This is a genomic window from Kitasatospora sp. NPDC054768, from assembly GCF_053612025.1.
In genome coordinates this window covers 1-57,671 of record NZ_JBSHBN010000014.1, presented here as the reverse complement: position 1 = coordinate 57,671, position 57,671 = coordinate 1, and the positions used below count along the sequence as shown (strand labels likewise).

The following is a 57,671-nucleotide window of genomic DNA, read 5'->3' as shown; positions in this document are numbered from 1 at the left end:
TCGCTGCACCGGGTGCTGCTCCGCCGGGCCGCCGTGCCCGGGCCGGACGGCCGGCCGCAGGGGCCGCGGCCGGCCGACTTCGGGCGGCTGCTGGTGGTGGTCGAGGAGAACGCCGACTGCTACGCCGTGCTCGGCGAGCTGCACACCTGCTGGACGCCGCTGCCCGGGGAGTTCAAGGACTTCGTGGCCGCGCCCAAGTTCAACCTCTACCAGTCGCTGCACACCGCCGTGGCGCTCAGCGGCGGCGCGGTGGTCGAGGTGCTGGTCCGCACCCGGCGGATGCACGAGGTGGCCGAGACCGGGGTGGTCGCGCTCGGGGACCCGTCCCCGGCCGGCGCCGTGCAGGACGCCGACGAGCTGGACCGCACCGACCCGGCCCGCCCGGGCTGGCTCAGCCGGCTGCTGGAGTGGCAGCAGGAGACGCCCGATCCGGACGCCTTCTGGTCCGCGCTCACCGCCGACCTGGCCGGCGACCGCGAGATCACCGTGGTGACGGAGAGCGGCGAAACGCTTCAGCTGAGGGCCGGCGCCACCTGCGTGGACGCGGCCTACCTGCTCGGCGAGGAGACCGGCCACCGATGTATCGGGGTGCGGGTCAACGGGCGGCTCACCGCCCTGTCCACCGTGCTGGAGGACGGCGACCAGATCGCGGTGCTCACCGAATCCCTCCCGGCCGGCGGCGGCCAGCCCTCCGGCCCCGCCCCCGAGTGGCTCGCGCACGCCCGCACCCCGGGCGCCCGGCTGGCCATCGAGCGCTGGCTGGCCGACCACCCGGCCCGGCAGCCGGTGGTCCGCACCGGCCCGACCGGAGGCCAGCCCGCCCCGCCCGGGCGCCCGACCGCCGAGCGGCGGGCCGCCCCGGTCACGGTGGCCGGACGGCCAGGGGCGCCGGTCCGGCTGGCGCGCTGCTGCACCCCGGTGCCGCCGGACGAGGTGGCCGGCTACCCGATCCGCGGCGGCGCGGTCGCGGTGCACCGCACCGGCTGCCCGGCGGGGGAACGGATGCGCGCGGACGGGCGGGCCGAGCTGGAGGTCCGCTGGCGGCCGGAGGACGCCCCGGCGACCGGGCACCGGGTCACCCTGCGGGCCGAGGCGCTGAACCGGCCCCGGCTGCTCGCCGACCTCACCGCCGCGATCTCCGGAGCCGGCGCCGGCGTCGGCATCGTCTCGGCCGAGGTCGAGCCGCCGCAGGAGTCCCGGGTCCGGCACACCTACACCGTCGAACTGCCCGAGCCGGCCGCCCTGCCGCGGCTGATGCGGGCGATGCTCAAGGTCTCCGGGGTGTACGACGTGAGCCGCCCGCAGGCCCCGGACGGCGGCCGGGAACCGGGGGAGCGGCCGCTCGGCCCGGCGGCCCGCGGGAAATGGGGATGACCGGCCCGCGCCGGGCGTGCGACCATCATGGGGAATTCACGGCCGGTCCACGGCGTTGTCCGGGCACAGGAGCCCGGGTCTCACCCGAGGACCCGAGGGGCAGCTCACCCCCGCCCGGACGGTAACCGGGGCGGCAGCTGGGCAGACTCCGTACGGGACCGCGGCAGCGGTCCCCGAAGGCCACCCGTACCAGCGAGCCAAAGGACAGAATGACCTCCACGTTCGACACCCGCGACCACGCCGACGCTCCGCGCCGCCTCGACGGTCTGCGGGCGGAAGCCCTCATGGACGAGGACCTCGCGGCCATCGACGAGGACCTCGGCCACCACTACGACGGCGACCAGTACGACCGCAGCGAGCGAGCCGCCCTGCGCCGTGTCGCCGGCCTCTCCACCGAACTCGAAGACGTCACCGAGGTCGAGTACCGCCAGCTCCGCCTGGAGCGCGTGGTGCTCGTCGGCGTCTGGACGGACGGCACGCTGGAGGAGGCGGAGAACTCGATGGCCGAGCTCGCCGCGCTCGCCGAGACGGCCGGCTCCCAGGTGCTGGACGGCGTCATCCAGCGCCGCGACAAGCCCGACGCGGCCACCTACATCGGCTCCGGCAAGGCGAAGGAACTGCGCGACATCGTCGCCGCCAGCGGCGCCGACACCGTCGTCTGCGACGGTGAGCTCACCCCCGGCCAGCTGATCCACCTGGAGGACGTGGTCAAGGTCAAGGTCGTCGACCGGACGGCCCTGATCCTGGACATCTTCGCCCAGCACGCCAAGTCCCGGGAGGGCAAGGCGCAGGTCTCGCTCGCGCAGATGCAGTACATGCTGCCGCGCCTGCGCGGCTGGGGCCAGTCGCTGTCCCGGCAGATGGGTGGCGGTGGCTCCGGCACCTCGGGCGGCGGCATGGCCACCCGTGGTCCCGGTGAGACCAAGATCGAGACCGACCGGCGCCGGATCCGCGAGAAGATGGCGAAGCTCCGCAAGGAGATCGCCGACATGAAGAAGGGCCGCGACACCAAGCGCCAGGAGCGCAAGCGCCACCAGGTGCCGTCCGTGGCCATCGCCGGGTACACCAACGCCGGCAAGTCCTCGCTGCTCAACCGGCTCACCGGTGCGGGCGTCCTGGTGGAGAACTCGCTGTTCGCCACCCTGGACCCGACCGTGCGCCGGGCCGAGACTCCCAGCGGGCGGCTCTACACCCTGGCGGACACCGTCGGCTTCGTCCGGCACCTGCCGCACCACCTGGTCGAGGCCTTCCGCTCGACCATGGAGGAGGTCGCCGACGCCGACCTCATCCTGCACGTGGTGGACGGCTCGCACCCCGAGCCGGAGACGCAGCTGGCCGCCGTCCGCGAGGTCATCGTCTCGGTCGACGCGCAGAACGTGCCGGAGATCGTGGTGATCAACAAGGCGGACGCCGCCGACCCGCACGTGCTCCAGCGCCTGCTGCGCCGCGAGCCGCACGCCATCGTGGTGTCGGCCCGCAGCGGCGCGGGGATCGAGGAGCTGCTGCAGCTCATCGACGACGAGCTGCCGCGTCCGGCGGTCGAGGTGCGGGCCCTGGTGCCCTACACCCAGGGCGCACTGGTTTCCCGGGTGCACGCCGAGGGGGAGCTGATCTCCGCCGAGCACACCGGCGAGGGCACCCTGCTGCACGCCAAGGTGCAGGCCGAGTTGGCCGCCGAGCTGGAGTACTTCGCGGTGGCCCTGCAGGGCTGAGGCCGGAGCCGACGGAGGGCCCCGGGACGGTTCGCCGTCCCGGGGCCCTTCCCGTTGCCCCCGCAGGGGCTACCGGACGTTCTTGGCGAAGTAGTCGAAGGCCTGCTTCGCCTGGTCGTGCAGGGAGGGTCCGGCCTGGTAGCCGGCCGGGTTGCGGTTGCCGACCGCGCCGACGCTGATCAGGTTGGGCTTGCCGTCCCTGATGACGAACCAGCCGCCGCCGGAGGCGCCGGCCGTCATGGAGCAGCCGATCACGTACATCGGCGGGCGGGTCCGGTCGAAGGAGAGCCTCCCGGGCGCGGCCGGGGAGTCGCAGTGTTCGAGCTCCAGGCCGTCGAACGGCCGCTCGGCCGGGTAGCCGTAGGCGGCGGCCGCGGTGATCTGCTCGCGCGGGGCGTTGAACCAGATCGGCACCGAGCCGCCGACCGTCTCCTCCAGGGACCTGCCGGAGCCGTCCTCGCCGCGCACCCGCAGCACGCCGTAGTCGTACTGGTTGCGGGCACCGACGCCGCTCTCCTGGCGCCAGGTCGGCGAGACCAGCGCGCGCACCGCCGTCCACCGGCCGTACGGGGCGGCCTGCTGGTCCGGGTTCGGCTTGCCATGGACCACCCGGCCGTCCCGGTTGAAGGCGGGGACGAAGACCAGGTTCTTCAACCAGCCGCCGCCCTTGCCGTCGTGCAGGCAGTGCGCGGCGGTGTAGACGAGGTTGCTGCGGCCGGGGTTGACCGGGTCGGAGACCACGGTGGCGGAGCAGGCCGCGTCGCCCTGCGGCGTGGTCATGAAGAGCCGGCCGACCACCGCGCCGGCCTGGGCGTACGGGTGCGGCAGCGGCTGGGCCGGGACGGCGGCCGGCGGGGCGTCCTGTTCGACACCGGCCGCCGCGGGGGCGGTCAGGGAGTACTCCGGGGTGGGCCGGGGCTTGGCGGTGTCCATCCGGGCGGCCGTCCAGAAGCCGGGCGCCGCGTCGCCGGCGAAGGCGCTGTCGGCGACGTAGCGGTCCCAGTCCTCCACCTTCCAGCCGGTCAGGTCGCCCAGGCTGGTGGGCGCGGAGCGGGGCAGGGCGAGGGGCGCGGTGGCGGGCCGGGCCGGGCCGTCCGGGCCGCATCCGGCGGCGCCCAGCGCGAGCGCGGCGAGCAGCGCGGCGCCGGCCGTCGCGGCCCGGCGCCGCCGGCTGGTGGTTGTCGGCATGCTGGCTCGTCCCCCGTGCTGTGCTGGTGGTCCCGTACCGCCCCCCGCCGGCGGCTGCTTCCCTCGTACGGCTGCTACTTCTTGGAGATCCAGTCCAGTGCCTGCCGGGCGACCGCCTCCAGGTAGGGGCCGCTCAGCGAGGTGTGTTCCTGGGTGCCGATCGAGGTGTTGCTGACCAGGGCGGTCCTGCCGTCGGGCATGGTGGCGAACCAGCCGCCGCCACTGGCGCCCTGGGTCATGGTGCAGCCGATGGTCAGCATCGTCGGGCGCTTGGCGTCGAAGGAGAGCCGGGTCGGCTTGCCGCCGTCGCACTTGTACAGCTCCTGGCCGTCGAACGGCTTGACGAGCGGGTAGCCGACGGCCGAGACCTTGAGCTGGTCGCGCGGCGCGTCGAACCAGACCGGAACGGCCGAACCGACCGTCTCCTCCAGGGACTTGCCGGTGTCGTTCTGGTTGCGCACGCGCATCACCGCGAAGTCGTACTGGTTGGCGGCGTCGCCGCTGCCGCCGCCCTCGACCATCCACTGCGGCGAGGCGGTGACCTGGTCGGCCCACCAGGTGCCCAGCGGGGCCAGCTCGGACAGCGGGGCCCGCTTGCCGCCGCTGGAGGCGCCCGAGTTGTTGTAGGCGGGCACGAAGACCAGGTCCTTGAAGAAGTTCCCGCCCTTGCCCTCGTGCACGCAGTGGCCGGCCGTCCAGACCAGGTTGCTCTTTCCCGGGTGCTGCGGGTCGGTGATCACCGTCGCCGAGCAGTTGCCGCGGCCGCCCTGGGCGGAGAAGAACACCTTTCCGGAGGGCTGCTTCGTGTACGGGCGGGGCATCGCCAGGGCCTTGACCACCGGGGGCTCGGGGTCGGTCACGCCGTCGTCGGTGGACGGCGCGGGGGTGGCGGGGGCGGGCTTGGCGGCGGGCGGGGCCGGCTCGGCGGGCTTGGAGTCGCCCATCTTGTCCGGGTCCCAGAAGTCTTTCACCACCGGGTTGTTGAAGACGTGCTTGGACGCCCACTTGTCCCAGTCCTCGAACTTCCACTTCTTCAGGTCGTCCCAGCTCCTGGGCAGTCCCTCCAGCAGGCTGGTCGGCAGCCCGGACGGGAGGGTGATTCCGCCGATCGCCCCGCCCGCGCCCGCGCCCGCGGCCTGGGCCGCCGCGGAGGAGGGCGGCGGCGCGGGGCTGGTCCCGCCGCCCGCCGGGCCGTCGGGCCCGCAGGCGCTCACGGCGAGCAGGGTGCCCGCGGCCAGGGCGGCGGCCAGGGCTGACCGGTGGATCGTTGGCATCTGTGCGCTTCCCCCTGTGCTCGGGCGGTGGGTGCTGGGCGGTGCCGGGTCGCCGAGTGGTCCCGGCTCGCCGGACGGTGCCGCGGCGGGCGGCCGCACACCGGGGCGGTGGGTGCCCGGCCGGTTCGCGGTGCGGCGGTCCGCCGTTCTGGAGTCTTCCATCGCGCAGAAGGACGGCGGTGCCCGCCCCCCGGGTTGCGGTGCCGGCCGGAGGTCACCGATCCGTGATCCGGGCCCGGCCGGTGCACCGGCCCAGCAGGGCATCCGGCCCCGGATGTGCACAATCGCCGATTCTCACCCGGACGAGTGAGCGCTCCTTGTGATCACCCGTCATGGATAGGTAACCCTTACCTGACGCGACGGTGCGAGTGCCCGCCGATCCCCTCCACCACAGTGCGCGTCCGCACCCCCACGCGCCCCAAGGAGCAGCCTTGAGCACCGCCCTCACCGGAGCCCCGCCCGTACCGCCGCCCACCGTGGCACGGGCCTTCGGACACGACCTGCTGCTGCACCCCGACCCGGCCGTCGCCGCCGAACAGGCCGGACTGGAGGCCCTGCTGCGCTGCTGGACGCGGGAGACCGGAGCCCGGCCCGGCCCGGACGGCCGACTGCGGATCGCCGTCCTCGGCGGGGCCGCCCGGCTCACCGCCCCGGTCCGCTACTGGTCGCCCGGCGGCTGGCACCGCTTCGGCCCCGCCACCCTCGCGGCCGGCGAGGGCGGCGCCGAGGCCCCGGTGGACGCCGTCACCGCCGCCGCGCTGCTCGCCGCCGCGGCCGCCGAACGGCCCGACCCCGGGCAGGTCGCCGACCTCGCCGGCCGGGTCGCCGACTCGGTCGTGCGCACCGCCGAGATCCTCGCCCACCGCCGCACCGCCGCCGTGCCCGGCGGGCCGGAGCGCTCGCACTTCCTCGCCGCCGAACAGTCCCTGCTGCTCGGCCACCCGCTGCACCCCACGCCCAAGAGCCGCGACGGCCTCGGCCCCGCCCAGAGCGCCGCCTACTCGCCCGAACTGCACGGCTCCTTCCAACTGCACTGGTACGCGGTGGACCGCGAACTGCTCGCGGCCGGCTCCGCCGTCGCCGAGAGCGCCGAGCAGCTCACCGCCGGCCTGCTCGACGGCGGCCCGGCGCTGCCGCCCGGCACCGCCGCCGTACCGCTGCACCCCTGGCAGGCCCGCGAACTCGCCCACCGCCCGGCCGTCGCCGCACTGCTCGCCGACGGGCTGCTGCACGACCTCGGCCCGGCCGGCGAGCCCTGGTACCCCACCTCCTCGGTGCGCACCGTCTACCGGCCCGGCACCCCGTGGATGCTCAAGCTCTCGCTCGGCCTGCGGATCACCAACTCCCGCCGGGAGAACCTGCGCAAGGAACTGCACCGCGGCCTGGAGATGCACCGGCTGCTGGAGAGCGGGCTGGCCGCCGAGTGGCGGGCCGCCCACCCCGGCTTCGACATCGTCCGCGACCCGGCCTGGATCGGCGTCGACCACCCCGACCTCGGCGACCCCAACGGCCTGGACACCGTGCTGCGCGCCCAGCCCTTCGCACCCACCGACCGCGTGCTGTGCGTCGCCGGGCTGGTCGCCGAACAACCGCTCGGCGGCGGCGACACCGTGCCCTCCCGGCTCGGCGACCTCCTGCGGGCGCTGGCCCTGCGCTGCGCCCGCCCGCTGCGGACGGTGGCCGCCGAATGGTTCCTGCGCTACCTGGACGCGGTCGTGCTGCCCATCCTCTGGCTGGACGGCCGGGGCGGCATCGCCCTGGAGGCGCACCAGCAGAACAGCCTCGTGCTGCTGGACGCCGAGGGCTGGCCGTGCGGCGGCCGCTACCGCGACAACCAGGGCTACTACTACCGGGAGAGCGCCGCCGGCGCGCTCGCCGCCCGGCTGCCCGGGCTCGGCACGGACAGCGACACCTTCCTGCCGGACGAGGTGATCGACCACCACTTCGCCTACTACCTCGGCATCAACCACGTGCTCGGCCTGATCGGCGCCTTCGGCTCCCAGCGGCTCGCCGACGAAACGGTGCTGCTGGCGGCGCTGCGCCGGTTCCTGGCCGGTCCGCGGGCCGCCGCCACCGGCTCGGCGCTGCCCGCCCTGCTGCTGGACGCGCCCACGCTGCCCTGCAAGGCCAACCTGCTCACCCGGATCAACGGCATGGACGAGCTGGTCGGCCCGGTCGCCAGCCAGTCCGTGTACGTGGACATCCCCAACCCGGTGGCGGGCGCCTGATGCCGTACGAGCTGCCCGGGCGGGCACCGGTGCCCGCCCCGGTGGGCGAGTTCCGGCTCGGTCCGGTGCCCGCCCCGGTGGGCGAGTTCCGGCTCGGCCCGGTGCCCACCCCGGTGGGCGAGTTCCGGCTCGGCCCGGTGCTGCTGCCCGCCGACCTGGCGCTGCTCACCGGCTGGATGAACGACCCGGAGGTCGACGCCTTCTGGGAGCTCGCCGGGCCGCCGGAGGTCACCGAACGGCACGTCCGGGCCCAGCAGGACGGCGACGGCCGGAGCCTGCCCTGCCTCGGCCTGCTCGACGGCGAGCCGATGAGCTACTGGGAGGTCTACCGCGCCGACCTCGACCCGCTCGCCGCGCACTACCCCGCCCGGCCGTACGACACCGGCGTGCACCTGCTGCTCGGCCCCGCCGCCAGCCGCGGCCGAGGGCTGGGCGCCGTCCTCCTCGCCGCCTTCGCAGAATTGATTCTTCGTGGGAATCCGCGCTGCGAACGGGTGGTGGCCGAGCCGGACGTCCGCAACCGGCGGTCCGTCCGGGCCTTCGAACGGGCCGGATTCCGAGCCGCCGCCGAACTCGACCTGCCCGGCAAGCGCGCCGCCCTGATGGTCCGCGACCGGGCCGACGGGCCCGCCGCGCAGGCCCAACTCCCCGCCTAGGAAACCCCTGTGGACACCTCGACACCCCCCGCGTACGACCTGCTCGGCGTCGGCATCGGCCCGTTCAACCTCTCCCTCGCCGCGCTCGCCGAGCCCGTCCCCGGCCTGCGCACGCTCTTCTGTGACCAGCGCCCGGAGTTCCGCTGGCACCACGGGATGCTGGTGGACGGGGCCCGGATGCAGGTGCCGTTCCTCGCCGACCTGGTCTCCCTGGTCGACCCGACCAGCCCGTGGTCCTTCCTCAACTACCTGCGCGACCAGGACCGGCTCTTCCCGTTCTACTTCGCCGAGCGCTTCCAGCTCCCGCGCCGCGAGTACGACCACTACTGCCGCTGGGCCGCCGAACGGCTGGCCGGCTGCCGCTTCGGCACCGAGGTCACCGCCCTGCACTGGGACGCGCCCTGGTACCGCGCCGAGCTGACCGACACCGCGACCGGCCGGCGCTCCGAGGTCAGGGCCCGCAACCTCGCCCTCGGCGTCGGCACCCGGCCGGTCCTCCCCGAGGCCTTCGCCGCGCTGGCCGGACACCCGCGCGCCTTCCACTCCGCCGAGTACCTGGACCGCCGCGCCGACCTGGCCGGCGCCCGGGACATCACCGTGATCGGCAGCGGACAGTCCGGCGCCGAGGTCTTCCTCGACCTGCTCCGGCGCCACGAGGGCGACGGCGTCCGGCTGCGCTGGCTCACCCGCACCAGGGCGCTCGCCCCCATGGAGTACTCCAAGCTCGGCCTGGAGCACTTCACCCCCGACTACACCCGCTACTTCCACGGCCTGCCCGGCCCCGTCCGGGACGCGCTGGTCGCCGCCCAGTGGCAGCTCCACAAGGCCGCCAGCACCGAGACCCTCGCCGAGATCCACGACCACCTCTACGAGCGCACCATCGGCCGCCCGATCGACACCGCCCCGGTCGAGATCACCCCCGGCACCGCCGTCACCGCCGCCCGACCGGGCCCCTGCGGCGGCCTCGAACTGCACTGCCGGCACACCGACTCCGGCGCCGAGCACCTGCTGCGCACCGACGCCCTGGTGCTCGCCACCGGCTACCGGGCGGCCCGCCCGGCCGCCCTCGAACCGCTCGCCGAGCTGATCGACTGGGACGAGGCCGGGCGCTACCGGGTCGACCTGGACCACCGGGTCGCCACCCGCCCCGAACTCACCGGCGGGCTGTACGTCCAGAACGCCGAACTGCACACCCACGGCGTCGGCACCCCCGACCTCGGACTCGGCGCCCACCGGGCCGCCGTGATCCTCAACGCCGTCACCGGGCGCACCGTCCACCGGCTGCCCGACCGCACCGCCTGGACCGGCTTCGCACCGCCCGTACCCGCCCCCGACCCCGCGTCCCACCACCGGACCCCCGTCGTCCCCCGCCCCCAGGAGTTGACCCGTGCCGCAACCGTCGGCCGCTGAACCGCCGCTCCACCTGCCCCCGCACCTCACCGCCGGGCACTGGCAGCGGGCCGGCCGCGCCCTGCTGGCCAAGATGCTGGGCGAGTTCGCCTACGAGGACCTGCTCCGGCCCGTCCCCGGCGAGGTGCCCGGCGAGTACCGGCTGGAGCTGCCCGAGGCCGAGTACCGCTTCACCGCCCGGCGCGGCGCCTACGACAGCTGGCAGGTCGACCCCGAGTCCGTCCGCTGCACCCGCCCGGACGGCCTGGACCCGCTGCGCTTCCTCCCGTACGCCCGGCAGACCCTCGGCATGCGCGGCGAGACCACCGGCCACCTGATCCGCGAGCTCTGCGCCACCCTGACCGCCGACGCCCGCCAGCTCGCCACCGCGCTGACCGCCGCCGAACTCGCCGACCTCGACCACGCCGCCCTGGAGGGCCGGCAGACCGGCCACCCCTGGATCGTGCCCAACAAGGGCCGGATCGGCTTCTCCGGCACCGACGCCGCCCGCTGGGCCCCGGAGGCCCGCAGCCCCCGCCCGCTGCCCTGGATCGCCGTCCACCGCCGGCTCGCCGAGTACCGCGGGGTGCCCGGCCTGGAACGGCCCGAGCAGCTGTACGCCCGCGAGCTGGACGACGTCGACGCGCTGCGCGCCGCGCTCGGCCCGGACGCCGGGGACTACCTGCTGCTGCCCGTCCACCCCTGGCAGTGGGACGAGACGATCCTGCCGCTGTTCGCCCCCTGGATCGCCTCCGGCGAGATCGTCCCGCTGCCCTCGGACGGCGACCCACGGTTGCCCCAGCAGTCCATCCGCTCCTTCTTCAACACCGCCCACCCCGAGCGCTGCACCGTCAAGCTGCCGCTGTCCGTCCTGAACACCCTGGTCTGGCGCGGCCTGCCGGTCGAGCGCACGCTGGCCGCGCCCGCCGTCACCGCCTGGCTGCTCGGGCTGCGCGACGCCGACCCGTACCTGCGCGACGAGTGCCGGGTGATCCTGCTCGGCGAGATCGCCTCCGTCACCGTCGACCACCCGCTCTACCGCGAGCTGCCCGAGGCTCCGTACCAGTACAAGGAGCTGCTCGGCGCGATCTGGCGCCAGCCGCTCGGCCCCTTCCTGGACGGCGGCGAGCGGGCCCGCACCCTGGCCGCGCTGCTGCAGACCGGCTCCGACGGGCGGGCGCTCGCCGCCGAGCTGATCGACCGCTCCGGCCTGCGCCCCGGCGACTGGACCGCCCGGCTGTTCGCCGCGACGATGCCGCCGCTGCTGCACTTCCTCTACCGCTACGGGCTGGTCTTCTCCCCGCACGGCGAGAACGCGATCGTGGTCTTCGACCCGTCCGACGTGCCGGTCCGGCTCGCGGTCAAGGACTTCGTGGACGACGTCAACCTCAGCGCGCAGAGCCTGCCCGAACTGCACGCGCTGCCCGCCGAGGTCGCCGAGGTGCTGCTGCGGGAGAGCCCGCAGGGACTCTGCCAGTTCATCCACTCCGGGCTCTTCATCGGCGTCTTCCGCTACCTCGCCCCGCTGCTGGAGGCGCAGACCGGACTGCCCGAGACCGAGTTCTGGGCGCTGCTGCGCGCCGAGGTGCTGCGCTACCAGGACCGCTTCCCCGAGCTGGGCGAGCGCTTCGAGCTGTTCGACCTGTTCCGCCCCCGGATCGACCGGCTCTGCCTCAACCGCAACCGGCTGCTGCTGGACGGCTACCAGGACCGCCCGCACCGCCCGCACGCCGCCCGGCACGGGACCGTGCCGAACGCGCTGGTCGCGGTGGACGTGCGACTGCCCGGGCAACGGGACCGGATTGTCACCCCCGCCCCGTAGGGTGGGAGGGTCATGACGAACGACTCCGAATCCCAGCCCGCGACGGCCCTCGGCGACGAGGCCGAGGAAGCCGTCGCCGTCCCGCGCTCGCGGATCCCCGAACTGCTGCACGCCGCGGTGGCGGCCGTCGGCGGCGCGGAGCGCCCCGGTCAGGTCCGGATGGCCGAGGCCGTCGCCGACGCCGTCGACCACGGCGAGCACCTGCTCGTCCAGGCCGGCACCGGCACCGGGAAGTCCCTGGCCTATCTGGTGCCCGCACTCGCCCACGGCGACCGCGTGGTCGTCGCCACGGCCACCCTGGCGCTGCAACGCCAGCTGGTGGAACGGGACTTGCCGCGCACCGTCGAGGCGCTGCACCCCGTGCTGCGCCGTCGGCCGCTGTTCGCGATGCTCAAGGGCCGCTCCAACTACCTGTGCCTGCACCGGGCCAACGAGGGCACCCCGAGCGACGAGGGCGAGGGCCTCTTCGACCCGGTGGACGCGCTCGGCGGGCCCACCGGGAAGCTCGGCAAGGACGTGCTGCGGCTGCGCGACTGGGCCGACGAGACGGACACCGGGGACCGCGACGACCTCAGCCCCGGCGTCTCCGACAAGGCCTGGGCCCAGCTGTCGGTCACCTCCAAGGAGTGCCTGGGCGCCACCCGCTGCCCGTACGGGCAGGAGTGCTTCGCGGAGAAGGCGCGGGAGCGGGCCAAGCTGGCGGACGTCGTGGTCACCAACCACGCGATGCTCGCGATCGACGCGATCGAGGGCGCGCCGGTGCTGCCCGAGCACGGGCTGCTGATCGTGGACGAGGCGCACGAACTGGTCAACCGGGTCACCGGCGCGGCCACCGCCGAGCTGACCGTCGGGGCGGTCAACCGGGCGGTCAAGCGGGCCGCGCGGCTGGCCAACGAGAAGGCGGTCGACGCGCTCCAGGCCGCCGCCGAGAACTACCACGGCCTGATGGAGACCGCCCAGCCCGGCCGGGTCGAGGAACTGCCCGAGTACCTGGCGTACGCGGTCACCGCGATCCGGGACGCCTCCCGCCAGGTGATCAGCTCGCTCGGCGAGACCAGGGACAAGGGGCTCAGCGACGAGGACGCCGTCCGCAAGCAGGCGATGGCCTCGGCCGAGGCGCTGCACGAGACGGCCGAGCGGCTGCTGGAGGACTCCGAGTACGACGTGGTCTGGATCGAGCGCAGCGACCGCTACGGGCTGGGCACCGCCTCGCTGCGGGTCGCCCCGCTGAGCGTCTCCGGGCTGCTGCGCGAGGGGCTGTACAAGGAGCGCTCGGTCGTCCTCACCTCGGCCACGCTCAAGCTCGGCGGGGACTTCAACGGCGTCGCCGCCTCCGTCGGCCTGCCCTCCGAGACGCGGCTGCCGGACGTCCGCACCGCCGGGGACAACCCGGAGCCCGGCCCGGCCTTCGGCGAGGACGCGGTGCCGCACTGGCGCGGGATCGACGTCGGCTCGCCGTTCAAGTACCCGAAGCAGGGCATCCTGTACGTCGCCAAGCACCTCGCCGACCCCGGGCGCGATCCCGAACGGCCGGACATGCTGGACGAGTTGGCCGAGCTGATCGGTGCGGCCGGCGGGCGGACGCTGGGGCTGTTCTCCTCGATGCGGGGCGCCCAGACGGCCGCCGAGGCGATGCGCGAGCGGCTGGACCAGCGCGTCCTGCTGCAGGGCGAGGACACCCTGGGCGAGCTGATCCGGGAGTTCGCCTCGGACGCCACCACCTGCCTGTTCGGCACGCTCTCGCTCTGGCAGGGCGTGGACGTGCCCGGCTCGGCCTGCCAGCTGGTCGTGATGGACCGGATCCCGTTCCCCCGGCCGGACGACCCGCTGATGAGCGCCCGCCAGAAGGACGTCGAGCAGCGCGGCGGGAACGGCTTCATGGCCGTCGCGGCGACGCACGCGGCGCTGCTGATGGCGCAGGGCGCGGGCCGGCTGGTGCGCGCGGCCGACGACCGGGGCGTGGTCGCGGTGCTGGACCCGCGGGTGGAGACCAAGCGGTACGGGAGCTTCTTCCGGTCCTCGATGCCCGAGTTCTGGTACACCACGGACCGCAACCAGGTGCGCCGCTCGCTGGCGGCGATCGACGCCTCGGCGGCGCCGGTGCGGCCGGTGGTGAAGCGGGGCTGAGGGCCCCGGCCCTCGGGCCCCGGCGTTCCGGGCCCAGGGGCCGAGGGTTGCCGGGCCGCAATGCCGGAGGGGCTCCCCGCACGAGCGGTGGAGCCCCTTCCCGGTGCCGTCGGTCGCGGCACGGGAGCTCAGAGGCGGCGCAGGACCGCGACGACCTTGCCCAGGATGGTCGCGTTGTCGCCGTTGATCGGCTCGTACGCCGAGTTGTGCGGCATCAGCCAGATCCGGCCGTCCTCGCGCTTGAGCCGCTTGACGGTGGCCTCACCGTCGATCATCGCGGCCACGATGTCGCCGTTCTCGGCGACCGGCTGGCGGCGCACGGTGACCCAGTCGCCGTCGCAGATGGCGGCCTCGATCATCGAGTCGCCGCGCACGGTGAGCGCGAACAGCTCGCCCTCGCCGACCAGCTGGCGGGGCAGCGGGAAGACGTCCTCGACCGTCTGCTCGGCCAGGATCGGCCCGCCGGCGGCGATCCGGCCGACCAGCGGGACGTAGGAGGTGGACGGGCGGCCGGCCGTCTCGGCGGTGTTCGGGCGGGCCACCTCGACGCCGCGGACCTCGTAGGCGCGCGGGCGGTGCGGGTCCCGGCGCAGGAAGCCCTTGCGTTCCAGGGCCATCAGCTGGTGGGCCACCGAGGAGGTGCTGGACAGGCCCACGGCCTGGCCGATCTCGCGCATGGACGGCGGGTAGCCGCGGCGCTGGACGGAATCCCGGATGACCTCGATCACCCGGCGCTGGCGCTCGGTGAGACCGGCCTCGTCGGTGCGGATCCCGGGGGGGCGGCCGGGCATCGCGCGGGCGGGGGCGGGATGGCCGTCGTCCAGGGTGGCGGAGTGTTCGATCGGCTGGTCCGGAACGCGGGCCGTTCCGGACAGGGCCGCGCCGGGGAGACGGTGGTCTTCGCTACGGTCCATGCTGATGTCCAGACCCTGTTGATTCGTGGTGCGCTGCCCCACCTTGAACTGGGAGTGTTCCTGCACCGGGATGGTGTTGCTTTCGATCGTGTTCACGGCGGCCCCTCTCGACGGCTGTCCTCTCCCCTTTTCCAGCCCAACGCGCCTCCTATCGAAAGGTTGCGCCAAACACACGTTCGAGTGAATTATTCGGGAGTTGACTGACTCGATCAAGGCTTTGTTGTACATCGAGTAAATGTTCGAGCAGAACTCGACTCCGGCAGTCTAATCGGCGCCGTCGCGGCATCGACACGCCATGGTGCTCACCTCCCCCGGACTCCTAGATGTAGTGGCTACAGTCATCATCCGTGCCCAGTACTAGTGGTCACCCCGCATGATCGGCTTGCCCAGGCCGGGGGCACATCGCATAGACTCAAGAGGTCCGAACGTTCTGCCAGGGAGGGATCCCGAGGTGCACTGCCCCTTCTGCCGGCACTCCGACAGCCGTGTTGTCGACAGCCGGACCACCGAGGACGGCAGCTGCATCCGCCGCCGTCGGCAGTGCCCGGACTGCGGCCGCCGCTTCACCACGGTGGAGACGGCCGCGCTGATGGTCATCAAGCGCAGCGGCGTCACCGAGCCGTTCTCCCGGCAGAAGGTCATCACCGGCGTCCGCAAGGCCTGCCAGGGCCGCCCGGTCACCGAGGACGCGCTGGCCCAGCTCGGGCAGCGGGTCGAGGAGTGCGTGCGCGCCAGCGGCAGCGCCGAGCTGACCACCCACGACGTGGGGCTGGCCATACTCGGCCCGCTCAAGGAGCTCGACGTGGTCGCCTACCTGCGCTTCGCCTCCGTGTACCAGGCGTACGACGGACTTGAGGACTTCGAGGCCGCCATCGCGGAACTCCGCGTCGAACGGCCCCGCGCCCCCGAGACGGACGACACCCCCGTGTCCGTCTCCGCCGCCGCGCCCTAGCGGGCGCCGGCACCGGGCCCCGGGCGGGCCCCGTCGCACCACCATGGCCCCGCGGGGCCCACGCGTGCCCGAAAACGGGGCACAGAACACTACAAACCGTGCGTAAGCAGGCAAGGTCTCCGCCTGCCCGCACACCGGAAGAACGAACCAGCAGTGCCCGGACTTTTCAGGGCACTTCGGGCGTTTGCCCAGGAGGAGGAGCGAGAAGTGACAGACACCACGAGCGGTTCGGCGCGCGGGTCGAAGTCCGAGAAGGCCGCGGTCAAGGGCGCCAAGGCCCCGAAGGGCGGCCTCCCGATGGAGCGCATCTACACCACTCCTGGCGTGCACCCGTACGACGAGGTCCGCTGGGAGCGGCGTGACGTCGTCATGACCAACTGGCGCGACGGCTCGATCAACTTCGAGCAGCGCGGCGTCGAGTTCCCCGACTTCTGGTCGGTCAACGCCGTCAACATCGTCACGTCCAAGTACTTCCGCGGCGCCGTCGGCACCCCGCAGCGCGAGTGGAGCCTGAAGCAGATCATCGACCGCGTGGTGCTCACCTACCGCGCCGCCGGTGAGAAGCACGGCTACTTCGCCACCAAGGACGACGCCGAGATCTTCGAGCACGAGCTGACGCACGCCCTCCTCCACCAGGTGTTCAGCTTCAACTCGCCGGTCTGGTTCAACGTCGGCACCAAGCAGCCCCAGCAGGTCAGCGCCTGCTTCATCCTGTCCGTCGACGACTCCATGGAGTCGATCCTCGACTGGTACAAGGAAGAGGGCATGATCTTCAAGGGCGGCTCCGGCGCCGGCCTCAACCTCTCCCGGATCCGCTCCTCCAAGGAACTGCTCTCCTCCGGCGGCAACGCCTCCGGCCCGGTCTCCTTCATGCGCGGCGCCGACGCCTCGGCCGGCACCATCAAGTCCGGCGGCGCCACCCGCCGCGCGGCCAAGATGGTCGTCCTCGACGTGGACCACCCGGACGTCGAGGCCTTCATCGAGACCAAGGTGAAGGAGGAGGAGAAGATCCGCGCCCTGCGCGACGCGGGCTTCGACATGGACCTCGGCGGGGACGACATCACCTCCGTCCAGTACCAGAACGCCAACAACTCGGTCCGCGTCAACGACGAATTCATGACCGCCGTCGAGAACGGCACCGAATTCGGCCTGCGCGCCCGGATGACCGGCGAGGTCATCGAGACCGTCGACGCGAAGAAGCTGTTCCGCAAGATGGCCGAGGCCGCCTGGGCCTGCGCCGACCCCGGAATCCAGTACGACACCACCATCAACCACTGGCACACCTGCCCGGAGTCCGGCCGCATCAACGCGTCCAACCCCTGCTCCGAGTACATGCACCTGGACAACTCCAGCTGCAACCTCGCCTCGCTGAACCTGATGAAGTTCCTGCGCGACGACGACTCGTTCGACGCGGCGGCCTTCGCCAAGGTCGTCGAGCTGGTCATCACCGCGATGGACATCTCCATCTGCTTCGCGGACTTCCCCACCGAGAAGATCGGCGAGACCACCCGCGCCTACCGCCAGCTCGGCATCGGCTACGCCAACCTCGGCGCCCTGCTGATGGCCACCGGCCACGCCTACGACAGCGAGGGCGGCCGCGCCCTGGCCGGCGCCATCACCTCGCTGATGACCGGCACCGCCTACCGCCGCGGCGCCGAACTCGCCGGTGTGGTCGGCCCGTACGACGGCTACGCCCGCAACGCGGCCCCGCACCAGCAGGTCATGAAGCAGCACGCCGACGCCTCGCTGGACGCCGTCTCCCACGACGACCTGGACGCCCCGGTCTGGCTGGCCGCCAACAAGACCTGGCAGGACGTGCTGCGCGTCGGTGCGCAGAACGGCTTCCGCAACGCCCAGGCCTCGGTGCTCGCCCCGACCGGCACCATCGGCCTGATGATGGACTGCGACACCACCGGCGTCGAGCCCGACCTGGCCCTGGTCAAGTTCAAGAAGCTGGTCGGCGGCGGCTCGATGCAGATCGTCAACGGCACCGTCCCGCGCGCCCTCAAGCGCCTCGGCTACCAGGACGAGCAGATCGAGGCGGTCGTCGCCCACATCGCCGAGCACGGCAACGTGGTGGACGCGCCCGGCCTGAAGGCCGAGCACTACGAGGTGTTCGACTGCGCGATGGGCGAGCGCTCCATCTCGCCGATGGGCCACGTGCGGATGATGGCCGCGATCCAGCCCTGGATCTCCGGCGCCATCTCCAAGACCGTGAACATGCCGGCCGCCGCGACCGTCGAGGACGTCGAGGAGATCTACTTCGAGGCGTGGAAGATGGGCGTCAAGGCGCTCGCCATCTACCGCGAAAACTCGAAGGTCGGCCAGCCGCTCTCGGCCAAGAAGAAGGACTCCGAGGAGAAGTCGGCGCAGGCCGAGGCTCCCACCGTGGTCGAGAAGGTGGTCGAGTACCGCCCGGTCCGCAAGCGTCTGCCCAAGGGCCGCCCGGGCATCACCACCTCCTTCACGGTCGGTGGCGCCGAGGGCTACATGACCGCCAACTCCTACCCGGACGACGGTCTGGGCGAGGTCTTCCTGAAGATGTCCAAGCAGGGCTCGACCCTCGCGGGCATGATGGACGCCTTCTCCATCGCCGTCTCGGTCGGCCTCCAGTACGGCGTGCCGCTGGAGACCTACGTCTCCAAGTTCACCAACATGCGCTTCGAGCCGGCCGGCCTGACCGACGACCCGGACGTGCGGATGGCGCAGTCGATCGTCGACTACATCTTCCGCCGCCTGGCACTCGACTTCCTGCCGTTCGAGACCCGTTCGGCGCTCGGCATCCACTCCGTCGAGGAGCGCCAGCGCCACCTGGAGACGGGCTCGTACGAGCCGCTGGAGGCCGAGGAGCTCGACACCGAGTCGCTCGCCCAGTCCGCCCCGGTCGCCGCCAGGCCGGCCGTGGTCCCGGCCCCGGCCGTCGAGGCGCCCAGGACGGCCCCGAAGCAGGCCCACAACTCCACGGAGCTGATGGAGATCCAGCTCGGCCTCAACGCCGACGCCCCGCTCTGCTTCTCCTGCGGCACCAAGATGCGCCGCGCCGGCAGCTGCTACCTCTGCGAGGGCTGCGGCTCCACCAGCGGCTGCAGCTGATCACGCTCGACCCCGGTTTCACCCGATGAGGTGAAAACCTGAGGCGGGGCGAGGACTTCACGGTCCTCGCCCCGCCTTTTTCGTGTTCCCGGGAATGCCGATGTCACGTTCGGGGGTGGTGTCCGGTCCACAGGGGGTGACGGGTTCTGCCGAGAAGGAGTGGTGCGGTGATGGGAACGGTGCTGGTGACCGGGGCGACGGGGACGCTCGGGCGGGAGGTGGTGCGGCTGCTGGTGGCGCGCGGGGCGGCGGTGCGGGGGCTGAGCCGGCGGGCGCGGGCCGGGGGCGACGGGGTCGAGTGGGCGGTCGGCGACCTGGTGAGCGGCGCCGGGATCGCCGAGGCGATGGCCGGGGTCGAGGTGGTGGTGGACTGCGCGACCACGCAGAAGAAGGAGGACCTGGCCGGGGTCCGGACGCTGGTGGCGCGGGCCCGGGAGGCCGGGGTGCGGCACCTGGTGTACGTGTCGATCGTCGGGATCGACCGGGTGCCGATCTCGTACTACAACACGAAGCTCGCCTGTGAGCGGGTGGTGCGGGAGTCGGGGCTGGGCTGGACGGTGCTGCGGGCGACGCAGTTCCACGACCTGGTACTCAGGTTCTTCGACGCCTCCGTGAAGCTGCCGGTCTTCCCGGTGCTGAGCGGGACGGCGTGCCAGCCGGTGGACGTGCGGGAGGTGGCGGCGGCGGTCGCGGACCTGGTGGGGGAGGAGCCGGCCGGCTTCGCGCCGGAGGTGGGCGGCCCGCAGGTGCGTTCGTACCGGGAGCTGGCCGAGGCCTACCTGCGGGCGGCGGGCAGGCGCCGACTGCTGCTGACGCTGCGCGTGCCGGGTGCGGCCGGCCGCGGGTTTCGGGCGGGCGGCAACCTGACGCCGGACCGGGCGGTGGGCCGGGGGACCTTCGAGGAGGCGCTGGAACGGCGGTTCGGCCGCCGCTGAGTTCGGCGGCGGCCGACAGGGGCTGTCCTTCGGGGTGTGAACCGTGGCACGCGGGTGGGCGGCGGGGGTGTCGCAGTGTGGTGTGGACGGTGTGAAAGCAGGAGATTGGCCGTCAACTGGCCACTTGAGGCCTATGTCTGAATCGATATGATCGGCCGAAAGCGTGAACCGATCAGACGCCCGGAGACGTTTCATAACGTCGCCGGGCGGTCCGGTATGCGCCCGACCCAGCTGTCGGCGGCCGCGACCGTCGCCGACCCGCCGCCCGCGCCGCCGCCCGCCGACGTTGCCGAGGACCGCACCGATGAGAGAAGCCACCAGCCCCGACGGCCGATCGCGCCGACGGCCCGCGCCGCGCACCGTCGCCCTGACCGCGGCCGCCGTGCTGCTGGCGCTGGTCGCCGCGCCGGTCGGCGTCGTCCGGGCGTTCGGCGCGCACCAGCCGCTCACCGCCCTCGCGGTGGTTGCCGTCACGGTGCTCTGGCTGATCGCCGTCGGCCTCGCCTCGACCGGTGCGGAGCGCGCCCGCGGGCTGACCGAGGAGCTGGCCGCTCAGCACGAGGAGACCCGGGCCGCGCTGGTCGCCGCGGGCACGGCCCGGCAGGCCGAGACGGCCGCCGCCGACCGCGCCGCCGCCGCGCTCGCCGAGCGGGACGCCGCCCGCGGCGACCAGTCCCGCGCCGAGGCGGACGCCACCACCGCGCACACCGAACTGGCCCGGCTGCGGGCCGAACTCGACGCCGAGCGGGCCGGGGCGCAGACGGAGCGGACCCGGGCCGAGTCGGAACGCGCCGAGCTGGCCCGGATCGTCGAGGGCGTGCTGCCCGAGGTGGTGGCGAAGCTGCGGGCCGGCGCCGCCGTGGACAGCGCGCTGGCCGTCCACCGCAAGCACCCCCAGTACGCGCTGCTGCGCGCCGTCGGCGAGGAGATCGGCCGCGGCGAGCGGCTGCGGGCAGCCGCCCTGGCCGTCTGCGCGACCGCCGCCGGGCGGGTCCAGGCGCTGGCCACGAGCATGCACGCCGAGCTGCGCGAGATGCAGCACCGGCACGACGAGGAGGTCCTCGGCGACCTGCTGAGCCTGGACCACTCGACCGCCCAGGCGGGCCGGATGGCCGACAGCATCGCGGTGCTCACCGGCGCCCGCTCGGGCCGCCGCTGGGCCAAGCCGATCGCGGTGGAGTCGGTGCTGCGCGGCGCGCTCGGCCGGATCGGCGCCTACCAGCGGGTGCGGCTGCACAACACCAGCACCGCCGCGGTCGCCGGGTACGCGGCCGAGGGCGTGATGCACGCGCTGGCCGAACTGCTGGACAACGCCACCAACTTCTCCGCCCCGCCGGCCGAGGTGCACGTCTACGTCGAGGAGGTGCCGGCCGGGCTGGTGGTCACCGTCGAGGACAGCGGGCTGGGGCTGAGCGACAGCTGGCTGCGCCGGGCCGAGCGGGCTGTCTGCGCCGAGCCGCTGGACCTCACCACGCTCTCCGCCGGTACCCGGCTGGGGCTCGCGGTGGTCGGCGTGCTGGCGCGCAAGCACGGGCTGCAGATCTCCTTCCGGCCGTCGGCGCGCGGCGGCACCGGCGTGGTGATGCTGATCCCGCCGCGGCTCGTCACGCACCCGGTGCCGACCGCCGCCCCGGCGCCCGTCCAGGCGTTCGTCCCGGCGCAGACGCCGCCCGTGGAGACCGCGCGCCCCGCGCTCACCTCGGCGCGTCCCGCGCCCGCCTCCCCGCCTTCGGCGTCCGCCTCCCTGCCTCCGGCGCCCTCCGCGCAGCGGACCCCGGCCGGGACGCCGACCGCCACCGGGACGCAGACGTCCACCGCGCCCGCCCTGCCGGCCGCGCCCGCCCGGATGACCGACAGCGGCCTGCCGCAGCGCCGGCGCGGGCAGACGCTGGCGACCAGCGCCCCCGCGACGGCCCGGACCGCGAAGGCCGTGAGCACCGACGCGGTCGGCGCGGCCGCCCGGTTCGGCGCGTTCCGCCGGGCCGCCGCCCGTCCCGCGGGGGCCGAGCAGCCCTCCGCCGGGGCGCCGACCACGGATCCCGACACCCTGCCCGACGCTTCCCCCGTCACCGAGAAGGACACCTGATGAGCAGTGCCACCGACCGCGACCTCGACTGGCTGTTGGAGAACCTGCTGGCGGCGACCCCCGGCACCCGGCACGCCCTGGTCCTCTCCGCCGACGGCCTCAAGCTCTGCCACACCGCTGGGCTGAGCACCGACCAGGCCGACCAGCTGGCCGCCATCGCCTCCGGCCTGCAGAGCCTGGCGCACGGCGCCTCCATCGAGTTCGGCGACGGCAGCGGCGGCGTGCGGCAGTCGATGACCGAGTTCCACGGCGGCATCCTGTGCATCGTGGCGGCCGGTGAGGGCGCGCACCTCGCGGTGGTCACGGACGACGACGCGGACGTCGGCGTGGTCGGCCACAACATGCACGGCCTGATCGAGCAGATCGGGGTCCACCTCAGCGCGCCCGCCCGGGAGGCGGAGGGCGAGGCCGCCGCGCAAGAGAGCGCCGGCATATGACTGCCGGGCCGGTGCTGCCGGGCCGTGACGACGACCCGGACCGCCTCTACACCATCACCCGGGGCCGCAGCCGGGCGCCGGAGAACGCCTTCGACCTGGTCACCCTGATCGTCGCCGAGCGGCAGCCGGCGCCCGGGATGCAGTCGGAGCACGCCCGGATCCTGCGGATGTGCGAGGCCCCGACCGCCGTCGTGGAGGTGGCGGCGGAGCTGGCGCTGCCCGTCTCGGTGGTGAAGATCCTGCTCGGCGACCTGCTGGAGTCCGGGGCGGTCACCGCCCGCCACCCCCGGTTCGCGCCGAACAAGGCCCGGCTGCCCGACCTCGACACGCTGAAGCAGGTGCTGCATGGCCTCCAACGGCTCTGATGCGTGGGACGCCGCTGCCGCTGCCGCTGCCGGCGTCCGGCCCGCCGGCGCGCGCACCCCGCTGCGGGCGACGGCCGACAACGCGCTGAAGATCGTCGTGGTCGGCGGCTTCGGGGTGGGCAAGACCACCCTGGTCGGCTCGGTCAGCGAGATCCGCCCGCTGAACACCGAAGAGGTGATGACCAGGGCGGGCGAGGGCATCGACCCGGCCGGCGCCTGGGGCAAGCGCTCCACCACGGTCGCCTTCGACTTCGGCCGGATCACCCTCTCCGAGCGCCAGGTGCTGTACCTGTTCGGCGCGCCCGGCCAGGAGCGCTTCTGGTTCCTCTGGGACCGGCTGTTCAGCGGCGCCCTGGGCGCGGTCGTCCTGGTGGACACCCGGCGGCTGGAGGACTCCTGGTACGCGATCGACCGGCTGGAGCACCACGGCACGCCGTTCATCGTGGCCCGCAACAACTTCGGCGAGCCCGGCCACACCCTGGAGCAGGTCCGCGAGGCGCTGGACCTGCCGGCCGGGGTACCGCTGGTGGACTGCGACGCGCGCGACCGCGAGTCCGGCAAGCAGGTGCTGATCGCCCTGGTCCACCACCTGGCCGTCCTGGCCGGGGCCGACGAGGGGGCCCTGACCGGCGGGGCCGCTCCGGCCGTTGCCGCCGGTGCCGTTGCCGCCGGGGCCGTTGCCGCCGGGGCCGAGGAGCCCGCCCAGGCAGGGTCCCGCACCGTGATCTACGAGGAGAGCACCCCGTGACCGAGCCCGCCGCCACCCCGCCCCCGGGCTGCCCGGCGCACGCCGGCGCCACGCCGCTGTACGGGCCGCGCTTCCAGACCGACCCGTCCCAGCTCTACCGCGAGCTGCGCGCCACGCACGGCCCGGTCGCCCCGGTCGAGCTGGCCGGCGGCGTGCCCGCCTGGCTGGTCATCGGCTACCGCGAGCTCCAGCAGGTGACCGGCCGGCCGCAGCTGTTCGGCCGCGACTCCAGCCGCTGGCACGCCTGGGAGACGCTGCCCGCCGACTGGCCGCTGAAGCCGATGATGGCGCCCGTGCCGTCGATCCTCTACGCCGAGGGCGAGGAGCACGTCCGGCGTTCGCGCGCGGTCACCGACGCGCTGGCCGGGATCGACCCGTACGAGCTGCGCAAGCACGCCGAGGAGATCGCCGACCGGCTGATCGACGAGTTCGCCGGGCGCGGCGAGGCCGATCTGGTCGCCGAGTACGCGCACCGGATGCCGCTGCTGGTGCTGTGCCGGGTGCTCGGCCTGGACGAGGAGCAGGCGCCGCAGCTGATCGCGGCTCTGCTGGCGATGCTGGACGGCGGCCCGGACGCGCCGGCCGGCGCCCAGCGGCTGTTGGAGCTGATGTTCGCGCTGGTCGAGGAGAAGGCGGAGTACCCGGGCGCCGACGTCGCCTCGCGGATGCTGGCGCACCCGGCCGGGCTGACCCACGACGAGGTGATGCGCGACCTGCGGGTGCTGCTGATCGCCGGCCACCAGCCGAGCTCGTACTGGATCTCCAATGCGCTGCGGCTGATGCTCACCGACGAGCGGTTCGCCGCCTCGCTGGCCGGCGGCCGGCGCAGCATCAGCCAGGCGTTGAACGAGGCGCTGTGGGAGGACACCCCGACCCAGATCTTCGCCGGCCGCTGGGCGGTCCGTGACACCCAGCTGGGCGGCCAGCGGATCGCCGAGGGGGACATGGTCCTGCTGGGCTTCGCCGGGGCCAACGCCGATCCGGCGGTCCGGCAGGCGGACGGCCGCCCGGCGGAGGGGAACCGGGCGCACATGAGCTACTCGTACGGCGAGCACGGCTGCCCGTTCCCGGCGCAGGAGGCGGCCGAGGTGATCGCCGCCACCGCGATCGAGGTGCTGCTCGACCGGCTGCCGGACCTTCGGCTGGCGGTGGCCGAGCACGCGTTGGTGTGGCGGCCGTCGGCCTGGGTGCGGGGGCTGGTGGCGCTGCCGGTCTCGTTCACCCCGGGCCACCCGGCCTGATCATTCAACACCCGCCGTTCGAAAGAGAGTTGTCGATGACCGCTGCCCCGGCCCGAATCGTCCTCGACCCGCTGGCCCGTGACAACGCGGCCGAGGGCGCGCTGCTGCGGGCCGCCGGCCCGGCGGTGCCGGTCGAGCTGCCCGGTGGGGTCGCCGCCTGGGCGGTGACGCAGCACGCCGCCGCGCGCGACCTGCTGACCGACGCCCGGCTGGTGAAGGACGCCGCGCACTGGGCGGCGTACCAGCGCGGCGAGGTGCCGAAGACCTGGCCGCTGATCGGTCTGGCGGTGCCCGGCCCGAGCATGGTGACCACGGACGGCGCCGAGCACCGCCGGCTGCGGGCGCTGGTCGCGCAGGCCTTCACCCCGCGCCGGGTGGAGCTGATGCGTCCGCGCGTCGAGGAGATCACCCACGCGCTGCTGGACGCCCTGGCGGCGGGCGAGCCGGTGGTGGACCTGAAGACGGCCTTCGCCTTCCCGCTGCCGATGACGGTGATCTGCTCGCTGCTGGGCGTTCCCGAGTCGGACCACGGCCTGTTGCGCGACCTGTACGAGCGGTTCTTCGGCATCAAGCCGAACCCGGAGGGCATCCAGGCGACCGTCGCCGCGCTGAACGCCTTCGTCAACGGCCTGGTGGCGCAGCGCCGTTCGGCTCCCGGCGAGGACCTGGCGAGTGTGCTGCTGGCGGCCGACACCGAGGGCGGGGCGCTGACCGACGCGGAGGCTGCGGCCACCCTGCGGGTGATCATCGCGGCCGGTCACGAGACCACGGTGAACCTGATCGGCAACGCGGTGCGGGCGCTGCTGACCCACCCGGACCAGTTGGAGCTGGTGCGCTCGGGCCGGGTGTCCTGGGACGCGGTGGTGGAGGAGTCGCTCCGCTGGACGCCGCCGACCAGCAACTTCCTGTTCCGGTTCGCCGCGCAGGACATCCCGGTGGGCGAGGTGGTGATCCCGGCGGGTGAGCCGGTGCTGGTCTCGTACAACGCGATCGGCCGCGACCCGCTCCAGCACGGGGTGACGGCCGAGGTCTTCGACCTCACCCGGGACCCGGCCCGCCACCTGTCCTTCGGGCACGGCCCGCACGTCTGCCCGGGCTCCCCGCTGGCCCGGCTGGAGGCGGGGATCGCGCTGCCCGCGCTGTTCGAGCGCTTCCCGGGGCTGTCGCTCGCGGTGCCGGACGCCGAGCTGCGGCCGAGCCCCTCTCTGGTGGTGAACAGCCTGCGGGAGCTGCCGATCCGGTTGTTCTGACCTGATGTGTCGTCATGTCCTGGGCCCCGTCCGGATTTCCGGTCGGGGCCTTCGACTTCTGGTGGTGGCGGTCCGGGGACCGCCTGTCGCGGGTCACGGTCGGGACACCGGCTTGTGAAGGTCGAACGTGGACCTTGGCGAGGGGCGGCGGCTGCGTTAACGTCTTCGATCAGTCCGGACGCGGCTCGCCCGTGATCCCGTCCGTGATCCCGTCCGTGATCCCTTGCAGGCCCATCTCCGGTACAGCGCGATGTCGTTCAGCCCACCGTCGGCAGCACGCCCTGGCGAGGAGAACCGCATTGACCCTCAACCCGACCGCGCAGCACCCGGGTTACCGCCGTCGTCCGGTCGCCGCGGCCGCCCTGGTGGCGGCGCTGGCGCTGACCGCGGCCTGTTCCAACAGCTCCGGCGGTTCGGGCGGTGGCGGGGGCGGATCGGCCGCGTCGCTGTCCGGCGACTGCGCCGCGTACCAGCCGTACGCCGGACATGCGGGCACCACGGTGACGATGTTCGCCTCGATCCTGAGCCCGGAGTCGGACAACCTGGAGAAGTCCTGGGCCGAGTTCAGCAAGTGCACCGGAATCAAGATCACTTACGAGGGCTCGAACGACTTCGAGTCGCAGCTGCCGGTCCGGGTCTCCGGGGGCAACGCCCCGGACTTCGCGATCATCCCGCAGCCGGGCCTGCTGGCGCAGATGGTGAAGAGCGGCAAGGTGGTGAAGCCGCCCGCCCAGACCGTCGCCAACCAGGACAAGTGGAGCCCGATCTGGAAGACCTACGGATCGGTCAACGGCACGTTCTACGCGGCCCCGATGAGCGCCAACATGAAGTCCTTGGTCTGGTACTCGCCGAAGGCCTTCAAGGCGGCCGGCTACGAGGCGCCCAAGACCTGGGCCGACCTGATGGCGCTCAGCGACCGGATCGCCAAGGCGGGCGGCGCCAAGCCGTGGTGCGGCGGCATCGCCTCCGGAACGGCCACCGGCTGGCCGGCCACCGACTGGCTGGAGGAGGTGGTGCTCGGCTCGTACGGCGGCGAGGTGTACGATCAGTGGGTCGGCCACCAGGTGAAGTTCTCCGACCCGAAGATCACCACCGCGATGAAGACGGTCGCCGACTGGATGCAGAACCCGGCCTGGGTCAACGCGGGCTTCGGTGACGTGAAGTCGATCGCCACCACCACCTTCCAGGACGCGGGCACCCCGATCCTGAGCGGCACGTGCATGCTGCTCCAGCAGGCCTCCTTCTACGAGGCGCAGTGGCCCAAGGGCACCAAGGTCGGCCCGGACGGGGACGTCTTCGCCTTCCACCTGCCCGCGGTGAATCCGTCGATCGCCAATCCGGTCGAGGGCGGCGGCGAGTTCCTGGCGGCCTTCTCCGGCCGGCCCGAGGCCCAGGCGGTGCAGAACTACCTGTCCAGCTCCGCCTGGGCGAGCAGCCGGGTGAAGACCGCGAGCGGCTGGGTCTCGGCCAACCAGGGCGTGGACAAGGGCCTCTACACCGACCCGATCGACAAGCTGTCGGCCGAGGCGCTGACCGACCCGTCGGCGACCTTCCGCTTCGACGGCTCCGACCTGATGCCGGCCGCCGTGGGCGCCGGACAGGAGTGGAAGTCGCTGACCGCCTGGTTCGCCGAGGGGCAGTCGATCCAGAAGACCGCCGCCGACATCGACGCCGCCTGGCCGCAGTAGCCGCCGCGCCGGTTCGCTGCCGGCGGGAGCAACCGACGCGTCGGCTTCGCTGCCGGCGCGAGCAACCGAGGCGCCGGTCCGCTGCCGGCGCACTGGGACCACCTGCCGAGGGCGGTGCGGGGCCACCCACCCGCACCGCCCGCCCCCTTCCCACCACGCCCGAAGGGACGCACAGCCATGTCCGTACCCGGATTCCCGTCACCCGTCGCCGAGTTGGCCGCGGACCGGTTGGCCGCCGGCGGGCTGGTCGCCGAGAGACTGGCGGCCGGCACCTGGAACGACGCGGCCGTCAAGTTCGGCAACACCTTCGGCGCCGTCGCCGGCTTCCTCGGCATCCTGCTGGTGGTCTTCCTGGTCGCCGGCCGGGCCCGGGGCCGCCTGGCCCGTCCGCTGGCGGTCGCGGTGTTCCTCGGCCCGGCGGTGCTGCTGCTGGCCGTCGGCCTGGTCGTGCCGCTGGTCCGCACGGTCTACCTCAGCCTCCAGAACGACGACGGCACCCGGTTCGTCGGCGGTGAGAACTTCGGCTGGGCCCTCACCTCCGACTCGGTGCAGAAGGTGCTGGTCAACACGCTGCTCTGGCTGGTGGTCGCGCCGTTGGCGGCGACCGGGCTGGGGCTGGTACTGGCGCTGCTGGTGGACCGGATGCGCGGCCAGTCGGTGTACAAGTCGCTGATCTTCATGCCGATGGCGATCTCGCTGGTCGGCGCGTCGATCATCTTCAAGTTCGTCTACGAGTCGCGCGGTCCGGGCCAGCCGCAGATCGGTCTGCTCAGCCAGCTCGCCGTCGCGGTGGGCTGGGACGATCCGCCGAACTGGCTGCTCTCGCAGCCGCTGAACACCTTCCTGCTGATGGCGGTGATGGTCTGGGTGCAGACCGGCTTCGCGATGGTGGTGCTGTCGGCGGCGATCAAGGCGATCCCGGACGAGGTCGTGGAGGCGGCCCGGCTGGACGGCGCGAGCGGGGTGCGGCTGTTCTGGTACGTCACCGTGCCGATGATCCGCACCACGGTGATGGTCGTCCTGACCACGGTCATGATCATCACCCTGAAGGCCTTCGACATCGTCCGCACCATGACCGGCGGCAACTTCGGCACCCAGGTGCTGGCCAACGAGATGTACTCGCAGTCCTTCGTGCAGTTCAACTCCGGGCGGGGCAGTGCCCTCGCGGTGCTCCTCTTCCTCGCGGTGCTGCCGCTGGTGGCCTACAACATCCTGCAGCTGCGGAAGGAGCGTGAGGTCCGGTGACCGGGACGGACGGCCGGGAGGGGACGGCGAAGGCGGTGCGGACGGAGGGGATGGTGCGGCCGGCCGGTGCGGTGCGGCCGGTGCGGAAGGCCTTCAGCAGTCCGCTGGCCTCGGTGTTCGTGATCGCGATGACGGTGCTCTGGACGGTCCCGACGCTGGGTCTGCTGGTGACCTCGCTGCGGCCCAAGCAGGACGTGACCGCCAGCGGCTGGTGGAACGCCTTCCTCCACCCCGACCTCGGCCTCGGCAACTACCACTCGGTGCTGTTCGAGGGCGGATCCGGGGCCTCCACCGGCCTGATGCCCTTCCTGGTCAACTCGCTGGCGATCAGCATCCCGGCGACGGTCTTCCCGCTGGCACTGGCGGCGATGGCGGCGTACGCGCTGGCCTGGGTGCGGTTCCGGGGGAGCGACGCGGTCTTCTTCACGGTGTTCGCGCTCCAGGTGGTGCCGCTCCAGATGGCGCTGATCCCGCTGCTGCGGCTGTTCGCCGGCGGCGCGCACCTGGGCGCGCTGACGCTGATTCCGGCGGTGGACCTGAAGGGCAGCTACGCGCCGGTCTGGCTGGCGCACACCATGTTCGCGCTGCCGCTGGCGGTGTTCCTGCTGCACAACTTCATCGCCCAGCTGCCGCGCGACCTGATGGAGGCCGCGGTGGTGGACGGCGCCTCGCACTTCAAGATCTTCCGCTCCATCGTGCTGCCGCTGTGCACCCCGGCGCTGGCCTCGTTCGCGATCTTCCAGTTCCTGTGGGTCTGGAACGACCTGCTGGTGGCGCTGACCTTCGCGGGCGGCACGCCGGAGGTGGCGCCGATGACGGTGCGGCTGGCGCAGCTGTCCGGCTCGCTCGGCGGGCGCTGGGAGCTGCTGACGGCCGGGGCGTTCCTGTCGATCGTCGTGCCGCTGATCGTCTTCTTCAGTCTCCAGCGGTACTTCGTTCGCGGGCTGCTGGCCGGGTCGGTGAAGGGGTAGCGAGGGAGTCCTTGGTGGTGAGGGCGTTCTGAACGCGTTCAGAGCTTACTTTTGAACCTGTTCAGAATGGTCTACAGTCGGCAGCGGCCGGGGCGCCGAGAGCGCCCGCCGGTGGACCGCCCGACGGGTGGCCTCCGCATGCCCGCCGACCACTGAGGGGGACTCATGTCAGGTCCGTCCGTTCCCGCCGCGTCTGATTCGCCCGGTTCGCTCGGTTCACCTGGCTCGCCCGGCTCCACCGGTTCGACCCAGCCGCAGGGGGCGACCGAGGCGCAGGGGGCGACCGAGGCGTCGGGGGCGACCGGGGTTCCGGGCCTGTCCGGGGCGACCGAGGAGGCCGGGGCGGCCGGCCCGACCGAGCCGCACAACCCCTATGACGCGTACGACCCGTACGGCCCGTACCGTGCGACGGGCCCCGGCCCGCAGGGACCGCAGGGGCCGCAGGTCCGGCAAGGGCGGCCGGGCCCGGGCCGGGTTCCCGGCGCGCCCGTGCCCTCGACCGGTGCGTGGCTGCGCCGGAGCGACCCCGAACGCCGGGCGGCGGCCACGCCCGGGGTCGCCCTGGCGGCCCTGCTCACCGGCCTGCTGACGGCCTGGCTGCTCTTCGACGGCCTGGGGCCCAACCTGCTGGTGCTCGGCGCCGCCGTCGCCGTCGGGGCAGGGGTCACCGCCCGGGCGGCCGGTCGCCGGATCCGGCCCTGGACGGCGGCGTGGAGCCTGCTCGCCCTCGCCCTGCTCGCCGTTCCGGCCTGCTGGGACGCCTCCTGGCCCGGGGCGCTGGCCACCGTCGGCGCGCTCGCGCTGGCCTCGCTGGCCCTGCACGGCGGCCGCCGCTGGGCGGGTGTGCTGTTCCCGCTGCCCGGCATCCTGTGGCAGCTGGCGCCCTCGGTGGTCTGGGTCTGGGAGAGCGTGGACCGGCGGAACCTGCCCGGCCGCGGCCGGATCGTCCCGGTGCTCAAGGCGCTCGCGGTCGCCGCCGGCCTGCTGACCGTCTTCGGCCTGCTGTTCGCCAGCGCCGACGCCGCCATGGCGGACCTGCTGGGCAGCCTCAGCCCGGACCTCGACCTCGACCAACTTCCGGGGCGCGGCGTGTTGTTCGTGCTCGGGTCGGCGACCGCGCTGGGCTTCGCGCACATGGCCGCCGGCCCGCGCCGCTGGGACCGCACGGTGATCCGGCCGGGCCGGGAGCGGCGCCGGCTGGAGTGGGCGCTGCCGCTGGTCGCGCTCAACCTGATGTTCGGCGTCTTCGCCGTGATCCAGGCCGTGGTGGTGCTCGGCGGTGCGGACGCCGTGCTGAGCAACACCGGGATGAGCCGCTCCGCGTACGCCCGGCAGGGCTTCTGGCAGCTGAGCGTGATCACCGTGCTCACGCTGGTCGTGGTGGCGGTCGCCAAGCGGTGGGCGCCGCGCAGCACCGCGGCCGACCGCCGGATGGCGCGGATCCTGCTCGGGCTGCTCTGCCTGCTGGCGCTGGCCGTGGTCGCCTCGGCGCTCGGCCGGATGTGGTTCTACGTGGACGCCTCCGGGCTCACCCGGCTGCGGCTCTGGGTGCTCGTGGTCGAGGTCTGGCTGGGCGCCGTCTTCCTGCTGCTGATCGCGGCAGGGCTGACCCGCCGCACCGGCTGGCTGCCGCGCGTCGTCGTCCTCAGCGGGATGCTCACCGTCGCGGTCTACGGCCTGATGGGCCCGGACGCGATCGTCGCCGAGCAGAACGTCACCCGGTACGAGCGGGCGCTGCGGACCGACCCGCACACCGCGGCGATCGACCTGCGCAACGTCCGCCGGCTCGCGGCGGACGCGGTGCCCGCCCTGGACCGGCTCCCCGAGCCGCAGCGGAGCTGTGCGCTGCAGCTGATCGGTCAGGGCGTGGGCGGAGCGTCGAAGCCCTGGTACGCGACCAACCTGGCGGCCGCCCGGGCCCGGGAGATCCTGGCGGAGCGGCCGCTGATGGACTCGACGGCGCCCGGCCGCACGGCCTGCGACTGGGCGAGGCTGGCGTACGAGGACAGGTAGGACGACCGGGGCGGGGGCCCGTGGACGGCGGCAGGGCCGGTCGGGAGCGTGCTGCTCCCGGCCGGCCCTGCGTCTTGCGGCGGCTTGTTGCGCCTGGTTGTGGCTTGTCGCGCGGTGTCGCGGTGTCGCGGTGTTGCGGCCGCGGGCCGCGGTGTCGCCGCATCGTGACGGCGTCGGACTGCCGTGACGGTGTCGGAGCGCCGTGACGGTGTCAGTGCATCGCGACGGCGGAGGAGCCGCTCGGCAGGTCGCTGGCCTTGGCCTTGATCGCGAAGACCGCGACGAGCAGGGCGACGGCCGCGAGCGCGGCGCCCACGATGAAGCCGTGCGAAATGCCCTGGGTGAGCACGGTGTTGGCGGCGTCCGTGCCCGGCGGGAACTCGTGGTGCTGCTGGAGGTAGGCCAACTGCTCCGGCGTCGCACTCTCCATGAACTTCGGCAGCTGCGCGGTGGCCTCCGCCGTGGCGTAGTGCGCGAAGACCGTGGTCAGGATCGACAGGCCGAGCGAACCGCCGATCTGCTGCATCGAGTTGAGGAGGCCGGAGGCGGCGCCGGTCTCCTCGCCCGGAACACCGGCGACGGAGAGCAGCATCACCGGGACGAAGATCAGACCCATGCCGAAGCCGAACACCACCGTGGGGCCGAGCACCCCGTCCAGGTAGCCGCTGTCCTTGCTCATCTGGGTCAGCCAGCTGAGCCCGACGGTGACCAGCAGCGCGCCGCCCGCCATGAAGGGCTTCGGGCCGTACTTGGCCTGGAGGTTGGAGGCGATCTGCGCGGCGATGATGATCGCGACGCTGATCGGGAGGAAGGAGACGCCGGCCTTCAGCGGGCTGTAGCCGAGCGGACCCTGCACGAACAGCACGACGTAGAAGAAGATGCCGAACATGGCCGCGGCCAGGCAGAGCATCATCACCAGGCCGCCGGTGCGGTTCCGGTCGGCGAACAGGTGCATCGGGGTGATCGGCTGGTCGGTGCGGCTCTCCACCACGAGGAAGGCCGCGAGCAGGATCGCGCCGGCCGCGAAGGAGCCGAGCGTGATGCCGTCCGACCAGCCGTCCGAGGCGGCCCGGATGAATCCGTAGACCAGGCCGACCAGGCCGAGTGTCGAGGTGAGCGCGCCGGGCAGGTCGAAGCGGCCCGGGTGGCGCTCGGACTCGGCGATGTAGCGCGGCGCGGCTATCGCGATCAGGATCGCGATCGGCACGTTGACGAAGAACACCCAGCGCCAGTTCAGGTACTCGGTGAGCAGGCCGCCGGCCAGCAGGCCGATCGCGGCGCCCGAACCGGCGACCGCCGAGAACACGCCGAACGCGCGGTTGCGTTCCGGCCCCTCGTCGAAGTTGGTCGCGATCAGGGCGAAGGCGGTCGGGGAACAGATCGCGCCACCGATGCCCTGGAGCGCGCGGGCGGCCAGCAGCAGAGTGCTGTCCTGCGCGAAACCACCGAGCAGCGAGGCCAGGCCGAACAGCAGAGTGCCGAAGATGAACACCCGGCGGCGGCCGAGGATGTCGCCCGCGCGACCGCCGAGCAGCAGCAGCCCGCCGAAGGTCAGGGTGTAGGCGTTGATGACCCACGACAGGTCGGTGGTGGAGAAGCCCAGGGCGTCCTTGATGTGCGGAAGCGCGATGTTCACGATGGTCGCGTCGAGGACCACCATGAGCTGGGTGGCCGCGATGACGGTCAGGGTGATGCCCTTGCCCCGCCCCTGGCTCGTCCGCGGTGGCGAGTTCTTGCTGAGCGTGTCGGAGATGGCCACGAATGTGCCCCCTGCTGGCTGTGTGCTCGGTGGTGCGGTTCGGCGGAGTCGCCGGTCCGGGTGCGGCCGCGCGCCCTTGCGCGGGCCGAGAAGGAACGGGATCGTTCACTAATCGGGACGATATCCTGGCCGTGATTGTGAACGCAAGCGTTCCTTAAGGATGGTGGCGATGGAGCGGTTGGTGCGGCGCCTGGTGGCGGACCGGTCCGGTCGGTCGCGGGGAGGTACCCCGGGGGGTTCTCCGGGAGGGCCGGCGGACTCGGCCGGCCAGGCGGATCCGGCGTCGGGGGAGGCGACTCTTCGGCCCGCGGAGGCGGACACCGGGGCGGCGGTCACGGGGCAGGGCGTCGGAGCCGGCGCGGAGCCGGGCGGCAGGCCGGGCGCGGACCCGGCCTTCTGTCCGGTGCGGGCCGCCCATCAGGCACTGAGGCGGCCGGCGCGGCGCCGGGGGAAGGAACTGGAGGCGGCGATCTTCGAGGCCGCGCTCGACCAGCTCACCTCCGGCGGATACGCGCGGCTGACCATGGAAGGGGTCGCCAGTGCGGCGCGGACCGGGAAGGCCGCGCTCTACCGGCGCTGGGCGTCCAAGGACGAACTCGTTCTCGACGCCCTGGACGCCACTCTCCCACGCCCTTACGACACCCCCGACCTCGGGTCCGCACGGGACGAACTCCACCGGCTCGTCGAGGGGTTCACGAAGGCGATGACCTCCCGGGTCGGCTCCGCGCTCAATGCCCTGATGGGCGAGATCGACCACGAGCGGGCCGAGGTCTTCAAGGCCTTCGTCACCGACCGGGTCATCGAGCCGACCGCGCGGACCATCCTGGAGATCCTGCGACGCGGCGCCGAGCGCGGCGACGTCCGGCCCGGCGCGGCCACCCCCCTGGTGGCGGACGTCATCCCGGCGGTACTGCTCTACCAGGTCAAGATCCGCGGGCTGGAGAACATGGGGCCGGGCTTCGCCGGTCGGTTGGTGGACGAGGTGCTGGAGCCGATGATCCGGGCCTGAGGCGGCCGGTGCCGGGCGCGCGGAGCGTGTGGCCCGGCGGCCGGGCGGCGCCCGAGGAGAGCCTGGGTGCGGGTGAGGGGAGGCCGGGCGGGCCCGGAGCCCGGTGGCTCCGGCGGCGGGCCCCGCCCGCCCGTCCGTTGACGGCCCCGCCCGCCCGTCCGTTGACGGCCCCGCCCGCCCGGGAGGGCGGACTCGGCGGTCGGGGACCGGGCTTAGGCTGGAGGCTGCCCCCGCTGAACGGAAGACGCCATGCCCATCGTCCCCCCGACGCACTCCGTCGAACGCTCGCTCCGCCGGGCCGGCGCCAAGATCGTCGTCGGTCTCGACGAGGTCGGGCGCGGCGCCTGGGCCGGGCCGGTCACGGTGGGCGCGGCCGTCACCGGCCTGCGCAAGGCGCCGGAGGGGCTGACCGACTCCAAGCTGCTCACCGAGCTGCGCCGCCGCGCGCTCGCCCCCGTGCTCGCCGACTGGGTCACCGCGTACGCGCTCGGGCAGGCCTCCCCGCAGGAGTGCGACGAGCTCGGCATGACGGCGGCGCTGCGGCTGGCCGCCGTCCGCGCGCTGGAGGCGCTGCCGGTCGAACCCGACGCGGTGATCCTGGACGGCAAGCACGACTACCTCGGCGGCCCCTGGCGGGTGCGCACGGTGATCAAGGGCGACCAGTCCTGCATCTGCGTGTCCGCCGCCTCGGTGCTCGCCAAGGTCCACCGCGACGGCCTGATGGCCGAACTGGGCGAGGGGTGCCCGGAGTACGGCTTCGCCGACAACGCCGGTTACCCGTCCCCGGTGCACCGAGCCGCACTGGAGGAGTTCGGCCCCACCGGGCACCACCGGCTCTCCTGGGCGTACATGGACGCACTGCCGAAGTGGCGCCATCTCAAGCGCGTCCGGGAGGGTGCGGGCGACGGCCGTGGGTCCGCCGACGAACAGTTGACGCTCGGTTTCTGACGATCCGTCTGGAATTGCCCCGGGAGGGGGCGGCAGGAGACCGGTGCCCAATGGGTGGGGCGCCCGTGCGCGTCCGACCGGCATTTGATAGATATCCGGGTATGCCTGTCTTCCCCGAGGAGCCGGAGATTCACGAGAGCATCCCGGGCCCCGGCGTTCCCTTCCCCCGCGAGTCGGACGCACAAGCCCCCGCCACCGCACCCACCACCACCGTCGCCGCCCCGGCCCCGGTGCCCGGCCCCCGTCCGGCGCCTCCGCGCCCGGCCCCGCCGCGCGCCGCCCGTCCGGGCCCGCCGCGACTGATCCCCAAGCCCGGGCCGGCACCGCGCCGCCCGGCCCCCGCCGCACCGCAGGTGGAGGTCCAACGGATCGCCGCCACCCCGGCGCGGGCCGTGGAGCACGCCGACGAAGCGGTCGACCTGCTGTTGGAGTCCGGCCGCGATCCGGGCGACATCCTGGTGCTGACGGTCGGCGAGGCCCACCCGTGGCAGCAGCACGAGCTCTCCTTCGGTGAGGAGCGCTACTGGGCGCAGCTCGCCGAGGGCGGTGACGTGTTCTACGCGGACGCCGCGCTGACCCGTCCGGTCACCCGCGAGGTGGTCGTCCTGGTGGTCAACGGCGGACCGTCCGCCCGGGCCGCCGAGGCGTACACCAAGGCGCTCGGCCACGCGGCCGCGCTGCTGGTGGTCTGCGGCGACGCCGGCCCGGCTGCCGTGGGCGCGGCCGGAGCCGCGCCGAGCCGTCCGGTCAAGGCCTGACCACAGTCGTCCACCCCGGGCCCGGTGCCGTCGTACGGTGCCGGGCCCGCGGTCCGTCCCACGGCGCTCGGGGCCGGTGGCGTCGGCAGGTGCCGACGGCCGGCGGCCGGCGGTCGACGCCCCGGTGGGGCCGGTGGCCCGTGCGGACTCAGCCCGTGCCGGTGCGGCGCGTCGGTTCGGCCGCTGCGACCCGCGCCGCTGCCCACGGGGGCTCGGACTTCGGGGAGCGTGCCGCGTCCTCGCCGCGCTCGGCCTGGTCGGCGGTCTGTTGGCGGGTGCGGTGGTTGCGCGGGGCGTCCAGCGCCGAGCGCGGCGGCAGTTCCGTCACGGTGTGCACCGGCCCGTCGGCCCACGAGCCCGCGTGCGGGTTGCGTCCGCCCCGTCCGTCCCCGAGGACCTGCCAACCCGCCGGGGTGAGCCCGATGTACGCGCCGCAGCGCAGTCCGTGGAGCGCGGACGCGTCTCTCAGCGCCCACATCCAGGCGCCGTCCTGCTCCGTCCAGCCGGGTGCGCCGTCGCGGCAGCGCAGCAGTACGGCCGTCCGGGCCGGCTCGGACCGTCGCAGGTCGTGCGGAATGATCCGGCGCAGGTGCGTCAGCAGCGCGTTGCGGTGCTGCCAGCCGTCGGTGTCGTGCGGCCAGGGGGTGAACGAGGCCGAGGCGACGAGGCGGTGGAGCGCGTCCACGACGGCGACCACGACGGTGCCCGGCTGCGGCAGGTGATGCTGGTGCAGTTCCAGGACGAACTCGCGGGGGTCGCGCAGCAACGGGATCCCCGAGGCGGTCCAGGTCTCCAGGTCCAGCACCCGTCTGGGTTCCGGACTCCCGGAGAAGGGATTCTGACCTCGGTCGATACCGTTGATCACGATCCTCCTTCCTGGCCCGTGGGCAGGCGGGTGCCTGGGTACGCCGAAGGGCGGGGCCAGCGGACCGGGTTTCGGGTACCTCCCAATTCTCAGGGCATCGGGGGCAGAGCGGCAATGATGAAAAGATGAACGCCACCCGATAGCCCATGGTCTGCCGGATATGTTCCACAGCAGACCGAGTACCGAGCAGGCGCCTCCGGGCCTTGATCCACAGCGCCCTGAGGGCAGGGCGAACCGTCGTCGGCATGGTGAGCACTCCTTTCCCGGATCGTTCGGCCGGTGTGATCGAAATCGCTTCGCCTGATCCTTTCTGTTAGGCCATTCGGGTGAGTGGGTGGGCTTCGTCGACGGCCTTCCGCCGTCGCGTCACCCCTGCACGGCCAGTACCAGCGGCAGCACCGCGCTCGCCCCCGCCCGGCGCAGCAGCCGGGCGGCCACGGTGACCGTCCAGCCCGAGTCGACGAGGTCGTCCACCAGGAGCACCGGTCCACCGGCGGCCGCCACCGCCTGCTCCACCTCCGGGGGCAGGACCAGCGCGCCGGCCAGCGAGTGCAGCCGCTGGGCGCTGTTGCTGCGGGCACCGTGCGGGGGCAGCCCGCCGGCGTAGTCGATCCCGCCGAGCAGCGGCAGCCGCCCGACCTCGGCGATCCGGGCGCCCAGGCTGCCGACCAGTCGCGGCCTGGTCGAGGAAGCCATCGTCACCACGCCGACCGGCCGCTCCAGCCGGGCGCCCTCCGTCGTCGCGGGCCCGGCCCAGCCGCCCGGACCCCGGGCCCAGTCGGCGAGCACCGCCACCAGCGCGTCCACCGCCTCGCCGGGCACCGGCACGTCCGGCGCCTGCTCGGCGAGCAGGGTGCGCAGCCGGGTGCCCCAGCCGATGTCGGACAGCCGGCCCAGCGCCCGGCCGGTCTCCGCCTGTTCGCCCGCGGGGATCCGGCCCTTGAGCGGCACCCCCAGCGAGTCCATCCCGGTCGGCCACAGCCGGCGCGGCTCGAAGCTCACGCCGGGGCGGCCGAGCGCGGCCCGGGCGGCCGCCAGCGTCTCCGCGGAGACGTCCGGGGTGTGCAGCGGCCCCGCGCAGTTGTCGCACCGCCCGCACGGCACGGCCTGCTCGTCGTCCAGCTGGCGGCGCAGGAACTCCATCCGGCAGCCGGTGCCCGCCGCATAGTCGCGCATCGCCCGCTGCTCCGCCTCCCGGGAGGCGGCGACCTTGGCGTAGCGGGCGCCGTCGTACGCCCAGCTCTGCCCGGTGGCCGTCCAGCCGCCCTTGACCCGGCGGACGGCGCCGTCCACGTCGAGCACCTTGAGCATGGTCTCCAGCCGGGCCCGGCGCAGATCCACCCGGGGCTCCAGGGCGGCGGTGGAGAGCGGCCGGCCGGCCTCGGCGAGGGCGTCGATGGTGCGGCGCACCTGCTCCTCCGGCGGGAAGGCCAGCGAGGCGAAGTAGCGCCAGATCGCCTCGTCCTCGCGCCCGGGCAACAGCAGCACCTCGGCCCGGTCCACCCCGCGCCCGGCGCGGCCGACCTGCTGGTAGTAGGCGATCGGCGAGCTGGGCGAGCCGAGGTGCACCACGAAGCCGAGGTCGGGCTTGTCGAAGCCCATGCCGAGTGCGGAGGTGGCGACCAGCGCCTTGACCCGGTTGGCCAGCAGGTCGGCCTCGGCGGTGCGGCGCTCGGCGTCCTCGGTGCGGCCGGAGTAGGAGGCCACCGGGAAGCCGCGCTCGCGCAGGAAGGCCGTCACCTCCTCGGCGGCGGCCACCGTCAGGGTGTAGACGATGCCCGAGCCGGGGAGCCGTTCGAGGTGGTCGGCCAGCCAGGCGAGGCGGTGGGCCGGGTCGGGCAGGGAGAGCACGCCCAGGGTGAGGCTCTCCCGGTCGAGCGGCCCGCGCAGCACCAGGGCGTGCTCGTCGGTGGCGCCGGTGCCGAGCTGTTCGGCGACGTCCGCGGTGACCCGGGCGTTGGCGGTGGCGGTGGTGGCCAGCACCGGGACGCCGGCCGGCAGGTCGGCGAGCATGGTGCGCAGCCGGCGGTAGTCGGGGCGGAAGTCGTGCCCCCAGTCCGAGATGCAGTGGGCCTCGTCGACCACCAGCAGGCCGGTGGAGGCGGCGAGCTCGGGCAGCACCTGGTCACGGAAGTCCGGGTTGTTCAGCCGCTCGGGGCTGACCAGAAGGATGTCGACCTTCCCCGCGGCGACCTCCTCCTGGATCGCGGCCCACTCGTCGCTGTTGGCCGAGTTGATGGTGCGGGCGTGGATGCCGGCCCGGCCGGCCGACTCGACCTGGTTGCGCATCAGGGCGAGCAGCGGCGAGACGATCACCGTCGGCCCGGAGCCGCGGGCCCGGAGCAGGGCGGTGGCGATGAAGTAGACCGCGGACTTCCCCCAGCCGGTGCGCTGGACGACCAGGGCACGGCGGCGGTCGACCACGAGGGCCTCGATGGCCGTCCACTGGTCCTCGCGCAGGGTGGCTCCGGGGCCGGCGAGCTCGCGCAGGACGGCCTCGGCCCGCGCCCGGACCTCGGCGCGGTCGGCGGTGGCGGTGGTGTGGGTGTCGGGCTGCTGCATGGCGTCCATGTAACCCCGTACCGCTGACAAGCGACGAATGCGGGGGAGGGGAAGCGGGGGAAGGCGGGGTGTATTTCATCCGCTGATCCGCTGAACGGCAGACAAAATCCACCCGTGGGAGTGAGTCTTGCCTACTCCGAATGAGCGAAGGAAAATTCGGGGGCGGGGTTATCCACAGGAAAAAACTCGGTTCCGGTGTCGTCCGAGGATTGCGTCCACTCTTGCGGCCATGAACGCGATGAACAACGAACACGTCATTCTGTCCCTCGGTCCGGCCTCCGACCACCGGTCGGTCGTCATGCGCGGCCCGGCCGACATGGCCGAGCTGCTTCCGTACTTCCTGGGCTTCTACCCGGACGACAGCATCGTCGCGGTCGGGCTCCACGGCCCCGGCCTCCACCAGGGCGGGGTGATCCGGGCGGACCTGCCGCGGTCGCCCGCGCAGTGGCCGGCCGCGGCGGAGGAGACGGCCGCCCTGCTGGTCGCCCTCTCCGAGCGGCACGGCGCCCGGCCGCTCCAGGTGCTCCTCTACCTCTGCCAGGATCCCGGCACGGCCCACGCCCCTCCGGTGGTGGACGGGCTGCGGCCACTGGCGCAGGCCCTCCGGGCGGCCTTCGGGCGCCGGGGCGTGGCCGTCAAGGAGTCGCTGTGCGTCTCGGACGGCCGCTGGTGGTCCTTCCTCTGCCGCGGCGACGGCTGCTGCGACGCGGCGGGCAATCCGGTGCGGCGCAGCCCCGACCCCGGTCCGGCGGCCGCCGCCGCGACGGTCGCCGGCCTGGTGCCGCGCGGCAGCCGGAAGGCGATCATCGGCGGGCTGGAGCCCGTCGGTCCGCCGGAGGCCGTCGCCCAGCGCGACGCGCTCGCCCGGGCGGAGGCCGTGGACGCCCTCGCCAGGGAGCAGCGCATCGCCCTGCTCGACCAGGCCGTCGCCGAGTTCCGGGCCGGGGCCGGGGAACTCGATCCGGACCGGACGGCCCAACTGCTGCTCGCCCTGCGGGACCGCCTGGTACGGGACCGCGGCGTCGAGTACGCCCGGCCCGACGAGCTGGCCCCGGCCGAGCGGCTCTGGCGTTTCCTCGCCCGGCGGGCGGTGCCGCCCTACGAGGGCTGCGCGGTGGCCCCGCTCACCCTGCTGGCCTGGACGTCCTGGGTCGCGGGGGACACGGCGACGGCCCGAGTCGTGCTCGGCCACGTCCTGCGGCTCGCCCCGGGCTACCTGCTGGCCGAACTGCTCTACGAGTCGCTCAACGACGGCATGACGCCCCAGGGCCTGTTGGCCGCCGTCGAGGCCCAGCGGCGGCGGCGCGAGGAGCCCGAGGCCACGGCGGCCCCGGTCGACGAACCGCGGCCCCCGGCCGGCGGAGCGCCGAGCGCCGAGGGGTCACCGCCCGCTCAGGAGGTGCCGTCCGGTGGCGCGGCGGCTCCCGGGCCCGCCGCACCGGGGGCGGGTGCGGCTCCCGGTGAACGGCCCGGGCGGGCCGCCGGTGGCCGACGGCATCGGCGGGGCGGTCGCCGGAAGGGCTCGTCCACGGCACCGGCACCGGCCGATCCGGGGCCGGGCGCGCCCGACGGCCCCGACAGCACGGAGCCGGGCGGTGGCGCCGCCGGGGCGGTCGCCCTGCTCCCGGCGCCCGGACGGGTCGATCAGCCCGGGCACACCCGGGCGGCCGGCGAGCGGTCCGCCCGGGGCCTGCGGCTCGGCCGGGCCGCGGCGTGCGCGCCCGCCGCGGTCCGGACCGGCCTCCACCGCTGCCGGGGCGTCCGGCGGGCGGGGAGGGGGAGCCATCGTGCGTACTGAGCCGCGCGGCACGGCGGCGCCGGCCCGCAGGCGGCTACGCGTCGCCGCGCGCCATCCTGATCAGGTGGTCCAGCACCTTGCCGCCGCTCAGCCGAAGGCCGTCGTGCTCCCACTCGTTGCTGATCCAGGCCCGCAGGCCGCGCACCGCGCGCGCGGTCTCCAGCGAGTCGGCGGTGTCCACGTACATGTCGTCGTGGTACACCGCCGCCACGACCGGCACGGTGTTGGCGGCCAGCCGCGCCCGGTCGTACAGGTCGGGCCAGTCGGTGCGGGCGGCGAGCAGGTCCGCGGTCTCCTTCAGCGGGCGCAGCGCCGGGTCGGTGTCGAACATCCAGGGGTAGATCATCTCCCCGGTGAACAGCACCGGCGCGTCGGACTCCAGCGCGGCCCGGGCGTCGAACTGCGGGAACTCCTTGCGGACCCGCTCGGCCGCCCAGGCGGTGCCGCCCTGGTCCACCGACCGCTGGCCGTAGATCGACTCGTGCAGCACCGCGTACAGCGGACCGCCCGCGAAGGAGAGCTGGGCCTGGGCGCCGGCCAGGAAGGTGTCGGAGAGCTCGGGCCCGGCCGCGCCCTCCACCCAGGCCTCCTCCAGCAGGTAGTGGAGCGTGCCGGAGCCGTTGCCACCACCGAGCAGCAGGCCGAGCAGCTGGAACGCCTCGACGGTGAGCAGCCCGCCGTCCGGCAGGGTCGCGGGGGAGTCGGCGAGGTGGGCCGCGATCCGGCGCACCGCCTGGACGTCCTGCGGGAACCGGGCGTAGTGGTCCTCGTTCTTACGGACCACCCGCGGGTAGGCGGCGCGGTAGACGTCGTCGGCCGAACTGCCGAGGCCGGCGAGGCCACCGGTGATGAAGGCCTCGGTCAGGCCCTCGGGGGCGATGGAGAGGTAGGTGAGGGTGCAGAAGCCGCCGAAGCTCTGGCCGAGCACGCTCCAGCGCCGGTCGGCGCCGAGCAGCCGCTCGCGGATCAGCTCGGCGTCCCTGACGATCGAGTCCGCCCGGAAGTGGGCCAGGTAGTCCGCCTGCTCCTGCGGGCCGCCGCGCCGGGCGAGGGTCTGCCGGGTCGCGGGGGTGGACCGCCCGGTGCCGCGCTGGTCGAGCAGCAGCACCCGGTAGTCGTCCAGAGCGCGCTCCAGCCAGGAGTCCCGGCCGAGCGGGCGGGCGGCCTTGCCGCCGGGACCGCCCTGGAGGAAGACCAGCCAGGGCAGGTCGTCCCGCTCGCGGCCTGTGGCCACCACCTCGCGGGCGTACACCTCGATCTGCTCGCCCTGCGGGGCGGCGTGGTCGAGCGGCAGCTGGAACACGTGGTCGGTCGTGACAATCCCGGGCAGCCGGCTGATGGTGGACATGCAACTCCTCGGTCTCTGCTGGTCACAGCGATGGCGTCGCGGTTCACGGGATCACCGGGTGCGGGGGCCGCGACCCCCGCACCGTATCCTGGCGGCGGTCGAGCACCGGTTCGACCGCCCCGCCCGTCCGATCGGACGGCCGAGCCCGACCGGCGGACGGCCCGAGCCGGCCCCGGCAGCGGCCCGGACGGTGGGTGCCGGCCCCGGAGGGTGGACGGTGACGTGCCCGCAGCGAGGCCCCGGTGACGATCCGACGGAAGTGGTACGACCGCCGAGCCGAGCCGCCCTGACCAGCGGTGCAGCGGCGGGGCGTGACCTGGCGGCGGTGCGCGGCGTTCACCCCCGGGGGCCTGCACCCGGTTCGGGCGGGCCGATCGGGCCGATCGCCGGGCGATGCGGACCCGGCCGCCCGGGCACCGGCAGCGCTGGGTGACCGCGTGCGGCGCCACGACCGGCCGCCGCCACGGGACCGCACGGCCCGGAGGGCGCGGGCCGCGGGGGAAGGGTGTCACCGGCAGGCCGGGGCGCCGGACCTGACGGCGTGCCGGGCACGGCGGCGAGCCCCGGAACGAAGGCGCGGCGCGCCGGTACCCACCCGGTACCGAGCACCGCATGGCACGACCCACCACCGGGTACGGCCAGACACGGCACATCCGCCGACGGGACGGCCCCGCCGGCCCGGCACCACCAGCACGCGATCGAGCACGCTCGCGGCCCACCGGCCTGACCCGGCCACCGGACCGCCGAGGGGAGGAGAGTCCGGTGACCGCCATGAGGCCACCACAGGCCATGCCGGCCGAGAGCGTGGTCGGCGCGCCGCCCAGGCCGATGGGCCGCCCCGACCAGGCCCCGGTGGCCGGGCCCGCGGGCGCACCGGTCGGCCCGGGCCGACCCGCGGCCCCGCCGCGCCCGCAGCCGCCCGCCGTCCACCACGCGGTGATCTGCGTCAACGCTCCGGCGATGGCCGCCTCCGGCCCCGACGGCCAGCTGCGCGGCCACGGCCTGCACGGCTTCTACCGCAACGGCGTCCGGGTGCTCGCCCGGATGGAGCTGCGGCTGGGCGGCATGGAGCCGCTGCCGCTCCAGGGCACCCTGACCAGCACCGCCCAGGCCCGCTTCCTCGGCGCGGTCCGCGTCCCCGGCGACCTGGACCCGGACCCGGCGCTCACCGTCGAGCGGCTGCGGCACGCGGACGGTGTGGAGACCGTGGTCGTGCGCAACACCGGTCCGCGGCCCGCCCGGCTGCCCCTGGAGATAGCCCTCGGCACCGACCTCGGCCCGGTCGCCGAGATCGCCGCCGGGCACCGCCAGCCCGACCTGCCGGGCCAGGTGCAGTCCGCCGGGCTGCGCTGGACGGGGTCGGTGCACAGCGCCGTGGTCAGCGCCCAGCCCTCCCCGCACGCCGTCCTGGCCGGCGCCGGCGTGCTGCGTTGGGACCTGGAGGTCCAGCCGGGCGCCCGCTGGTCGGTCGAGCTGCACACCGAGCTGGAGAGCGCCGTCGGCGGCCCGCGCCCGCCGGGCGGCCGCGGCACCGGAGCCCCGCTGCCCTGGTCCGAGCCGGAGGTCCGCAGCGACGACGGCCGGGCGGCTCCGCTGGTCTCCCGCTCGCTGGACGCCCTCGGCGGGCTGCTGTTCGCCGACCCGGACCGCCCGACCGACCTCTACCCGGCCTCCGGCGCGCCCTGGCGCTTCGGCCTCGCCCCGGCCGACGCGCTCTGGGCCGCCCGGCTGACCCTGCCGCTCGGCACCCGGCTGGCGGCCGGCACCCTCCGTGCGCTGGCCCGCCGTCAGCAGCTCGTCCCCGCCCCGGGCCGCACCGAGGGCCTGCTGCCCGGCGCCCTGCGCCACGGCGGTCCCGAGCTGCCGCCCACCTGCACCGCCACCGAGGCCACCCTGCTGTTCGTCACCGTGCTGACCGAGGCCTGGCGCTGGGGCCTGCCCCCGGCGGAGGTCGCCGAGCTGCTCCCGGCCGCCGAGCGGGCCCTGGCCGCCCTGCGCGAAGGCCTGGCCGACGGCTTCGTCACCGACCTGAGCCGCCCGCGGGAGGAGCGCTCCGCCCACCCGGTCGCCGCCCGCGCCGAGGTCCAGGCGCAGGCCCACCGCGCCGCCCTGCACGGGGCCGAGCTGCTGGAGGCCTTCGGCAGGCCGGGCGCCGAGGACTGGCGCGGCTGGGCCGCCGCGCTGCGCGGGCGCTTCCGCGAGCGGTTCTGGATCGACGACCTGTCCGGCGGCCGTCCCGCGGCCGGGCTGGCCCCGGGCGGCCAGCCGCTGCCCGCCGTCGCCTCCTCCCTGGTGCACCTGCTGGACACCGGGCTCGCCGTCGACGGCGGCCGGTACGAGAGCCTGCTGGACCGAGAGCAGACCCGGCTGCTCGCCCAGCGCCTGGTCGCGCCGGAGCTGGACAGCGGCTGGGGCCTGCGCACGCTGAGCGCCAAGTCCCCCCGGTTCAACCCGCTGGGCCACCGCGGCGGTGCGGTGCGGGTCCACGAGACGGCCCTGGCGATCGCCGGACTGGCCGAGGCCGGTCACGAGAACGAGGCCGGCACCCTGCTGGAGGGCCTGCTCGCCGCGAGCGCCCACTTCGAGGGGCGGCTGCCGGAGATGTACGCGGGGGAGCAGCGCACCCCGGGCTGCCCGCCGGTGCCGCACCCGGCCGCCTGTCGCCCGGCAGCGGTCTCCGCGGCCGCCGCCGCGCACGCGGTGTTCGCCCTCGCCGGGGTCCGGCCCGACGTCCCGGGCGGCCGGGTGCTGGTCCGCCCGGCCAGCACCGCACCGCTCGGCGAGCTGGAGCTGACCGGCCTGCGGGTGGCGGGCGAGCCGTTCTCCGTCCGGGTGAGCCGGATCGGCGTGGCGATGGTGGAGGAGGCGTCCACGGACCTGCAACTCGTCGCCCGCTGAGCCGCCGCGGGGGCTCGTGCCCCCGCGGCGGTGACACCGGGTCACCGGCGCCGCGCCTGCCCGTTCCCGGTCCCGCGCTGGACGGGTGCGAACCGCACGGGGCCCGTGCGGGGCCCCGGCCCTGCGCGGTCCCTGCGCGGGCCTGTGCTTATCGTCAGAGAGACGACTATGATCGTCGCCATGTCGCGCTACGATCCGTCGGCCTTTCCCCCGTTCGCTGTCACGGTTGACCTCGTGGTGCTGACGGTGCGCGACCACTCGCTCTGCGCCCTGCTGGTCAGACGAGGAGAGCCGCCGTTCCAGGGGTACTGGGCGCTGCCCGGTGGCTTCGTCCGCCCGGACGAGGGCCTGGCCGAGGCCGCCTCCCGCGAGCTGGCCGAGGAGACCGGCCTGCGCGCACACACCGCCCCCGGCCACGACGCGGTCGGTCCCGGCGCGGCCGGTGCCCACCTGGAGCAGCTCGCCACCTACGGCCACCCGCAGCGCGACCCCCGGATGCGCGTGGTCAGCGTCGCCTACCTGGTGCTGGCCCCCGATCTGCCCACGCCCCGGGCCGGCGGCGACGCCAGCAGCGCCCGCTGGGCCCCGGTCGGCGAACTCCTCGGCGAGAACCCGGCCGACGGCGTCCCGCTCGCCTTCGACCACGGCCTGATCCTCGCCGACGGTGTGGAACGCGCCCGCTCCAAGATCGAATACTCCTCCCTCGCCACCGCCTTCTGCCCGACCGAGTTCACCGTCGGCGAGCTGCGCCGGGTCTACGAGGCGGTCTGGGGCGTGGTGCTGGACCCGCGGAACTTCCACCGCAAGGTCACCGGCACCCCCGGCTTCCTGCTGCCCTCGGGCGGCACGACGACGCGTCAGGGCGGCCGTCCGGCCCAGCTGTTCACCGCCGGCGGGGCGACCGTCCTCAACCCGCCCATGCTCCGCCCGGAGTCCTGAGCGCCGCCGGACCCGTGCCCGGCCCGCCCTGTCCCGATCCCACCCGGCCCGCTCCGTCGCGGTGCGCGGCCCCGAAGCAGCCGAATGGCCTGGCCTGGCTGCGAACGCGGGGCCGGCGGCGCAGAGTGTCGGTGGACGCTCCGGCCGCCGGGTCGGAGGCCTTCCGGCCCAGGGAGCCCCGCGATGGCCATCGAGGACTGCGCCAACCAGCGAACCCTCATCGAGGGGCTGGCGGCGGACTACCGGAGCCTCGACGAGACCACCACCGCCACGGAGAAGGAACTGGCCGCACTGCAGGCCGAGCAGGCGGCGCCCGAGGCGATCGCCGCCGTGCAGGAACGGCTGGCCGCCGAGCGGGAGCGACTGGGCGAGATCACGGTGGAGGGCCAGGCCGCCGTCGACGAGTTCCACGCGGTGTGCGGCGGCGAGCAGCTCCCGCCCCCGCCCTGGCCTCCCCGCTAGCGGCTGCGCCCCGTCCTCGGGCACGGCGCTGAGCCCGGCCTGAGCTCCCGGGGCCACCGATGCCGGTGAAGCTCCCGAAGCCCCGGAGCCATCAGCGCTCCCGGAGCCGGCCGGAGCAGCCCGGGTCCGGAGCGGCCCGGGCCCGGAACGGACCGGTCCCCGTGAATCGCAGGATCGGATTTTCCCCTGATCGGGTGAGGCGGGCAGCCGGTGGGCCCGTGCCGTTCCCGCAATGCCCGGAATAGCCGTCGTCGCCCCCTAATGTGCTGGCGCGGAGCCGCGCGGGTGCATGCCCGCCCCTCAGGGGCGCTCCGCGTCGAGCAGGTCGGCCGAGGGCATGGGAGCAGCCAGCGATGATCCAGATCACCGGACTGACCAAGGTCTATCGCAAGGGCGCTCCGCCCGCGGTACTCGATCTGACCTTCGACGCCCGGCCCGGCACGGTGACCGCGCTGCTCGGCGCCGAGGGGGCGGGCAAGTCCACCGCGCTGCGGCTGATGCTCGAACTCGAACGGGGCCAGGGCGTCACGTTCTTCGGCGACCGCCCGTACCGCCGACTGCGCCACCCCGAGCGCGTGGTCGGGGTGATGATGCCCGGCGCCGGGGAGTCCGCAGTGGCCGGTCACCCGGGCCGCAAGGCGCGCAGCCACCTGCGGATGCTCGCCGCGGCCGTCGGCGTCCCGGCCCGCCGGGCCGACGAACTGCTGGAGCAGACCAGGCTGGCCGCGGTCGCCGGGCAGCGGCTGCGCACCTTCTCGCCCGGCATGCACCGCCGCCTGGCGCTGGCCGCCGCCCTGCTCGGCGACCCCGGCACGCTGCTGCTGGACGGGCCCGCCGACGGCCTGTCACCGCGCAACGTCGAGTGGTTCCACTCCTTCCTGCGCTCCTTCGGCGCCGCCGGCGGAACGGTCCTGGTGACCACCCGCAGCCCGCAGGAGGCCTCGCAGCTCGCGGACCGGGTGGTCACCCTGGACCGCGGCCGGCTGGTGGCCGACCAGCCCGTCGCGGAGTTCCGGCAGACCAGGCTCAGTCCCGAAGTGGCCGTCCGGGGGCCGCAGATGGCGCGACTGGCCGATCTGCTGGTCAGCCAGGGCGCGGACGTCCGCCGGGACGGCAGCGTCGGTCTCGCGGTGGCCGGGATCGACCGCACCGAGATCGGCGAACTCGCCTACCGCCACGGGATCCTGCTGCACGAGCTGGCCGACCGGGTGGTCGAGCAGCCGGCGCCGCGGGTCGTCCTTCCGGTCGGCTCGGGCCGCTCCGGCGACCTCCGCGTCCACCCGGAACCCGAGGCCGGTCCGAGCCAGGAGCCTGGCCGGCGGCCGAACCGGGAGCCGAACCGGGAGCCAGGCCCGAAGCCGCCCGCCCGGCGGGTCCCCGAACCGGCCGCCGAGCCCGTTCCGGGCGAGGCCGTGACGTCCCCGGCCGAGCCCACGACGGCCCCGCCCCCGACCCCGACCCCGGCCGAACCGGCCACCGCCGCCGCGCCGGGAGGCGCCGCCGTCCCGAAGCGCGGCGCTCCCCGCCGCCCCCGGCAGGACGGTTCCCTGCCCGCCCGCGCCCTGCCCGCCGTGGCCGTCGCCGCCGCCCTCCCGGCCGCCGCGCTCCCCGTCCTCGGCTCGGCCGGCCGCCGACCCGAGCCGCCGGGCCGTCGCCCCGGGCCGTCCATGCGGACGGGGGCCGACGCCATGGACGAACCCGCGCCCACGGTGGCCGTCGACCGGCTCTTCCGCGACGACCCGGCCCCGCCGCTGGAGCCCGCCCGGGTCCGGCCCCTCGGCCGCCGGGCCAGTGCCGACGACCTGCTCACCGACGACACCGTGCGCCTCCGGCGCCCCGCCTCGGGCGCGACCGCCGTCCGAGCCTCCGCCGTCCGGGGCGCCGTCGCCCAGAGCCCCGTCAGGCGAGCCGCCCCGGCCACCCCGGCCACCCCGGCCACCCCGGGCACCTCTGCAGCCCCCGCCATCCCCGACGACCACCGGAGCGAGTGAACCGTGCGTGTCCTGGCCTACGAGCTGCGCCGCCTGCGCGGCCTGCGTTCCACCTGGCTGCTGCTCGCCGCCGTACTGCTCGGCGACGCCGGCGTGGCCGCCGTCCTGGCGAGCCAGGCCCCGGACGGCCCGCTGACGGCCCCGGCGGGGGTGCGGCTGCTGACCGCCGCCGTCCCACTGATCCCGCTGCCCTTCGCGGCGCTCGGCGCCGGGGTGCTGGGCGCGCTCTCGTACGGGCACGAGGTGCGCCACCCGGGGCTGGTGGCCTCGCAGGTGTCGTACCCGCGCCGGGTGCGGCTGCTGCTGGCCAAGCTGGTGGTGATCGGCCCGGTCGCGGCGCTGCTGGCGCTGGCCACCCTGCTGTTCGACATGGTGGCCGTGCACCTCGCGCTGCCGGACGGCGTCACGGTGGCGGCCTGGGCGGACCCGTCCGCACTGTCGGACCGGGTCTTCGAGGCGCTGACGGGTGCGGGGGTGTCCGGGCTGTCCGACCTGCCGGGCGTGGGCGCCCCGCTTGGGCTGGTGGCCGGCCACGGGGTGCCCGCCGCACTGCTGGCCTTCGTCCTGCTCACCGTGGTGGCGGGCTGGACCGGGGTGCTGGCCGCCTCGCTGACCCGCAGTGCCGCGGCCGGGGTGCTGCTGCTGTGCGCGCTGCCGCCGCTGCTGGAGTCCGGCGTCGCCCTGCTGCTGCGCCGCACCGGCAGGCCGTGGCCGACCCGGGCGACCGAACTGCTGCCGTTCCAGTCCGGGATCGAGTGGGCCTACGGCTGGGTGTACGGCGGTGCGCACGAGGCGGTGGCCGGGAGCGCGGCGTTGACCGATCCGGCGCTGCTCGCCGCGGTCGCGACCCCTGCGGCGCTCCTGCTGCTGGCCGCCCTGCTGGCCCAGGCCCGCCGCCGCGCCCTGTAGCGCCGCGTCGCACGGAACCGCCCGCGTCGCGCGGAACCGTCCGCGTCGCACGGAACCGCCCGCGTCGCGCGGAACCGCCCGCGCAGCGCTGGGCCCCGATGAACCGCGCTGAGCCGCTTGTGCGGGGCCGCCCGCCCGGGCCCGAGGCCGTGTCACGGGTGCGGTCCCGCCCCGGACTTCCAAGATCGACCAGCAGTGACCGTAATGCGCGGTTCTTCCTGATAAGAAGTCAATTATCCAGTCACGGTCGATCACCCTTTCGTGTGCTTTTCACGAGAATTCTCAAGCCACGCCTGCCGATCGCCGACAAAGGAGGCGTGAGTACCCTTGCGCACCCCACCATGACCCCCGCCCGTTCCGCCGAAGGGCCCATCCACGGTCCCGGCGATCTGGACCGCTTCTCGTACGCCGACCGGCCGACCCCGCCGGTGCCCCGCTGGGAGGGCGCCGAGTCGGACATCGCCCGGGTCGGCCGCAAGACCACCAGCAGCCGGGGCCGTGGTCTGCACGGCCAGCTGGTCCAGCAGCTCGGCCAGATGATCGTCTCCGGCGACCTCGGTGCCGACCGCCCGCTGGTGCCCGAGGAGATCGGCCAGCGGTTCGAGGTCTCCCGCACCGTCGTCCGCGAGTCGCTGCGCGTGCTGGAGGCCAAGGGCCTGGTCAGCGCCCGGCCGAACGTCGGCACCCGGGTCCGTCCGGTCGGCGACTGGAACCTGCTGGACCCGGACATCATCGAGTGGCGCGCCTTCGGGCCGCAGCGGGACGAGCAGCGCCGGGAGCTGTTCGAGCTCCGCTGGGCGATCGAGCCGCTGGCCGCCCGGCTCGCCTCCGGCCACGGCCGGGAGGACGTCCAGCAGCGCCTGGCCGAGCTGGTCGAGATCATGAGCCACGCCGCCTCCCAGGCCGACCTCTCGACCTACACCCGGGCCGACGCCGAGCTGCACGGCCTGGTCCTCCAGATGGCCGGCAACCGGATGCTGGAGCACCTGTCCGGGATCGTCGCCTGCGCGCTGCAGGTCTCGGGCGGTCCGGCGATCTCCTGCGAGCGCCCCACGGAGTCCTCGGTCAGCCTGCACGCCCGGCTGGTGGAGGCGCTGGGCGCCGGCGACGGCGCCGCGGGCGAGGTCGCGATGCGGGCGCTGCTCACCGTCCATCCCGAGATCGAGCCCTCCGTTCCCGCGCCCAGGGAGCACTGAACGGGCTGTTTTCCACGAGCGGAGGCGCCGGACGGCGGCGGCCCGCTCCGCCCGGGCCCTCCGGCCGCACCGCGCGGCGCAGCCGGGGGGCTTCCGCATGCCGCCGTCCCACCGGGCAGAGCCGGCGGAGGCCGCGTGGCCCGAGGGGCGGAGTCCCCAGGGGGGCGAACCGCCGGGAGCGGCCCGGCGAATGCGGGCGGCGAATGCGGGTGGCGAAAGCGGGCCCACGTCGGACTTGTCCATGACAATAGATTCACCGGTGAGTGCGCGATGATGGAACCGGCTCCGGGTTGCGGGCGCCGGATGGTGTGACCCGCGACACGAAGGCCATGCGTAACACTTGACGAGTAGCAGCGATGTGTCCTGAGCGGAAGCAGCTCCGGAATACTCCAACATGTCAGAATGCTGTGTTGGTCCGCGGCGCTGCTGCCGTCCTGCAAACCCAGTCCTCAAGCCCGAGTCGGTCGGAATCGACACCGCGCGTCCGACGCGCGATCTCCTTCCCCGCCCGCTCGGGCGGCCGGTACGGGTTCGAGATCCACTCATCGTCCGAGAGGTTGTTCGTGTCGGCCAGCACATCCCGTTCGCTTCCCCCCGAGATCGCCGAGTCCGCGGCTCTGCTGGCTCTCATCGAGCGGGGCAAGGCCCAGGGGCAGATCGCCGGTGACGACGTGCGCCAGGCGTTCGAGGCGGACCAGATCCCGGTCACCAAGTGGAAGAACGTCATGCGCAGCCTCAATCAGGTGCTGATTGAGGAGGGCGTGGACCTCATGGTCAGCGCGGCCGAACCGGCCGGCGCCAAGCGCAAGAGCGTTGCTGCCAAGAGCCCCACCAAGCGCACCGCCACCAAGGCTGTCACCACCCGGACCCCGTCGGCCCCGACCAAGCCGCCCGTGCGGATCGCCCCCGGCGCTCCCGTCGCGGCTCCGGCCGTCGTCGCCGCCGCGGCCACGGCTCCCACCGTCTCCGCCGAGATCACCGTCGAGGAGACGACCGGCGTCGTCGCCGGGGTGAAGGCGGCTCCCGCCAAGAAGGCCGCGCCGGCCAAGAAGGCCGCCGCCAAGAAGACCGCCGCGCCGGCCAAGAAGGCCGCCGCCAAGAAGACCGCCGCCGGCAAGACCGCCAAGGGCGACGAGGAGCTGCTCGGCGAGGAGGAGCTGCTCGAGGACGTCGCGCTGCCCGGTGACAAGACCGAGGCCGAGGGCACCGGTCCGGAGGAGGAGTCGGAGGGCTTCGTCCTCTCCGACGACGACGAGGACGACGCGCCGGCCCAGCAGGTCGCCGTCGCCGGCGCCACCGCCGACCCGGTCAAGGACTACCTGAAGCAGATCGGCAAGGTCCCGCTGCTCAACGCCGAGCAGGAGGTCGAGCTCGCCAAGCGCATCGAGGCCGGTCTGTTCGCCGAGGACAAGCTCTCGGCCGCCGACAAGCTCGCCCCGAAGCTCAAGCGCGAGCTGGAGATCATCGCCGAGGACGGCCGCCGGGCCAAGAACCACCTGCTGGAGGCCAACCTCCGTCTGGTGGTCTCGCTGGCCAAGCGCTACACCGGTCGCGGCATGCTCTTCCTGGACCTGATCCAGGAGGGCAACCTCGGTCTGATCCGTGCGGTCGAGAAGTTCGACTACACCAAGGGCTACAAGTTCTCGACCTATGCCACCTGGTGGATCCGCCAGGCGATCACCCGCGCCATGGCCGACCAGGCCCGCACCATCCGCATCCCGGTGCACATGGTCGAGGTCATCAACAAGCTGGCCCGCGTCCAGCGCCAGATGCTCCAGGACCTGGGCCGCGAGCCCACCCCGGAGGAGCTGGCCAAGGAACTCGACATGACCCCCGAGAAGGTCATCGAGGTCCAGAAGTACGGCCGTGAGCCGATCTCGCTGCACACCCCGCTGGGCGAGGACGGCGACAGCGAGTTCGGTGACCTGATCGAGGACTCCGAGGCGGTCGTGCCGGCCGACGCGGTCTCCTTCACCCTGCTCCAGGAGCAGCTGCACTCGGTGCTGGACACCCTGTCCGAGCGCGAGGCGGGCGTGGTCTCGATGCGCTTCGGCCTGACCGACGGCCAGCCGAAGACGCTGGACGAGATCGGCAAGGTGTACGGGGTCACCCGTGAGCGCATCCGCCAGATCGAGTCGAAGACCATGTCGAAGCTGCGCCACCCGTCGCGCTCCCAGGTGCTGCGCGACTACCTGGACTGATCGACGGCAGTCGTTCCACGCGAAGGCCCGGAGCCGCACGGCTCCGGGCCTTCGCGGCTGTCCGGGCCCGGGCGTGTCAGCGTCCGGGTGCTGGTTGTCGCTCGTCCGGGTGGCGGCGCGGCGGGAAGTGGTCGCACGGTGTAGCCGGTCACCTACGCTGTGCCGGTTGCCTGCTTCCGAGCCTCCTGGAGTCACGGTGCCGACCGAGCCGGACCGCACTGACCTGCCGACGCCCATCCTGTTTCCGGCAGACCTCGCCGATCCGGCCGATCCGGCCGTCGGCCGGGCGGGCCGCCGCCGCAGGGCCGCCGTGCTGGCGCTGCTGGCCGCCGTGCCCGTCCCGCTGGTCGCCCTCGGCGGCGCGGCGCCGGCCGAGGCCCAGCGCCGGGTGGTCGGCGGCACGGCGGCGAGCACCGAGGACCACCCGTGGATCGTGGCGCTGTCCAGCCGCCAGCAGTTCGGCAGCGGCCGTTCCGGCCAGTTCTGCGGGGGCGCGCTGGTCACCCCGACCAAGGTGGTCACGGCCGCGCACTGCTTCTACGACGAGGGCAAGGGCCGGGTGGAGCGGCCGGGCCTCAAGGTGATCGTCGGCCGGGACGACATGCGCGGCACGGCCGGCCGCGAGGTGGCGGTGCGGTCGGTCTGGATCCACCCCGACTACTCCTTCGACGCGAACATGAACGACGTCGCGGTGATCACCCTGGCCGAGTCCCAGGGCGCCCGGCCGGTGGTCGAGCTGGTCGGCCAGGGCGAGACGGCGCCGTACCTGGCCGGGACCACGACGCAGGTGTACGGCTGGGGCGACACCACCGGGCGGGGCGACTACTCGCCCACGCTGCGCGGGGTGTCCGTGCCGATCGTGCCGGACGGGGCCTGTGCGCAGGCGTACCCGGGCGGGCGGGACGGAAAGTTCGACGCCCGGGGCATGGTCTGCGCGGGCGAGGAGCGGGGCGGCAAGGACGCCTGCCAGGGCGACAGCGGCGGCCCGATGATCGTCGAGGGCCGGCTGGTGGGCCTGGTGTCCTGGGGGACGGGCTGCGCCGAGGCGGCCCACCCGGGTGTCTACACCAGGGTGTCCTCGGTCGCCGACGCGGTGCGCTCGGTCCTGTGAACGCCCGCGGACGCGGTGTGCCCGGTGCCGCGGACGTCGCGGTGGGTGTGCGCCCGGTCACGTGCTGACGCCGGGTTCTGACGCGGCGTCGGCAGTCGTGGCCGGGCTGTCACCGGACCCGGGAGGGTGCCCGGGGGTACAGCAGAGCCGGGCGGCCGGCCCCCGAGGGGGTCAGCCGCCCGGCCCACCGGTCGCGCGCGGTGCACGACCGGACACAGCTCGACGCCGGCTGCTGGTTTTGGCGCCCGGGATCAGCGCTCGTCTTCGGTCGCCGTGGCGGTGGTCGTGGTGAGACGGCCGCTCTCGTCCTGTATCTCCACGGCGATCTTCTTGAGCTCGGGCTCGAACTTCCGGCCGTGGTGGGCGCAGAAGAGCAGCTCTCCGCCGCTGGCGAGTACGACGCGCAGGTAGGCCTGGGCGCCGCAGCGGTCGCAGCGGTCAGCCGCGGTCAGCGGGCTCGCAGGGGTCAGAACAGTAGTCACGTCGCCTCTTCTCTAGCTCGACGAGCTGTCGTACCAGGGTCAACATCCAACCAGGCCGAAAACGTTCCCGCTCGTGGCTTTTCTTCTCTGAGGATTCTGCTGTGTTGATGAGGACGTGCCCCGGGCGTCGGTGGTTCATGCGTGCCGATTCCCGGGATCCGCCCGTCGCTCGAACGCCCGATCGGGATCGGGTACGAGGTCCGCGTAGCATAATCCTCTGCCGGGTTGGAGCATAAGCCCCGCCCCGGGCCCCGGTAGCCTGCATAACGGCAGTTCCGGAGCCTGTGCCGGGTCCCACGATCCGCCAGGACCGGTGGTACCGGGAGGAGATGGCGCCCCCGGGGTCCGTACCCGGGTGCGGTGCTTGTTCGCGCAGCGCGTACAAGCTGCGCGGGGCCGGCCCGTCGTGCTGTGCACCCGGCGCAGGGGCTCGGGCACGCAGGGCGACGGGTGTCGGTGCGGCGTGCTGCACTGGCGTTTGGTCCGGATGCGTCCGGATGTGACCGATGAGACAGAACTTCACCGAGGAGAGTGCCGCGTGAGTGCCGAAACGACCGTGCCGTCCGCGCTGCTGGCCGGCGACGACGGTTCCAACTACACCGCGCGGCACCTGCTCGTCCTGGAGGGCCTGGAGGCGGTCCGCAAGCGCCCCGGCATGTACATCGGCTCGACCGACAGCCGCGGTCTGATGCACTGCCTCTGGGAGATCATCGACAACTCCGTCGACGAGGCGCTCGGCGGCTACTGCGACCGCATCGACGTCGTGCTGCACCCCGACTCCTCGGTCGAGGTCCGGGACAACGGGCGCGGCATCCCGGTCGACGTCGAACCCAAGACCGGGCTGTCCGGCGTCGAGGTCGTGATGACCAAGCTGCACGCCGGCGGCAAGTTCGGCGGCGGCTCCTACGCGGCCTCCGGCGGCCTGCACGGCGTCGGCGCCTCGGTCGTCAACGCGCTCTCCGCCCGCCTCGACGTCGAGGTCGACCGCGGCGGGCACACCCACGCGATCAGCTTCCGCCGCGGCACCCCCGGCCTCTTCACCGAGACCAGCCCGGACGCGCCCTTCGAGCCCGGCAACGGCCTGACCAGGGCCCGCAAGGTGCCGAAGACCCGCACCGGCACCCGGATCCGCTACTGGGCCGACCGGCAGATCTTCCTCAAGGACGCCAAGCTCTCCCTGGAGACGCTGCACAGCCGCGCCCGGCAGACCGCCTTCCTGGTCCCCGGCCTCACCATCGTGGTGCGTGACGAGCGGCTCACCGAGAGCGAGAAGGTCGAGGAGAGCACCTTCCGCTTCGACGGCGGCATCGCCGAGTTCTGCGAGTTCCTGGCCCCCGACAAGCCGGTCTGCGACGTGGTGCGGCTGCACGGCGAGGGCACCTTCAAGGAGACCGTGCCGGTCCTGGACGACCTCGGGCACATGACCCCCACCGAGGTCACCCGTCACCTCGGTGTGGACATCGCGCTGCGCTGGGGGACCGGCTACGACACCACACTGCGCTCCTTCGTCAACATCATCGCCACCCCCAAGGGCGGCACCCACGTCACCGGTTTCGAGCGCTCGCTGGCCAAGACGGTCAACGAGGCGCTGCGCGCGGGCAAGCTGCTGCGCGTCGCCGAGGACGACATCACCAAGGACGACGCCACCGAGGGCCTCACCGCGGTGGTCACCGTCCGGCTCGCCGAGCCGCAGTTCGAGGGCCAGACCAAGGAGGTGCTCGGCACCTCGGCGGCCAACCGGATCGTCGCGGCCGTCGTCGCCAAGGAGCTCAAGGCCTTCCTGACCTCGGCCAAGAAGGACCAGAAGCTCCAGGCCCGGGCCGTGCTCGACAAGGTCGTCGCGGCCGCCCGCACCCGGGTCGCCGCCCGGCAGCACAAGGAGGCCCAGCGCCGCAAGACCGCGCTGGAGACCAGCTCGCTGCCCGCCAAGCTGGCCGACTGCCGCAGCGACGACGTCGACCGCAGCGAACTGTTCATCGTCGAGGGGGACTCCGCGCTCGGCACCGCCAAGCTCGCCCGCAACTCCGAGTTCCAGGCGCTGCTGCCGATCCGCGGCAAGATCCTCAACGTGCAGAAGGCCTCGGTGAGCGACATGCTCAAGAACGCCGAGTGCGCCGCGATCATCCAGGTGATAGGGGCCGGCTCGGGCCGCACCTTCGACATCGACCAGGCCCGCTACGGCCGGGTCATCTTCATGGCCGACGCCGACGTCGACGGTTCGCACATCCGCACCCTGCTGCTCACCCTCTTCCACCGCTACATGCGGCCGATGGTCGAGCAGGGCCGGGTCTTCGCCGCCGTGCCGCCGCTGCACCGGATCGAGCTCACCAGCCCCAAGCGCGGCCAGGAGAAGTACCACTACACCTACTCCGACGCCGAACTGCGCTCCACGCTGCTGGAGTTCCAGCGCAAGAACCAGCGCTGGAAGGAGCCGGTACAGCGTTACAAGGGCCTGGGCGAGATGGACGCCGACCAGCTGGCCGAGACCACCATGGACCCGCGCCACCGCACGCTGCGCCGGATCAACCTGGGCGACCTGGAGCAGGCCGAGAGGATCTTCGACCTGCTGATGGGCAACGACGTCGCCCCCCGCAAGGAGTTCATCGTGGACTCGGCGGCCACCCTGGACCGCTCCCGCATCGACGCCTGATCCCGGCCGTGGGGGGGGGGGGGGGCCCCCCACCGGGTCGGCCCGCCCCCCACCGCCGGGGGAGGCGAGGCTGGGGC

Annotated in this window: 41 protein-coding genes (1 of these 41 running past the window's edge); 33 read left to right on the top strand and 8 right to left on the bottom strand. The window is 74.0% G+C overall.

The window, feature by feature from the left end; genetic code table 11:
• Both ACWGKU_RS06625 and hflX read left to right on the top strand, forming a co-directional pair.
• Window positions 1-1,374: the 3' portion of a RelA/SpoT family protein gene (locus ACWGKU_RS06625; protein ID WP_452177367.1), read on the top strand. It extends 864 nt beyond the left edge of the window; only the last 1,374 of its 2,238 coding nucleotides appear in the window; its start codon lies off the left edge, out of view; it ends in the stop codon at window positions 1,372-1,374.
• 209 nt (window positions 1,375-1,583) lie between these two features.
• The gene (gene hflX / locus ACWGKU_RS06620; protein WP_401048534.1) at window positions 1,584-3,086 is read left to right on the top strand and encodes a GTPase HflX; all 1,503 of its coding nucleotides are present in this window, start codon (window positions 1,584-1,586) and stop codon (window positions 3,084-3,086) included.
• A gap of 69 nt (window positions 3,087-3,155) precedes the next feature.
• Here the strand turns inward: hflX and ACWGKU_RS06615 are convergent, their stop codons facing one another.
• A complete protein-coding gene (locus ACWGKU_RS06615; RefSeq protein WP_380540165.1) occupies window positions 3,156-4,274 on the bottom strand; it encodes a trypsin-like serine peptidase in 1,119 nt (372 codons plus the stop codon).
• Between the two features lie 74 nt (window positions 4,275-4,348).
• A complete protein-coding gene (locus tag ACWGKU_RS06610; RefSeq protein WP_401048536.1) occupies window positions 4,349-5,548 on the bottom strand; it encodes a trypsin-like serine peptidase in 1,200 nt (399 codons plus the stop codon).
• Between the two features lie 368 nt (window positions 5,549-5,916).
• Here ACWGKU_RS06610 and ACWGKU_RS06605 point away from each other — a divergent pair, with 368 nt between their 5' ends.
• The 5 genes from ACWGKU_RS06605 to ACWGKU_RS06585 are packed head-to-tail and all read left to right on the top strand — an operon-like array spanning window position 5,917 to window position 13,770.
• On the top strand, window positions 5,917-7,776 hold the full coding sequence (locus ACWGKU_RS06605) for an IucA/IucC family protein (protein WP_401048538.1): 1,860 nt from the start codon (window positions 5,917-5,919) through the stop codon (window positions 7,774-7,776).
• Window positions 7,776-8,432, top strand: a complete 657-nt coding sequence (locus tag ACWGKU_RS06600; protein WP_452177368.1) for a GNAT family N-acetyltransferase — start codon at window positions 7,776-7,778, stop codon at window positions 8,430-8,432. The genes ACWGKU_RS06605 and ACWGKU_RS06600 overlap by 1 nt, the downstream gene beginning before the upstream one ends.
• A gap of 9 nt (window positions 8,433-8,441) precedes the next feature.
• Entirely contained in the window at window positions 8,442-9,842 is a 1,401-nt protein-coding gene (locus ACWGKU_RS06595; protein ID WP_401048540.1) for a lysine N(6)-hydroxylase/L-ornithine N(5)-oxygenase family protein, read from the top strand.
• The gene (locus ACWGKU_RS06590; RefSeq protein ID WP_452177369.1) at window positions 9,820-11,643 is read left to right on the top strand and encodes an IucA/IucC family protein; all 1,824 of its coding nucleotides are present in this window, start codon (window positions 9,820-9,822) and stop codon (window positions 11,641-11,643) included. The genes ACWGKU_RS06595 and ACWGKU_RS06590 overlap by 23 nt, the downstream gene beginning before the upstream one ends.
• A 12-nt stretch (window positions 11,644-11,655) precedes the next feature.
• Entirely contained in the window at window positions 11,656-13,770 is a 2,115-nt protein-coding gene (locus tag ACWGKU_RS06585; RefSeq protein ID WP_401055405.1) for an ATP-dependent DNA helicase, read from the top strand.
• Between the two features lie 128 nt (window positions 13,771-13,898).
• Here the strand turns inward: ACWGKU_RS06585 and lexA are convergent, their stop codons facing one another.
• Complete coding sequence (gene lexA / locus ACWGKU_RS06580) at window positions 13,899-14,561, bottom strand: transcriptional repressor LexA (RefSeq protein WP_359907136.1); 663 nt, start codon at window positions 14,559-14,561, stop codon at window positions 13,899-13,901.
• A gap of 574 nt (window positions 14,562-15,135) precedes the next feature.
• On the opposite strand from lexA, the gene nrdR reads away from it, so the two are divergent.
• The 13 genes from nrdR to ACWGKU_RS06515 all read left to right on the top strand — a co-directional run bounded on the left by nrdR (window position 15,136) and on the right by ACWGKU_RS06515 (window position 31,708).
• Window positions 15,136-15,636: a transcriptional regulator NrdR gene (gene nrdR, locus ACWGKU_RS06575; RefSeq protein ID WP_401055850.1), complete on the top strand. Its 501-nt coding sequence runs from the start codon at window positions 15,136-15,138 to the stop codon at window positions 15,634-15,636.
• Window positions 15,637-15,843: 207 nt separating this feature from the next.
• Complete coding sequence (locus tag ACWGKU_RS06570; RefSeq protein WP_452177370.1) at window positions 15,844-18,729, top strand: vitamin B12-dependent ribonucleotide reductase; 2,886 nt, start codon at window positions 15,844-15,846, stop codon at window positions 18,727-18,729.
• A 170-nt stretch (window positions 18,730-18,899) separates the two neighbouring features.
• Entirely contained in the window at window positions 18,900-19,664 is a 765-nt protein-coding gene (locus ACWGKU_RS06565; RefSeq protein ID WP_401046362.1) for an SDR family oxidoreductase, read from the top strand.
• A 304-nt stretch (window positions 19,665-19,968) separates the two neighbouring features.
• On the top strand, window positions 19,969-21,750 hold the full coding sequence (locus ACWGKU_RS06560) for a sensor histidine kinase (protein ID WP_452177371.1): 1,782 nt from the start codon (window positions 19,969-19,971) through the stop codon (window positions 21,748-21,750).
• Entirely contained in the window at window positions 21,750-22,187 is a 438-nt protein-coding gene (locus ACWGKU_RS06555; protein WP_401046356.1) for a roadblock/LC7 domain-containing protein, read from the top strand. The genes ACWGKU_RS06560 and ACWGKU_RS06555 overlap by 1 nt, the downstream gene beginning before the upstream one ends.
• Window positions 22,184-22,552, top strand: a complete 369-nt coding sequence (locus tag ACWGKU_RS06550) for a DUF742 domain-containing protein (RefSeq protein WP_359907038.1) — start codon at window positions 22,184-22,186, stop codon at window positions 22,550-22,552. The genes ACWGKU_RS06555 and ACWGKU_RS06550 overlap by 4 nt, the downstream gene beginning before the upstream one ends.
• Window positions 22,533-23,300: a GTP-binding protein gene (locus ACWGKU_RS06545; RefSeq protein WP_452177372.1), complete on the top strand. Its 768-nt coding sequence runs from the start codon at window positions 22,533-22,535 to the stop codon at window positions 23,298-23,300. Before ACWGKU_RS06550 ends, ACWGKU_RS06545 begins: the two co-directional genes overlap by 20 nt.
• Window positions 23,297-24,541 (top strand): cytochrome P450, encoded by a 1,245-nt coding sequence (locus tag ACWGKU_RS06540; RefSeq protein ID WP_452177373.1) that lies wholly within the window; start codon window positions 23,297-23,299, stop codon window positions 24,539-24,541. The genes ACWGKU_RS06545 and ACWGKU_RS06540 overlap by 4 nt, the downstream gene beginning before the upstream one ends.
• Before the next feature lie 35 nt (window positions 24,542-24,576).
• Window positions 24,577-25,791 (top strand): cytochrome P450 family protein, encoded by a 1,215-nt coding sequence (locus ACWGKU_RS06535; protein WP_401046344.1) that lies wholly within the window; start codon window positions 24,577-24,579, stop codon window positions 25,789-25,791.
• Between the two features lie 299 nt (window positions 25,792-26,090).
• Window positions 26,091-27,479, top strand: a complete 1,389-nt coding sequence (locus tag ACWGKU_RS06530) for an ABC transporter substrate-binding protein (RefSeq protein ID WP_452177374.1) — start codon at window positions 26,091-26,093, stop codon at window positions 27,477-27,479.
• Between the two features lie 177 nt (window positions 27,480-27,656).
• Entirely contained in the window at window positions 27,657-28,724 is a 1,068-nt protein-coding gene (locus ACWGKU_RS06525) for a carbohydrate ABC transporter permease (protein ID WP_401055178.1), read from the top strand.
• Entirely contained in the window at window positions 28,721-29,695 is a 975-nt protein-coding gene (locus ACWGKU_RS06520) for a carbohydrate ABC transporter permease (protein ID WP_401055177.1), read from the top strand. Before ACWGKU_RS06525 ends, ACWGKU_RS06520 begins: the two co-directional genes overlap by 4 nt.
• Before the next feature lie 489 nt (window positions 29,696-30,184).
• On the top strand, window positions 30,185-31,708 hold the full coding sequence (locus ACWGKU_RS06515; protein ID WP_452191371.1) for a DUF4153 domain-containing protein: 1,524 nt from the start codon (window positions 30,185-30,187) through the stop codon (window positions 31,706-31,708).
• A gap of 211 nt (window positions 31,709-31,919) precedes the next feature.
• Here ACWGKU_RS06515 and ACWGKU_RS06510 read toward each other — a convergent pair whose 3' ends face one another.
• Window positions 31,920-33,467: an MFS transporter gene (locus ACWGKU_RS06510; RefSeq protein WP_380633448.1), complete on the bottom strand. Its 1,548-nt coding sequence runs from the start codon at window positions 33,465-33,467 to the stop codon at window positions 31,920-31,922.
• Between the two features lie 403 nt (window positions 33,468-33,870).
• On the opposite strand from ACWGKU_RS06510, the gene ACWGKU_RS06505 reads away from it, so the two are divergent.
• The 3 genes from ACWGKU_RS06505 to ACWGKU_RS06495 all read left to right on the top strand — a co-directional run bounded on the left by ACWGKU_RS06505 (window position 33,871) and on the right by ACWGKU_RS06495 (window position 36,182).
• On the top strand, window positions 33,871-34,476 hold the full coding sequence (locus tag ACWGKU_RS06505; RefSeq protein WP_359912705.1) for a TetR/AcrR family transcriptional regulator: 606 nt from the start codon (window positions 33,871-33,873) through the stop codon (window positions 34,474-34,476).
• A 249-nt stretch (window positions 34,477-34,725) separates the two neighbouring features.
• Entirely contained in the window at window positions 34,726-35,424 is a 699-nt protein-coding gene (locus ACWGKU_RS06500; RefSeq protein ID WP_380540118.1) for a ribonuclease HII, read from the top strand.
• A 101-nt stretch (window positions 35,425-35,525) separates the two neighbouring features.
• Complete coding sequence (locus tag ACWGKU_RS06495; protein ID WP_452177376.1) at window positions 35,526-36,182, top strand: hypothetical protein; 657 nt, start codon at window positions 35,526-35,528, stop codon at window positions 36,180-36,182.
• A gap of 148 nt (window positions 36,183-36,330) precedes the next feature.
• Here ACWGKU_RS06495 and ACWGKU_RS06490 read toward each other — a convergent pair whose 3' ends face one another.
• Window positions 36,331-36,987: a hypothetical protein gene (locus tag ACWGKU_RS06490; protein ID WP_387694101.1), complete on the bottom strand. Its 657-nt coding sequence runs from the start codon at window positions 36,985-36,987 to the stop codon at window positions 36,331-36,333.
• A 426-nt stretch (window positions 36,988-37,413) separates the two neighbouring features.
• Window positions 37,414-39,609 (bottom strand): RecQ family ATP-dependent DNA helicase, encoded by a 2,196-nt coding sequence (locus ACWGKU_RS06485; RefSeq protein ID WP_380540110.1) that lies wholly within the window; start codon window positions 39,607-39,609, stop codon window positions 37,414-37,416.
• A gap of 229 nt (window positions 39,610-39,838) precedes the next feature.
• Here ACWGKU_RS06485 and ACWGKU_RS06480 point away from each other — a divergent pair, with 229 nt between their 5' ends.
• A complete protein-coding gene (locus ACWGKU_RS06480; protein WP_452177377.1) occupies window positions 39,839-41,407 on the top strand; it encodes a DUF4192 family protein in 1,569 nt (522 codons plus the stop codon).
• 34 nt (window positions 41,408-41,441) lie between these two features.
• Here the strand turns inward: ACWGKU_RS06480 and ACWGKU_RS06475 are convergent, their stop codons facing one another.
• On the bottom strand, window positions 41,442-42,755 hold the full coding sequence (locus ACWGKU_RS06475; RefSeq protein ID WP_452177378.1) for an alpha/beta fold hydrolase: 1,314 nt from the start codon (window positions 42,753-42,755) through the stop codon (window positions 41,442-41,444).
• Window positions 42,756-43,526: 771 nt separating this feature from the next.
• Between ACWGKU_RS06475 and ACWGKU_RS06470 the strand changes: the two genes are divergently transcribed.
• From ACWGKU_RS06470 to ACWGKU_RS06435, 8 genes are all read left to right on the top strand, one after another.
• Entirely contained in the window at window positions 43,527-45,653 is a 2,127-nt protein-coding gene (locus ACWGKU_RS06470) for an amylo-alpha-1,6-glucosidase (protein ID WP_452177391.1), read from the top strand.
• A 180-nt stretch (window positions 45,654-45,833) separates the two neighbouring features.
• Window positions 45,834-46,592: an NUDIX hydrolase gene (locus ACWGKU_RS06465; RefSeq protein ID WP_359912725.1), complete on the top strand. Its 759-nt coding sequence runs from the start codon at window positions 45,834-45,836 to the stop codon at window positions 46,590-46,592.
• A 183-nt stretch (window positions 46,593-46,775) separates the two neighbouring features.
• Window positions 46,776-47,054, top strand: a complete 279-nt coding sequence (locus ACWGKU_RS06460; RefSeq protein ID WP_387694106.1) for a hypothetical protein — start codon at window positions 46,776-46,778, stop codon at window positions 47,052-47,054.
• A 353-nt stretch (window positions 47,055-47,407) separates the two neighbouring features.
• A complete protein-coding gene (locus ACWGKU_RS06455; protein ID WP_452177379.1) occupies window positions 47,408-49,045 on the top strand; it encodes an ATP-binding cassette domain-containing protein in 1,638 nt (545 codons plus the stop codon).
• 3 nt (window positions 49,046-49,048) lie between these two features.
• Complete coding sequence (locus ACWGKU_RS06450; RefSeq protein WP_452177380.1) at window positions 49,049-49,954, top strand: hypothetical protein; 906 nt, start codon at window positions 49,049-49,051, stop codon at window positions 49,952-49,954.
• 263 nt (window positions 49,955-50,217) lie between these two features.
• A complete protein-coding gene (locus ACWGKU_RS06445) occupies window positions 50,218-51,150 on the top strand; it encodes a FadR/GntR family transcriptional regulator (RefSeq protein WP_380540092.1) in 933 nt (310 codons plus the stop codon).
• A 557-nt stretch (window positions 51,151-51,707) separates the two neighbouring features.
• On the top strand, window positions 51,708-53,351 hold the full coding sequence (locus ACWGKU_RS06440; RefSeq protein ID WP_452177381.1) for an RNA polymerase sigma factor: 1,644 nt from the start codon (window positions 51,708-51,710) through the stop codon (window positions 53,349-53,351).
• Between the two features lie 310 nt (window positions 53,352-53,661).
• On the top strand, window positions 53,662-54,462 hold the full coding sequence (locus ACWGKU_RS06435) for a S1 family peptidase (RefSeq protein WP_452177392.1): 801 nt from the start codon (window positions 53,662-53,664) through the stop codon (window positions 54,460-54,462).
• A gap of 251 nt (window positions 54,463-54,713) precedes the next feature.
• Here the strand turns inward: ACWGKU_RS06435 and ACWGKU_RS06430 are convergent, their stop codons facing one another.
• Window positions 54,714-54,944 carry a DUF7455 domain-containing protein gene (locus ACWGKU_RS06430; protein ID WP_359912625.1) on the bottom strand — a complete coding sequence of 77 codons (231 nt, stop codon included), beginning with the start codon at window positions 54,942-54,944 and terminating at the stop codon, window positions 54,714-54,716.
• 538 nt (window positions 54,945-55,482) lie between these two features.
• Between ACWGKU_RS06430 and ACWGKU_RS06425 the strand changes: the two genes are divergently transcribed.
• A complete protein-coding gene (locus tag ACWGKU_RS06425; RefSeq protein ID WP_380540089.1) occupies window positions 55,483-57,594 on the top strand; it encodes a DNA gyrase/topoisomerase IV subunit B in 2,112 nt (703 codons plus the stop codon).
• Window positions 57,595-57,671 lie beyond the last annotated feature (77 nt).

Coding starts and splice junctions, on each gene's coding strand:
- hflX (WP_401048534.1), top strand. CDS start 1,584: ATGACCTCCACGTTCGACACCCGCGACCACGCCGACGCTCCGCGCCGC.
- ACWGKU_RS06615 (WP_380540165.1), bottom strand. CDS start 4,274: ATGCCGACAACCACCAGCCGGCGGCGCCGGGCCGCGACGGCCGGCGCC.
- ACWGKU_RS06610 (WP_401048536.1), bottom strand. CDS start 5,548: ATGCCAACGATCCACCGGTCAGCCCTGGCCGCCGCCCTGGCCGCGGGC.
- ACWGKU_RS06600 (WP_452177368.1), top strand. CDS start 7,776: ATGCCGTACGAGCTGCCCGGGCGGGCACCGGTGCCCGCCCCGGTGGGC.
- ACWGKU_RS06585 (WP_401055405.1), top strand. CDS start 11,656: ATGACGAACGACTCCGAATCCCAGCCCGCGACGGCCCTCGGCGACGAG.
- lexA (WP_359907136.1), bottom strand. CDS start 14,561: ATGCCCGGCCGCCCCCCCGGGATCCGCACCGACGAGGCCGGTCTCACC.
- ACWGKU_RS06565 (WP_401046362.1), top strand. CDS start 18,900: ATGGGAACGGTGCTGGTGACCGGGGCGACGGGGACGCTCGGGCGGGAG.
- ACWGKU_RS06560 (WP_452177371.1), top strand. CDS start 19,969: ATGAGAGAAGCCACCAGCCCCGACGGCCGATCGCGCCGACGGCCCGCG.
- ACWGKU_RS06555 (WP_401046356.1), top strand. CDS start 21,750: ATGAGCAGTGCCACCGACCGCGACCTCGACTGGCTGTTGGAGAACCTG.
- ACWGKU_RS06550 (WP_359907038.1), top strand. CDS start 22,184: ATGACTGCCGGGCCGGTGCTGCCGGGCCGTGACGACGACCCGGACCGC.
- ACWGKU_RS06545 (WP_452177372.1), top strand. CDS start 22,533: ATGGCCTCCAACGGCTCTGATGCGTGGGACGCCGCTGCCGCTGCCGCT.
- ACWGKU_RS06535 (WP_401046344.1), top strand. CDS start 24,577: ATGACCGCTGCCCCGGCCCGAATCGTCCTCGACCCGCTGGCCCGTGAC.
- ACWGKU_RS06525 (WP_401055178.1), top strand. CDS start 27,657: ATGTCCGTACCCGGATTCCCGTCACCCGTCGCCGAGTTGGCCGCGGAC.
- ACWGKU_RS06500 (WP_380540118.1), top strand. CDS start 34,726: ATGCCCATCGTCCCCCCGACGCACTCCGTCGAACGCTCGCTCCGCCGG.
- ACWGKU_RS06495 (WP_452177376.1), top strand. CDS start 35,526: ATGCCTGTCTTCCCCGAGGAGCCGGAGATTCACGAGAGCATCCCGGGC.
- ACWGKU_RS06485 (WP_380540110.1), bottom strand. CDS start 39,609: ATGCAGCAGCCCGACACCCACACCACCGCCACCGCCGACCGCGCCGAG.
- ACWGKU_RS06480 (WP_452177377.1), top strand. CDS start 39,839: ATGAACGCGATGAACAACGAACACGTCATTCTGTCCCTCGGTCCGGCC.
- ACWGKU_RS06475 (WP_452177378.1), bottom strand. CDS start 42,755: ATGTCCACCATCAGCCGGCTGCCCGGGATTGTCACGACCGACCACGTG.
- ACWGKU_RS06470 (WP_452177391.1), top strand. CDS start 43,527: ATGAGGCCACCACAGGCCATGCCGGCCGAGAGCGTGGTCGGCGCGCCG.
- ACWGKU_RS06465 (WP_359912725.1), top strand. CDS start 45,834: ATGTCGCGCTACGATCCGTCGGCCTTTCCCCCGTTCGCTGTCACGGTT.
- ACWGKU_RS06460 (WP_387694106.1), top strand. CDS start 46,776: ATGGCCATCGAGGACTGCGCCAACCAGCGAACCCTCATCGAGGGGCTG.
- ACWGKU_RS06455 (WP_452177379.1), top strand. CDS start 47,408: ATGATCCAGATCACCGGACTGACCAAGGTCTATCGCAAGGGCGCTCCG.